Source organism: Bacteroidota bacterium, assembly GCA_030017895.1.
Lineage (GTDB): Bacteria > Bacteroidota > Ignavibacteria > UBA10030 > BY39 > JASEGV01.
The window spans coordinates 1-57,671 of record JASEGV010000005.1 but is presented as its reverse complement, the minus strand read 5'-3'; the positions used below and the strand labels follow the sequence as shown (position 1 = coordinate 57,671).

Genomic DNA, 57,671 nt, shown 5'->3' with positions numbered 1-57,671 from the left:
AGTTACTAACGATAAAAAAAGAATTCGAAACGAACACAGATAAAACAATCCGTCTGATTCCGTTGAATCAGTGTGTATCCGTGTTCTATTATTACAAGTTTAAATTACATATGCACGAAAAAGTAAAAGTAAAAATTTCAAACAATAACAAAAAGTCGTACGATATTTATATCGGTCCGTCAGATGACGGATCATTATCATTTGCGGCTGCCGATATTGTTAAGAAATTTCCCAAATCGAAATGTTTTATCATTACTGATACAAATGTCGAAAAACTTTACGCACGAAATTTTAATAACTTTTTAAAAAGGCAAGGTGTTACTTCAAAAGTATTTACATTTCAAGCTGGTGAAAAATCAAAAACACGGAAGACCAAAGAGTATTTAGAAAATCAGTTAATAAAATCAGGAGCTAACAGAAACTCAGTAATTATTGCACTCGGTGGGGGAGTTGTCGGCGATATTGCCGGCTTTGTAGCTGCAACATTGTTCAGAGGAGTTCCGTTCATCCAAATTCCAACAACCTTACTTGCACAGGTCGATAGCAGTGTTGGGGGTAAAGTTGGGCTCAACCACCCGCTTGGGAAGAACCTGATTGGCGCATTCTACCAACCCGATACAGTATATATAGATGTTTCGACATTGCAAACAATATCCGATGAAGAGTACCGGAATGGGTTAGCCGAAGTTGTTAAATACGGTGCATCGCTTGATGTAAAATTGTTTGAACTACTCGTTCGGAATTACAAAAAAATTCTTTCTCGTGATACAAAGTTGTTGAAGAATATTATCGAGCGTTGCTGCGAATTAAAAGCTGAAGTTGTTAACAAAGATGAAAAAGAAAAATCGTACAGACGAATTTTGAATTTTGGGCATACGATTGGTCATGCACTTGAAAAATTAAGCAATTACAAAATTCCTCACGGTGCTGCTGTTTCAATCGGAATGGTTGCAGAAGCTGAAATGGCTTTTCGTTTGAAAATTCTGAATCGCAAATCGGTAGTTAAACTTAAAATGTTGCTGACACATTTTGGGTTACCCACAGACCTACCGAAAAATTATAGCGTTCCCGATTATGTCGAAGCAACACAAACAGATAAAAAAGCAGTTGAGGATATTATTTTATACACACTAATAGAAAAAATCGGAAGTGGAGTGATAGATGTACCTCTTACTGCCGAAGATGTTGAAGCATTATTGATAGCACGTAACTATTTAACAAAATTAAGATTATAATACATAATATGCCACAAAATCACCAAAACACAAAATATCACAAAAAAGATTTTGACACCTTACCTCAGGAATTAGAAAGCATTGGAAAAAAAATTGTCGATGCTGCTTATACTGTTCATAAAACACTCGGACCAGGATTACTGGAAAAAGTATATGAAATCTGTTTTTGCCACGAATTAACAAAAAGGGGGTTAGAATATTTGCGCCAAATGGATATCCCAATAGTTTATGATGGTATTACATTTCAAGAGGGATTACGATTGGATGTTTTGGTTGAGAATAAAATAATTTGTGAAATTAAAGCAGTGGATTTAATCAATCCTGTTTGGGAAGCTCAAGTTTTAAGTCATTTGAAATTAACTAACAAACGTTTAGGTTATTTAATCAACTTTAATGTTGTTAATATTGGACAAGGTATTAAGCGATATGTCTTATAAATTTGGTAGAATTTCGTGCTTTAGTGTTTTAGTGGCAAAACATTTTAATACATAGGAATAACAATCTTTTATGATTTGCGTTAGCATAGCCCCCAAAAATATGAAAGAAGCCCGCGAACTCTTGTTAAAAGCGGGAAAATTAGCTGACGTTGTTGAGATACGTGTTGAAAATATAGTTGATCTCGATATTGAGCAACTCTTATCTCAGCCGCGTCCTGGTGTAATTATCACAAACCGCCCGTCTGTCCCGACTCGTCGAATATCAGAAGACAAACGAATTGCTCTATTATATAAGGCAATTGAGTTGGGGGCAGAATATATAGATATCGAATATAAATCGAAGAAAAAAATTGTATTAGATATAATCAAATTCTCTTATCTTCATAAAACGAAAATAATTTTGTCGTATCATAATTTTTCTAATGTATGGAGAAGCGTATTACATCCATATCTTGGTATTAAAAATTTATTCCCCTCATACATCAAAATAGCAACCTGCGCCAATAATATATCTGAAAATCTGCAAATATTTCGTTTATTGAAAGTAGCAAAAAAAGAGCATATAAAATTATCAGCCTTTTGTATGGGAGAGCGGGGTGAAACCAGCCGAATACTTGCGCCCCGCTTTGGCGGATGCATAACATATTGCTCTCTCGGCGAGGGGGATGAAACTGCACCGGGACAAATTCCTGTAAAAAAATTATTGGAAGTTTATAACTACAGATCAATAAATGAACAAACTAAAATTTTCGGATTGGCGGGGAATCCGGTTTCGCATAGCCGTGGTATTTATATACACAATAAATTTTTCAAGAAGAATAAATTAAATGCAGTGTATGTAAACTTTTTAACGGATGATTTCGGAAATTTTTTTAGAACATACTTAGAGTATCTGCAAGGTATAAGCATTACAATTCCACATAAAGAGGAAGCAGCTAAATTATTGAAAAACCGGTCTGATGAGGCGGAAGCCACCGGTTCTGTGAATACTATTATAAAGACGACAGAAGGTTTTGTCGGTTATAATACTGATGCGTTAGCGGCTGTAATGATTTTTGAAAAATTATTAAACGGTAAATCGGTAGCTGTGTTAGGGACCGGCGGCACTGCCCGAAGTGCTATTTATGCCGCTAAAAAATGTGGCGGTAATGTTCATATCTTTGGTAGGAATTTAAAGAAGGCTAAAATTCTTGCTAAAAAATTTAAATGTGAATTCAGTTCTCTCGAAGATATTCAAAAAATTAAGAAGATGGATGCAATAATTAATACTACTCCGGTTGGTATGGTACCGAATACTGACGCATCACCAATTCCTAAAACACTGTTAAATAAAAAAATGTTAGTCGTCGATTTTGTTTATACTCCGAAGGTTACAAAACTATTGCGTGATGCTGCCGAAACCGGCTGCCAGATTATTCCGGGGACAAAAATATTTGAATCTCAGGCAAAATTGCAGCAAGAATTTTTTAAATCAGTTATATGACAAAAATAGAAAGAGTGAACGCTGTGGTTAATGTTCCAACATCAAAGAGTATTACAAACCGGGCATTGATTGCTGCAGCTTTAGCAAATGGTATTTCGGAAATAATGAATTTCTCAACCGCCGACGACTGCCGGCTTATGATAGATGCGTTGCGGAAACTTGGTGTTGGCATCGAAGAAATTGGAAACAAGTTGATTGTAACAGGTACCGGAGGAAAAATTAAGGCGCCTGATTCAGATTTATTTGTCGGAAACGCAGGCACAACAATGCGCTTTCTTGCAGGTTTTGCAGCATTAGCCGATGGTTCTACTATAATATATGGCGACGAACGGATGAACTTACGACCGATTGGTGATTTAACTACTGCACTTGAACAGCTTGGGATCAGAACAGAAACAAACAACGGCTACCCGCCTGTAAAAATTTATGGTGGAAAATTAATGGGGGGAACCGTTCGCATCGACGCTTCTAAAAGCAGCCAGTTTGTTTCTTCTATATTATTGATAGCCCCTTATGCGGCAAGCAATGTCGATTTGCTGCTGAGCGGTCAGATCGCTTCAAAGCCGTATCTTGATATTACATACGAAGTAATGCAATCATTTGGTGCTGATGTTCAAGAAAAAACAAACGGTTACTATATTAATAGTACAAAACGATACCAACCCACTACATATATAATAGAGGGGGATTATTCATCGGCATCTTATTTCTTTGCAGCCGCAGCAGTAACTGGTGGAAAAGTTACTGTGCAAAACTTAAATTCGCAATCCAAACAAGGTGATGCCGGTTTTTTGGAAGTCCTCCAAAAAATGGGATGTAAAGTAATTAAGGATGTTCACCCCGATTATTTCGGGGTTGAGGGGATTACAGTCGTTGGTAGCTCGGAACTATCAGGTCTCACAATTGATATGAACGATATGCCCGATATGGTTCCGACTTTAGCAGTAATTGCATTATTTGCAAAAGGGAAGACTAATATTGAGAACGTTGCTCATTTACGTCATAAAGAATCAGACCGGCTGTTTGCAATGGCAACAGAATTGCGGAAGTTAGGTGCTGAAGTTACAGAGTTCGATGGCGGACTTGAAATTGTGCCGAAGGAAAAATATATTGGTGCTGAGATAAATACTTATAACGACCACAGAATAGCTATGAGTTTTGCAGTTGCGGGTTTAAAAATCCCGAATATCAGAATTAAAAATCCAGGTTGTGTTAAAAAATCGTTCCCGATTTTTTGGTATGAATTTGAAAAACTTTATCTTTAATTGATGAATATGAAATGGATAAAACAATCAGTGTTCTATTTTACCAGATATAAATGGACCACGAATGGACACAGATTAAACGGATAAGCACAGATTAAGAAGGCATGATTATGTCAGGTAATACTTATGGTGAAAAATTCAGAGTTACAACATTCGGCGAAAGCCACGGCAAAGCTGTAGGTGTTGTGGTTGATGGTGTGCCATCGAAGTTAGCATTATCGCTGGAAGATATTCAAAAAGAGCTTGACCGCCGGCGACCCGGACAAAGCGCTATTACAACCCAGCGGCAGGAAGAAGATAAAGCTGAAATATTGAGCGGAGTTTTCGAAGGCAAAACACTCGGCACTCCGATTTGCATAATTGTTTGGAACAAGGAAAAGCGTTCCGAAGATTACGAAAATATCAAAAACATCTTCCGTCCAGGACATGCCGATTTTTCGTACTATTCAAAATACGGGATATACGATTACCGCGGCGGCGGACGCGCATCGGGCAGAGAAACTATCGGTCGTGTTGCCGCAGGTGCAATAGCTAAAAAAATATTAGCTCAGCACAAAATAAAAATTATCGCATACACAAAATCGGTTGCAGGTATAGAAGCAAAAAAAATCGACTACGCTGAAATAGAAAAAAATTTAGTTCGCTGCCCCGATGCTAATGCTGCTAAAAAAATGGAGAAGAAAATTTTAGAAGTAATGAAAGCCGGCGACTCGGTTGGTGGAATTGTTGAAGTTGTCGTTCAAGGTTGTTCGCCCGGTATAGGCGAGCCGGTGTTCAACAAACTTGATGCTGAACTTGCAAAGGCAATGTTATCGATTCCTGCAGTTAAAGGATTTGAAATCGGTTCAGGTTTTCACGCGGCTGAAATTTATGGAAGCCAAAACAATGATGAATTTTTTTTCGATAAAAAACTAAAACGGATGCGGACTCGCACCAACTATGCGGGTGGGGTTTTAGGAGGTATTACTACGGGCGAAGAAATTATTTTTCGTATCGCCGTTAAGCCGACCTCCTCAATCTTTCAATCCCAAACGACTGTGAACGTTGCGGGAAATAAGCGAAGCTTGCAGATAAAAGGCAGGCACGACCCGTGTATTTGCCCTCGAATCGTTCCGGTTGCCGAGGCAATGACGGCAATAGTGTTAATAAATAATATTTTTTAGAAATACACTTAAAACAGCTGAAGTTACGCAAAAGAGTCATTCTGATCCCGCTCGTAGAGCGGGAGAAGAATCTGAAACCTCAAATTCAGACTATTTTTAGATGTTTCGCTTCGCTCAACATGACAAAAAGTCAATTCTGCGTAACTTCAGTAAAACAGTGTAATTTGCACGTTTTATAAGTGTTTCAATTTAACACGAAAAACAACAAATTTTCAGCAAAATATTTTTTTATTTTTCTTAATAAAATACTTGACTTCTATTAAAAAAACATTATATTTATATCAGATTTTACTTAACACTTGACTGTTGTTAAAAAAAGTATTAGATTGCTTTAGAAAATATAATACCCGAAAACAAAGTAGTAAGCGCGCAAAATTAGTAAGATGTTTCTGTAACTATTGAAATTTTAAATAATTATTTTTAGTAATCAAATAAAATATTTGAAAGGAGTAATTGCCTGGAATACATTTCTTCTCAACCCAAGAGTTCTCAGATTTATTATATTAATTCAAAAAATACATAACAAAACAAACAAACCTTAAATCAATGTTTCAATTAATCAACAAACAATCAAAAAACTATAGGAGGATTTTATGACTCGATTCCTTAATTTGTTTACTGTGTTCGCAATCTTAGTGATGTGCACTACTTTTGCGTTCGCCGTAGATAACAAAGATGGGTTAAATTCTAAGTCATCTCAACAACTTCAAAGAGAAGTTATTGGCGATGATGTTGGAACCCAACACTCATCTATCCCTCATTCCGATAATTACGTAAGACCACAAAGCGTGGGCAAGGTAGCCCTCGCCGGGACTTATACTATCGGATTGCTAAACACTGGACAACCTAACAACTTCGATATGTTGCGTAATGCAGTCGCAGCATTACAAGCCGAAGGTGTAAGCGCCCCAGTTACTTTCTTATTCACTGATGTCTCTTATACCGACACGGGACAAACTATCGGTGGTTATGTCGGGCAAGGTCCGGCTAACCTTGTTACATTCAAACCCGCCCCCGGTAATGTTTTTACTCTTAAATTTTCCGGCGGTGTTGGTACGACAAGTTACACGGGACTTTCCGGTGGATTCAACTTCCGTACTGCCATGGGTATATTATTAGACGGGTCTAATGCTGGCGGTGATGACAGGAGTTGGACTATTGAATGCGATACCGTTGGTGTTAATATTCAAGGTAGAGCTCCACTTGGCATGTACCGGGGTTGCAATAATATTACAGTAAAAAATATGGTAATAAAAGGCAACCGCCGTTCAACTTCCAACGCTTGGGGTCTTATATCTAACGATAATTTAGGTATGGGTGCTTTCGGAGCGCAATTTAATATCACATATCATAACAACCATTTCAAGCAAGGTAATGCTATAGCATATGTCCGCGGTGCTGGTTCAGGAGAGCTTCCTGAAATGCCGGCAGATTATAATTATACATTTACTAACAATATATTCGGTGGACTAAACAGCACTCAAGTACTAGACCATTTATGTACAGGTATTAGTCTCCAGGAAAACGTTAATAATGTTTTAATAGATAATAACGATTTTTACGGTATAAAGATAGTTGGCAACCCGATACCAGTATCTCTTCGCGGCGGAAATGCAAATGTTGTTGTATCAAACAACAAATTTCATAACATCGTTACACTATCCGGTACTGCTCGACCGATATGTTTACTCATCGGTAATGTTACCACTGCTGGAACCGGTATTGCACCAAAAACTACGGCGAAAATTTTCAACAATATGTTTTATGATATACATAATTATGCCACCGCAGCTCCAGGTCGTGGATTTAACTGGGTTACTTATAACCCGACGGGTCCGCCAGGCACTCCTAATGGAACCGGCAGTGATGTTGAATATTATCACAACACTTTAAACCTTAACTTAGCAGCCGGCGAAACATTCGGCGTTACTGCATTCATTTTCGATGGTAACTGGGCAGGCGGCGGTACAGTTTATTCTGACAAGATTACACTTAAGAATAACATATTTTCTTCTATCCGCGCAGATGCTTTTACAAGAACATATCTAATGTTCACTGAAGGCGCCGCAGGCATGCTGGATATGACAGCGAATCATAATTTATACTACCAAGTTGATGCTGGCGCTTTCGCTCAATTTCCTAATCCTTGGCCTAGTGGCGGTGCTTACGTGGGTTCGTACGCAGATTGGCAAACCATAACCGGTTTTGATGCAAACAGTAAGTATGGTGAGAACCCGCTTTTTGTCAGTCCGTTATCTGCTCACATTAGCACTTTACAAGGCGATGCATCTCCTGCCGATCAAATGGGCGTTGCTTTAACACCGGCAATCACACACGATATTGATGGTCAGTTACGCGCAGACTATACACCTGTTGATGCTGGCGCCGATGCGTTTATATCTATCCCTTGGGATTATGATGCTTATCCAGTAAGCATACTTGGTCCACCTCTCGAAGGTATAAAAGTTAACGCTAATGCCTATCCAAAAGTTAGAGTCAAAAATAATGGCTCCAACGTACTAACAATTCCGGTACGAGTAAAAATACTTGATGCCGCCGGGTTCGTTGAAGTGTATAATGTTGTTGAAAATGTAATAGATGTTCCGCCATTTAGTATGGTTGATTATACATTTAGAACTTTTCCATTTAATCATCCGACTGCGGGCGAGTATGTTATAGAAGTAACAACTGAATATTTTGGAGATCAAAATCCAGGAAATGATGGACCTATTACAAGAGGATTGTATGTAATACCTTATGTAGATGCCTCTGGTGGATATTTTAACAATTTTGATGCAACACCCAAAGCAACAGCAACGGGCTTAGTGCAAGGTGGTTGGCTTTCTGCTGCTACTTCACCTGGTCCTGATAATTGGTTGTTAGGAACACCAGCAAAAGCAACAATTAACAGCGCGTATTCAGCTCCAAACAGCTTTGTAACTGGTCCTTTAAATGCCAATTATGTAGTTAGTTGGACGGCGGCGGTATATTCACCATTTATGGATTTAAGCGCTTTATCTAATCCGATTGTACGATTCGCATTAGCATTCAAGACTGAACCCGAATGGGATGCCGCCATATTTGAATATTCAATAGATGGAACTGACTGGGTGAGGGCATATAGAGACAATGCTATCAACTGGTATAATATGCTTGAAGGCGAAGATCTTATTTTTGGACCCCCAGCTTGGTCGGGTGCGGAAGTGGTAAATCCGGGTGGTTGGAGAATTGTAACAATCACGCTACCAGAATTGGCTGGTTTGAGTGATGTACGATTCAGACTTAATTTCGGTTCAGATGGTTACGTAGTTGATGAAGGTGTCGCATTCGATAACTTCGAGATACTCGAAGGTGCAATCCTCGCAGGTATGAAGTTCTTAGATGTAAACCGCGATGGAGTTAAAGATGCTGGCGAACCCGGTGTCCCAGATTGGGAAATCAACTTAGCTCCTTATCATTATGTTGCTTTAACAGATGCCGATGGTAAATATGAATTTCCCGATAACATCGTTCCCAGTTTCTATACGGTTTACGAAAATGAAGTAGCAGGATGGATACAAACATATCCTACAACTTTACCACCGACGTACGAATTCGAAGTTACAAGTGGCGGCGGACTGTATGGTGATATGGACTTTGGTAACTACTTTACAAATGCTTCTATTTCAGGTATGAAGTTCGAAGATCTGAATGCAAACGGTATAAAAGAAACCGGTGAGCCAGGACTTTCTGGCTGGACAATTAATTTAGCAGGTCCAATTAGTGGTAGTGTAGTTACCGGCGATGGTGGTATTTATAGTTTCTCCAATTTAGTTTTTGGTGACTATACCATTACCGAAGTTCTACAACCAGGATGGGAAAAAACATTACCAGCTACACCTTCTTATCTTGTAACCATTGACGGTGCAGGTCAAGCTGTTGTAGATAAAGATTTTGGTAACTTCAAATTGGCAGCCATTAGCGGTAAAGTATTTAGCGACTTCAACCGTAACGGTGTTGCCGATTTCGGCGAACCGGGTATTAACGGAGTTGTTGTTAATTTAACCGGCGTAAACTCAGCTAATAACTTGACCACTACTACTCCTGCCAGTGGTTTATACAGTTTCCTTGCCAAAAAAGATGTATATACAGAAACAATAGTAACACCGGAAGGTAAATATATTCTTGCTCCTGCAAGTGGTAATTATTCGATCGATGTAAATACAAGTGGTTTAACTTTTGCAACAAGAGACTTTGCATTAAGTTCAACTGCTGATAATACCAAGTATCGAAGCTTCAGGCACGAGGATATAGTTGTTCTCGATACTAAAGGTAAACTCCCGAAAGCTACAAAGAAGAAGAACATCGGCGGTTACTGGGAATTCACACTAACGAATCCTTTATTAGTAGAGGCTACTGAATTACACATTCAATTCAAGAACGATGTTAATTCTACCCGTCCAATGGAATATGCTCCGTTTACTACAGTTGCAGGCGACACAAAGAAGAAGTTCGACTTCTCAAATGGCACTGTTGCCGCAGGTGCAACTATAACAATTTCAGGTTATAGCGCCAAAGGAAAACCACAACAGATAAAGAAGGCATGGTTTGGTGCAACAATTCCCAAACCAGCTCATGCTATCAATCTTCTACCAACAACTGAATATTTAGAATTACCGGCACCAACTTATGCAAACCTCATTAACGAAGTTTATGCGGGTGGCGGTTTCGCAGCCGATGGTGGCTTACTCGTTGGTACTGTTGGCGATCCCAAAACAACCGGTTGGGTACTTATGGCAAAACCGGGCGATGTACAAAAATCGTTAAGGGATAAAACCGGTATTCACGATGGTGATCCTGGATTCTTTGTTAACTTGGGCACGAAGTTGTTCTTAAAAGGACAAAAATCGTTACCACCATCAAAGCACAATAACAAGTTGTTTGCAGAAATTGTAGCTTTAAAGTTAGGTATTGCTGCAAGTTACAAAGGTCATACAGAACCTGGCTTTGGTGATTTAATTTACCAAGGTTCAGTTGTTGGACATCAAGGTAAGACGGTTGAAGTACTTGCTGCCGAAGCAAGTGCTGCAATGACATCAAAACTTGGTGATGCACTTGATTACTATAATGCAATTCGTGAAATCAATACCGCATTTGCTTCCAGCAGTTTTGATTCTGCAAGTTTTGCGGCAAAGACTGTACTTACTGGCGTAAACTTCCTAAAGGATGTTACAGTTTTACGTTCGAGTGGACTAATTTCAGTCAACCTTTCGGACGAAAGCAATTACAGTCAAGTACCGGATATATTTGAGTTAGCTCAAAACTATCCGAACCCATTCAACCCATCGACTACAATTCAGTTCATATTACCTGAAGATGCAATAGTAACCTTGAAGGTTTACAACGTTCTTGGTCAGGAAGTTGCAACTTTAGCTAACCGCGAACTCTTTACCGAAGGTCGTAATGATGTAGAATTTGAAGCCGGCAATTTATCGTCCGGTATTTACTTCTATCAAATTACTGCCGATGGTGTAGGCGAGAATGCAGCTAAATTCTCGCAAATCAAGAAGATGGTCTTGATGAAGTAGTTTCAATTCACGGTAGAGACGACTCGACGAGTCGTCTCTACTACGCGAAATAAAATTGTTCGCTCCGTCTTGCTGGCGGGGCGAACAGCTAATTAGAAATAAGTAACTGAAGATACGCAAAAGAGTCATTCTGATCCCGCTCGTAGAGCGGGAGAAGAATCTGAAACCTCAAATTCAGGCTATTTTTAGATGTTTCGCTTCGCTCAACATGACAAAAAGTCAATTCTGCGTAACTTCAGTCAGTTAATAAAAATTAATAATAAATAATCTATAAGGAAAAATTAAATGAAATTAAAAGTTATAAGTGCGGCGATTTTGATGGTTCTTTTTGTAGCAAAATTATATTCTCAGGAATATAAAATATTACTTACGGTTACGGATTCAAATACACCCGCGGCTGTTCATACAGCTACATTAGGCTGGCACGTGAATGCCACACACTGTTTAGATGCTGCTTTAGGCGAACAAGAAGGTCCTCCAGCCCCGCCTGATTTCCACATTATTTTGGGCAGGTTTAGAACGACGGGTTTAACTGATGATTGTTTTCCATCAGGAGGAATGTACGGTCCCGGTGTGAAACCTTACGACATCCGAAAATGGACTTTAAGCCAATCTATACGAGATACTTTTAGATTAGTCTTTAACGATGGTCAAAAAGCGGTATGGCCCATTACTGTTACTTGGGAACCAATAACTGAACCATCTATAACGTCTTTGACCATGAAAGAATTTGGAACTGAAGATTTAGATCAAGTAGATATGTTAAGCCAAACATCTTTCCTTCTCGATGATCCAGATTTAGTAAGATTAACTATTTTTACACAAACTACCTTAAATGTAGAAGAAATAGGCGGCTTGCCCAATGACTTCAAATTAGAACAAAATTATCCAAATCCATTCAATCCATCGACAGATATTTTGTTTTCAATTAAAAATACATCGAATGTAAAAATTAATGTTTACAATGTACTTGGTCAGCGCGTGAATACTTTAGTAAGCGAACAAATGAATGCCGGTAACTATTCTGTCAAATGGGATGCTACTAATTATGCTAATGGTATCTATTATATTCAAATGAATACTGTTAACCAGAATGGCGAAATATTCAATAGTGTTAAGAAAGCAGTTTTAATAAAGTAATTGGTTCTAAAAATCCTATCTACAATTAGTGCAGAATAAAAATCATAAATATTTTGTAATTGGTTTGCTGCTGTTTGCAGTAAGTTTTATTGCAGCGGCACAAACCAATTTCATAATCCCTTATCGGGCAGAGGTTGCCACTGGCGTCCGCGAAAAATTATTTACCGGTGTTCATCCAAATGCCACTTATTGTATTGATGTGGGAATAATGTTAAACTTTGACGATGGTACTAGACTGATAGAGGAAGAGTTACCACCTCCACCTCCGGATCCGGTTGATTTTGATTTGCGATTGAAGGATAGCAGGAGTGGTCTTGGAGGTTGTTTTGGTAATGGGCTAAGAACTGATATCAGAGCATATTCCATCCCTGAACGTATAGACACATTCATAGTTAATTATCGTAGTACGCTAGAAAATGCTGAAGGCCACCCAATTAAATTTTATTGGCCCGTAGGAATAAACTTAGTGTGCGATAGTATAAAAATTACAACACCTACTGAAGCTCGAAGGCGTATGGATACAACAACATTTGTGGTTCTATCCGATCCTGAATTAAATTTGATGAGAATAATAAAATATGGTTCGAAACCGTATCCCGCACTACCGCCTTTAAAAGCTCTTACCTATACTCCCGTTAAGGATTCAGTTTTAAAAGTTGTAACGCCTGAACTTATATGGAGTTTCGTACAAAGTGCAATTTCGTATAATTATCAAATTGCATTGGATGAAAATTTTACAAGCACCCTTATTGATGATTCTACAAAAAACTATCAAGTAATAAAACAGGTAGTACTGCATAATTACAATAAGAAACACTATTGGAGAGTGCGTGCACGCAACCAGTATGGATATGGACCATTCTCGAACACAAACAGTTTTATTACACCGCCATTACCTGTACCAACTCTTGTTTCTCCTGATTCAATTGCAAATAATTTACCGCGTCCAATTAATTTTAGATGGCGAAAACCTGTGGCTATACCACGTTACCATTTGCAAATAGCAAATGATGTTAACTTTACGCAGGTGGTTATTAACGATACTGCAATAATCGATACATTCAGGCAAATCAGCCTCATCCCCAGCGGACGTACATATTTTTGGCGGGTTCGTTGCTTTGCCGATGGAGAATATGGAATATTTTCCAGCAGCAGGACGTTTGGTTTACGTTTATATAAACCTGCCGTCCCTGAACTGGTACTGCCAGCACATCGGGACACGGGTATTGCACCTGTTACAAATTTCAGGTGGCGACAAACTCTTGATGCAGTACAATATCATTTACAAATATCGAGCGATACAAATATTACATCTATCATATTCCAGGATTCAACAATTACAGATACAACACGAACAATTAATTTATCTCCCTTAACAACATATTTCTGGCGTGTTCGTGCAAAGAACGATTCAGGCATTACTAACAGCGCTGTATGGAGGTTCCGAACACGGATTCCTGTTCCATCGACCACAATACTGGTAGCTCCTGGTAATAACGATACAAGTGCATTACTTTCGCCGACTTTAACATGGAATTCTACTCAATATGCTTCACAATATGAACTTGAAGTCGCACTCGATAATAATTTCACAAATAAAATTTATACAAATACAAATCTGGTCGATACATCTGAACAAATTCCGACACTTATATCATACATCCAGTATTATTGGCGTGTTAGAGCTAAAAATTATGTAGGCACCGGACAATATTCAAGTGTTTGGAATTTTAAAACAGTATTGACTCCTCCCGAAATAGTTACATTGATATCGCCCTTAAACAATCAAATTAATGTAATTGCAAATCCTACAGTTCAATGGAGTTCGTCAATTCGGGGTGTGGGTTATCATTATCAGATAGATACAGTTATTACTTTTGCAGAACCATTATTTGAAGATAGCAGTTATTCTGGGCTTTCTAAACAAATTGGTCCATTAGGGTTAGAAAAAAAATATTACTGGCGCGTTAGAAGCTGGAATCGAACAGGTTACGGCGATTATTCAAATACATTTAATTTTACTACCGTAGGTTTCCCAATTCCTGATTCAGTTATATTGAAAGAACCGAGGGATAAAGCTCCGAATATTTCGCTCCGTCCAACCTTACAATGGGAACCTGCATTGAATGCTGAGTTCTATTTTTTAGAAGTGGCACGTGATTCAATATTTTCGCTAGCAAATCGTGTTTTGTTAGATACTACTATTACAACTAATGAACGGAAAATAGGTTTGTTATCAGAGCAGACAAGATATTTTTGGAGAGTTAAAGCAAAAAATAAGGGGGGAATCAGCGGATGGTCGCAGGTGTGGAGTTTCAAAACTTATGGCGATGAATCGGCAAGCTGGCTTACCTCGTTTGTAGTCTTTGAAACCGGAATTGCAAGAGATACGATCCGCTTCGGTGTTCATCCAAATGCTACACACGGAATTGATAATGCATTAGGCGAGTATATGCTTCCACCTGTAGAACCCGGTTATTTTGATGCGCGTTGGGTTAGTCCACCACGAAGATCAGGGATCCTCGGAGAAGGGATACGCTTGAATTATATCCCATTTACAAGTTTTACACAGATTGATACTTACAGAGTTAGTTTCCAGACAGGCATAGGAACTTATCCGGTTACTATCAGATGGAATAATGCTTTCCTTAAAAATGTATGCGATAGCATTAAATTACGAGACGAAATCGGTGGCTTTACCGTGAATGTTAGAATGGATTTAGATAATTCGGTTCAGATAACGAACGAAGCTGTAAAAACTTTATCGCTGACTAAATGGGGTGCTCGTCCGCTTAATGTGAAAATCGAGAGCAATCAAATTCCTGATGATTTTGTGTTATATCAGAATTATCCAAATCCGTTTAATCCGTCAACGAATATCAGATTTTCAATTAAAAATTCAACCCGTGCAGCACTTATAATCTATAACACTTTAGGCGAATGTATAACAACTTTAACTGATAACTATTTTGTTTCTGGAACTTATAGTGTTGAATGGCATAGCAAAGATATGAATTCGCAAAATGTTCCAAGCGGTGTATATTTTATTAAAATGAACACAGATAAATATTCAGTAGTACAAAAAATGATACTCATACGATAATTACTATTACTACAATTAATTAATAACTAATAATTAAAAACAAATGAAAGGAAGAGTGAACATGCTTAAAATTGTTCTCAGTGTAATGGCTGTTCTAATATTAACAGGAATGGCTTTTTCGCAGGATGTAATGCGAATAGTTCCTCAATCAGATCTTATCGATCAAGGACCTGTAAACGATAATTTTAAATATCCTGTGATGAAAAACGCCCCAAAGAAAGTTATGCCTGATTATTTCGCACCGCCAAGTGGCCGTGGTGTTTTTACGGGGATAACCGGATATTGGGATTATCAATCAAATGGAGGTGCGATAGATTATTTAGAGGTAAGCCCTAACGACCCAAATCAGGTTCATGCAATAATGATGGTTGCTACCGATTCCGGTTCCACCGTCGTTATTAATGCATCAAGGAGAACGGCATATAATTTTTCAAGCGATGGGGGTGAAACATGGGGTACGACACCTGAAATATTGAATATTGGTCCCTTCCCTCGTTCCGGATATCCACAAATGACAATTGAAAATGTGGGTGGCGTTTATCTAACCAACGTCGTAAACCATGCTACTCATCCTACTCCACTCGACGAAGAAAATCCACTTGCCACAACCATCAGTTTACAACAATTATTATTCGGTGGTTTTGGTGATGCAAGGTATGCACAATATGAATTTCCTACTAATTCGGCAATCTGGCCTATGGTTAAGGTTGCTGCAAACGGAAATAATGTTGTTCTTGCCGGAAGACAAAACCCACCAGGTGGAGTTTACGTAACCACCTTTAATGTTAATACATTTGAAGCTTGGACTCCAATTGATACATTATCGGGCGGTGCCAGACCGGCTATGGCAGTAAGTCCGGGTGGCAAAGTTGCTCTCGGTTGGTTCGGAAGTCCAGGTACATCCGATACCTATACTATTTATTTCAAAGAATCTAACGATAATGGTGTTACGTGGGGACCACAAGATTCAATTTCTAAGGAAGTAAATGGATATGTTGGCTTTACTGGTTTCGACATGAGCTATGTTGGCGAAAAACTATACATCGTTTCTATGGGTGCAGGATTTGTCGGTACGAGTATATCTTATGCCTCATCAAGAATCAGAATCTGGGATAGTGAATCAAGAACAAGTCGAATCGTTATCGATTCTGTTAATTTCCCGTTTTTAGCAAAGACAATGAAATATTCACAATCCGGCCATTTCTTATCCTTCACATTTCCTGCAATTTCAAAAAGTGCTACCGGAACAAGGTTATTTGTACTCTGTGATGCCTTTATGCAGGGTGTTACAGATAGTAAAGGCTTTAATTATAGCGATGTTATCTATACATATTCCGATGACGGTGGCTTCACATGGGCGGATGTTAAAAATTTAACCCGCACAAGTGATTTAGATGAACGTTATGTAACAATTTCCAATTTTAATCCAATTATTAACGATTCAAGTTGGATGTATTTTGGATTCCAAGAAGATCGAGTTCCAGGACGTAACATAGTTGTACCGGATGGCGATTCAAGACCTGTATCCAAAAATGCTTTTAAATTTATGAGGCTTAATACCGATTACATACCAACAAAAGATTTGATAGTAATCAATGTTGATCTTGTTAACTATACCGAAGAGCAGTTACATGCTGTTGATGTTCCTGAATCGGTTAAAGTTATTATCAAGAACGATGGACTAGAAGCTAATCCAAGTACAGTTACAATTACATTTAAGGGTAATTCACTTCCTGTTAATGAGAATGATGGTGTAAAACAAGTGTTTAATCCGGTATGGGGTGGACTTGGTGGTAAATATGCATATTTAAAATTTAGCACTCTATTCATACCTAAATTTGCATCCCGTGATACCACAGTATTCGTTTGCATATTCTACACTGGTGATGAAGACCCTTCAACAAATGATGGTAAAAAGGTAATTTCTATACTCCCGAGGAAAGATTTAGCTCTTGAGTATGTGGCTCAAATAAACCCGACTATTCAACCTAAAACTACTGGTACTCCATATATTCCAGTTATAAATTGGGAGACTAAAGTAGCAAACGTAGGTGGCGATCCAACCTCTGGTGCATATTTGTTACGATATTCGATTAATGATGGTCCAATCGAATTTCTCAGTCGACCCGCAGGACTTGCCTATAACAAAAAAGAAGTGCTTAAATTAAATTTAACACCAACCGCAATTGGTACATACGATTTAAAAGTATGGCCCACATTAACTGGTGATATCAACTATACCAATGATACAATCTCAATGAAATTACGAGCACATCAGAGTAATTCTTTCGCAATTGCATACGATGATTCTAATGATACTCATGATACCAACTGGGCTGTAGATAGTGCTAGATACGACCTAACTACAGGTGTTCGGTTTACTGCACCTCGTAGCACGCGTTTACTAAGCGCCGATGTCGTTTTCACAACTTCGTTCAGAGATACATTAGCTGACTCAATTGTGGTGACTGTCCGAAATCCGGGCATCGACGACAGTAGTTCAGGCTCAATTCTATGGAGTAAATCGTATCTCCCTAATACACCGGAAGGTTTTCCCTATTTCGTCCGAACATCAGCTTCGCAGTGGGTTAGTTTCCCGATAGACCAAGAACTATTGTTTACTGCAGGACAAGATTTTTGGGTCACAATATCTTACTATTTACGGTCAGCATTAAAAACAACGGGTAGAAGCTTCCCTCAAGGAACCGATTACTATCCAATGCCATATAAGATTTACGATCCAAACAATCGCAGTTTCTTCTCGGAAAATTATGGCAATACATGGCATGCTTTAAGAGAAGATTATTGGTGGAAACCTGTGGGTCCAAGCAATCGAATTGTGTTGCGTAATTTAGTGCGTGCAATCTGCCTCGACTCAGATTTGACAGATGAAGTAAGCGTTCGTACAGGGTGGAATATGGTTTCGATACCTGTTCGTAGAACAGATTCCAAGACAAACCTTTTCCCAACAGCGACATCTAATGCATTCACATACCGCAGCGGTGCGTACGCAATCGATACGACATTAACATTAGGACCTGCTTATTGGCTTAAATTCCCCGCTGCCTCAACATTCTCGATTTTTGGTGGATTTGTGTATGAAACAGAATTCCCGGTTACCCCGGGTTGGAATATGATTGGCTCGATAATTAAGCCTACAAGTGTTTCAGCTATTACTTCAGAACCTGCCGATAACATTTCTTCACCTTACTATGAATATGGTGCCAGCGGTTATGCAACTGCAACACAAATTCGTCCCGGTTTTGGTTATTGGATAAAAGTTAAAAATGCTGGTGTATTAAAACTTCAAGCTACAACATTAGCGAAGGAAGAAACAGAGCTTGCCGAATTAAGCAAGTTTAACAGCATTACAATAACTGATAAATTCAATAACAGCCAAACTTTATACTTCGGTGAAAACACTGATGGTAATTTCCCGGTTGCTTATTACACATTACCACCAAGTCCACCGGCAGGAGTTCTCGATGTTCGATTCGCATCACAACGATTAGTAGAAGCTTATCCTGCACAGTTCGAAGGAACGCTTCAGTATCCAATTAACATTAATGCTGATGCTTACCCAATAACTATAAGTTGGAATTTAGCTAACCGCACACGCAGCTTCTTCGTCGAAAATTCAAGCGAAGGTAAAAAACAATCGACAATCTCGTTAAGCGGCGAGAAGGGAAGCAAACAAATTCTTCAAGCTTCTTCGATTATTTTGACGATTGACTCGAAAGGATTACCGACCGAGTTTATGTTAGGTCAAAACTATCCTAATCCTTTCAACCCTTCGACTAAGTTCGAATTTGCAATGCCTAAAAATGCTCGTGTAGAAGTAACAGTTTACGACATATTAGGCAGCAAAGTAGCTACTTTGTTCGACGGAATGAAAGATGCCGGATATCATTCAGTTGAATGGAACGGTCAAAACTCGCAAGGGCACATTGCACCGAGCGGTGTTTACTTTATCAAAATGACAAGCGATGGCTTCTCGGCTGTCCGCAAAGCCTTGATGTTAAAGTAAATAATTAGTATCTTATACTGTCGGAAGGTTGCTCCTTCCGACAGTATCTAAATAAAAACTTTATGAAACTAATTAAATAATCAACTAACAATAATAACTATCAACAATAAGTGAGGGTATTATGAAAAAAATTATCATGTTTTCCGTGTTGAGTGTTTTGACTCTAGCTTTTTTCCTCGGTCAAGCTGTAAATGCTCAGCCCATTATTAATCTGACTGTATCAGACGGTGTAAACAGTGTTGTTCTTGATTTTGGTTTGCATCCATCTGCAACAGCAGGTCTCGATTCAATTTTATTTCCAAGAGAAAGAGAATTACCTCCGATGCCTCCCCCCAATGAAGGCATTTTTGACGCACGTTTTACCGGCAGCTATCTTTTGGCGGGCTCTCTCTCTGATATCAGACTTAAACATTCAGGCGATCAATTAGATACATGGAATGTTACAGTGCAAACCGGTGTATTACATGGATCGGTTACGTTATCGTGGCCCGCAGGTTTATCAAGCAGTTCGGGCTTTTTAAAGATAATGACACACGAAAGTATCTCGGATCCTTATCCCGAAAGACTCTACGTAGCCAATATGCTTACACAAACTTCAATAACTATACCTGGTCCTTTTTCCAATGAACCATTTGTTTTAAAAATAATTCGCACAACAAATGCCGCAGGTATTAATGTCGATCCTACATCAAAAAATTTCGGAACTGTTTTAATCGGTTTAACAGCTCAACAAGTTTTCACAGTTACAAATACGGGCGATCGTAATTTAAACATAGATGAAATTTCAACTTCTGATCCTTTATTTGCGATTAGCTCAGTAGGTCCCGAAGTAGTAGCTCCATCAGAAACTTTCGAATTAACAGTATCATTCGCCCCAATAGTCAGTGGTTCTTACAACGGAGATATTACATTATCGCACAATGCGGGTGATTATTCTACTGTAATTCCTGTTCAAGCCGACGCCGGTGCTGGTACAATGTTCCGCACATTTACTGCAAACGAATTAGTTACTCTGACAGGTGGTAAACTCCAAAAACTTGTAAAGCGCAAAGCCGATAAAGTTGAATTTTCAGTTAATTTCACAGTTCCTGCAGGTGGGCCATTCAATAAATTGCATGTCGAATGGGGCAGTCCTTTACTTAATAATCCTCTTTCATTTCCTCATGTAGTGAAGTTAAACGATGTTGCAACAACCGCTTATACAATATTACCAGCAATTGATAATGCAGCAAAGAAATTTGATTATACATTCCCAGCCGATTTAACAGAGGGCGATGTTGTTACAATTCACGCCTGGGCTGCAAAAGGTAAACAACAAAAAGGTAAATACTGGTGGTTGCCTGCTTTAAAACCAGCTAAACTTGTAATGGGTGTAGCTCCGGGAAGTGCATTTACATTAAATATGCCCCGTTTACCGATGCCAAGCTACGGCAACGTAGTGGCTGAAATGTTCCCAACTGCCGGTATTGCAATTGGCACAGGCAAGTTGAAGATGCTATCATTCAAAGATATGCTAAAAACTCTTAACGAAAAGGGTGTAAATCATAGTGGAACTCCAGGTGCATTATTATTATTTGGTGGTAAGCCTTGGGTTAAAGAATTAAAAGCAGCTCCCCAATCGAAACACAATAACGTGTTAATGGCAAACCTTATTGCATTTAAATTTAACTTAAATGCAAGTGCAAATAATTATATCCCGAATGGTTTAGGTGAACTTAAATACCATAATCCAGGTAATGATTTAGACGGAAAGACGTTGAACACTATTGCGATAGAAGCCGACCCAAAGATGACAATTGAAGACCTTGCATTTGATTATGCAAATCTTAATGCCGTGGTGGCAGCAATTAATGGTGCTTTCACTGGCGCAATTGATACTGCAAAGCCACTCGGTTTTGCAGCAACCTTAAAATTAAGTGGTGTAAAAGCATTAGCCTCAGTTCCATTCTTACGGCCCGGAACACTTGCAGCTATCAGCAATCCAACACCTTCACCGGTTGAAATTCCTGAAAATTTTGTGTTGAACCAGAATTATCCAAACCCGTTCAACCCGACTACAACAATTGAGTTCAGCTTACCCGAAGATGCTATTGTTACATTAAAGGTTTACAATATGTTGGGTCAGGAAGTGGCAACTTTGATTAATCGAGAAGAATTAAGCTACGGACCTGAATACGTATCGTTCGATGCAAGCAGCTTATCGTCGGGCGTATATATATATCGCTTGACTGCCGAAGGTTTAGAAACCGGTGCAAAAACAGCGATTATGAAGAAAATGGTCTTGATGAAATGACCCCACCCTGTGAGGTTGACTAATAAGTTCTCTCGTTACTCGATTTCTACGAAATCGAACTCGAGAACCTGCTTATCTTGCCGGTTTTCGAGTGTTCGCAAAGCGAACGTATCGAGAAAACAGACTTTTTGGTCAGCCTCCGGATGGCTTGAAGAGTTTAAAAAATATTTTTTAAAAATTGAAAAAACACTTGACATTTAGTAAAAAAATGATAATATTAAAATTACAAACTAACAGATTCACAATTAATTAATTAACACTTAACCCACAATTAACACAATTAACAAAAACAAATAACAAATTTAAAGGAGTTACAAAATGAAACAATTAATGTTTTCCTTATTATTAGTTCTAGTATTCGTAGGATTAACAAGTGCGCAAACCACTGGTAGTGCAACAACTTGGGCACCGATTGGAGCTGTAGTATTAGACGGTTTCACATTAGACCCAGCTGAATTCTTACTCGAAGATCTAAACCGTGGTTATACGTACCAGGTTTATTTGGATGCAGTAGAAGGTGCTTGGAAATATGTAAGCTTAACAGATCCAACAGCTCCTGCGGATCCAAGCGCATGGACAGAATTTATACTCGGTGGTTTAACACCCGGTTCATCCATCACCATCTCGATGATTCTACCTTCAGCTTTAATTGGTGAATTTGGTGCGTTACCTGTATCATTCCCAAAAGCTTGGTTCGTTCCAGGTGCAGATTATGCAAATGCACTTCCATTCAATCCAAACGCTCCATTTACAGTAAATGTTGGTTTTGGTGGTGCCGATGCATTATTCGCCCCTGAAATGACACTTACAGTTCCCGCCGCAGTTCCTGGAGTAGAATTCTTTGGCGTCATTGTTGCAAACGTATCATATACCGGACTATAATAATTTATAATACGGTAGTAGTTTAATAAGCAAAGAGGTGTCGAAACAAAAGTTTAGGCACCTCTTTTTAATATCAGCGTCTGTGAAAATATTTTATGAATCTAAAAAAAACATTAATAATTATATCCTTTCTTTTCACGGTTATTAATTTTGCTACGGCAAATGTAAGAGTTTCACCAACTTTACTATTTATTGATGAGCCTCGACGATCAACATCGTTTGATGTATTGAATGTAACGGATAAAGAAATTGAAGTTTGGCTCGAAATTAAGTACGGCTATGTAACATCGGATGATACAAACAATATATACATAAAAACACCTGAGGAAATTACCATTGACGATCAGTCTTTGGATGAGTGGACAACATTATATCCGAATAGGTTATTACTAAAACCTTCGGAAAAACGATACGTTCGGGTTATCGTAGCGCCACCCTCAACGCTCAGAGATAATGAATATTGGTCACGCATTTCAATTTTTTCTAAACCATCAAAATTGGAACCAAAACTCTTAACGGATAAACAAGAACAAGCCCAAGTCGGTTTAGAAATCGTAAATCAACAATCTATTCCAATTCATTATCGGAAAGGAAAAGTATCAACTTCGGTTGATATAATTGACAAGCCAGATATTAGAATATCCAAAAAGGAATTGATTTTCACGGCTAAATATCAAAGATTCGGTAACAGTTCCTACTGGGGGAGGATGCATTTTGAATTTGGCGATAGCAAGGGAAAAATTGTAAAGAAGTATGACCAGAATTTAGTGGTTTATAAAGATATAACAATTACTTCAAAAATAGATATAAGCGATCTTCCCAAAGGGATTTACATAGTTAAAACCGTTGCTGAATCTAAACGAATGGATGATGCAAGTAAGTACGTGATAAAATCTGAACCTAAAACGTGGAAGTATAGTATCAATATTGAATAATGGGATTAAAAAAATCTGACATTTTAATCATTTTAAAGTTTTGTGTATTATTATTATTATCGAATTATATTTTTGCGCAAAGGGGGAATATTGATTCACTTTTTGTAAATATTTATGAAAAGAGATTAGGTCATTTTGAAATTGAAATTTTAAAAAAAGATGAAAAAGTATTTATTCCAATAATCTCTTTATTTAATATTCTCAGGATCAAGGTAGATGCCAACCCGGATAAAACTATATTAAAAGGTTATTTTATATCGAAGGACTCTACTTTCGAAATTGATACAGAAAACCTTACTGCCCGGTATCGAAAACTAAAGATTGATTTGTTTCATGATGAAATCATAAATAATAGTCGTGATTTATTTTTAGAAGAAACGGTTTATAGAGAGTTATTTGGTTTAGATATAAGGTATGATGACCGGCGAGTAGAGATTATGCTAAAAAGCAATAAATATTTCCCGGAATTACAAAAAAGAGCCCGGCAAAAAAATTACCTACGACAATTAGAAAGAATTTATTCAGAACCTGAATTACATTTGGAAAAAAGTTTCAATATATTTAATGCTGGCGCTTTAGGATATAATATATCGGTAATAAAAAACCCAAATGAAGATTTTCGTTATAAATACAATCTAAAAGGAGGTGCACAAGTTTTCGGTGGTGATTTAGAAACTTCAATTAAAGGAGAAATCTTTAAAACTATTAAAAAACGAGATATACGTGCAAACATCAAATTTCCTTTTTTTAATAGCCGTTTTGTCCAACTAATCACACTAGGCGACATTCAGCGAAGTTATAATGTTGGAGGTAATCTTTGGGGAGTCAGCGTTACGAATACACCTCCGGAGAGGCGACAAAAATTTGGTAGTATCACGACCTTTGCCGAAATAGGCGCTAATCAAGAATACTCCTATTATCCTTTAGGAATGACGCCAATATACCTTTCTACCGATCGAGATACTTCTTTTAACGTAACCTCTAATCTTTATTTTGGTTATAATCAGATTATAGAACGAAAATACGATATATATGGACAAGAATATATAAACCGGAAATATGTAATTATACCTTCGTCGATGTTACCTGCAGGTACAATCGATTATAGATTTGCATTTGGGAAATTACGCATAAAAGGTTATCCACTTTATAGTTCGGGCGAAGTACAATATGGGGCAACGGAACGAATTACATTAGGAACCGGAATAGAATATTCTGAAAGAAAAAATTTTAAAGATAAATTTTTCCCTTATACATTTTCTACGGTAAGGTTAACTGACAATTTCTACGGAACGGCGCAATTTTCGCCATTTATTAAATCTCAAATAAATCTCTTTTGGCAGACATGGAATCAAATTGATTTTGGTCTGCAAAATTATTTGTATGCAAAAAATAAAGTACTTAATTCGCGGAACATAAAATATTCAAATAATTTAACTTTCCAGGTTCCACTCTATTCCAATTATCCATTTGTTCTTTTTAATGGAATTGTAACACGAAATATACTGGAGAGCGGTGAAGAGGTTGGATTCAATTTAAGTTTTGGTGCAAATTTTAGAACACATTCTATTGATTACGCAGTTACCAGATATACGCAAATTGGATATGGGACAACAGTTTTTACAAGTCGAGCAGGTGTTACCGTCCGCGCCACCTCATTTTCATCAATATTATTGAACGGACGTTTTGACCATAAAATAAACAGATTCACTAATGCGAGCATCGGTTTAAATATTCCGCTTTCTTCTATATTTTTATTCAATTTGTTTGCCGAACGCAATTTCCTAAACCATGAGTTTTTCGTTTATGCTAACCTGAGTGTCCAACTCCCCTTTGTCCGTTCACAAACAACCGCTTTAAGAAGTAACCGTGGAATATCGTTAAATCAAAATATCTCAGGTTTGATAATTGGTTCAACTCAATCATGGGACATTTTGTTTCAAAGCAGAGCTCCCATCAGACGAGGATATTTTCTGACACGTTCATTTTATGACGATAATTACAATGGAATTAAAGATAAGAGCGAGCGATATTTTCAAAATGTACATGTTACTGCCGAAAGATTAGGCTCTTTTGGTGGTGCACCAACATCTGAATACGATGAAGAAACTTATTTAACTTCCGGCGAATATTATCGTGATTATGTTTTTCGCGTTCGTATGCGTGATTTAGACGAACCTTTTTGGGTCCCACTTTATGATGGTATAAGCATGAGGGCAGAGCCAAATAAATTAAAAACTTTGAATATTCCCATTGTTAGTGGCGGTATTATAAAAGGGGCAGTAACAACGACTGGCGGTAGCCCTGTTCAAGCTTTAACAGTCATATTAACTAAAGAAGGGCAAACTATAGGTACAGGGAAAAATAAATTAGAAAAAGTTACTAAAACAAATTCATTAGGTGAATTTGAGTTTCCTGCTATTCCTAAGGGAACTTACTTGGTTAAACTTAACGATGATTATCTTCGAAGTATGAGCTTTATTGCAGAGCCCGCATTGCAAACGGTTGAATTAACCGGTGAACCGGGCAGTGAGTATGTTGATGTTTTTTTTAGAGTTAAAGAGTTAAAATAGATTTTTTCTCCCGAAAGGAGTTTATAATATGAAATACTTAATAATAAAACTAAAATATATATTATTCATGTGGATAAGTGCCATGTTTTTTCTACTTCTTAATGGAAACTTGAATGCACAGCTACCCGACAGTATAGATATTGACGATGAAATCTTTATAGAGGATTCATTAGATTCTTCTTTTCCGTATGGTTCCATGGAGGAAATGGTTGAAGATATGTTCGCCCCCACCGATTTATATTGGTATTGGCAAAATCCTTACCCAACGGGTTTTTCTATATACGGAATTGATGTAACCTCTAAAAGAAATGTTTTTTTTGCGGGTGCCTCTTCTTCAATCCTGAAAACAACAGATTCCGGTAATTCATGGGATGTTAAGTTTGGTTTAGGACTTACAAGCGGTGATTTATACGACATCGACATGATAGATAGTTTATACGGATATGCTGTCGGTTTAGGAGGTAAAATTTTAAAAACTATTGACGGTGGCGATAACTGGGCAAAATTAAACCTCGGGGTGCAGTTTTATTCTAATTTTCCTTTTTTCGACGCAATGTTCATTAATAGGGATACCGGTTGGATTTGTGGTATGAATGGTTTAATAATCCGTACGAGTAATGGTGGCAGTATTTGGTCTCCGCAATTTGTCTTGTCACCCGTCAGATTATTTGAGATCAATTTTCTTGATGGCTCAAGGGGTTGGGCAGTTGGCGATTCAGGCAAAATTTATTATACTTCAAACGGTGGTTCGGTCTGGAATGCACAAAGTTCCGGAACAACAAACATTCTAACCAGCGTAAAATTTTTTACACAAAACAAAGGTGTTGCTGTCGGTTTAAAAGGCACTATGCGTCGGACAACTAATGGTGGAAGTAATTGGTTAACTGCAAACTCAGGGACAAATGCCTGGTTAGACGATGTGGATTTTGTCGATTCAACAACCGGATGGGCTGTTGGTTCAAACGGTACAATTATGAAAACTGTCAATGAAGGGATTACTTGGATTCCACAGACATCAGGAACTACTGAGTGGCTTGATGCTGTCAAATTTTTGGATTCTGCTACAGGTTTTGTTGCAGGTGTAAGGGGAACTATACTTAAAACAACAAATGGTGGTGAAGATTGGGTACAACTTTCGCACGGACATAGAGATAATTTGTATGCTGTTCAATTTTCCGACCCCAGCAATGGCTGGGCATTAGGGCGTTACGGAATAGTTTATAAAAGTACAAATGGTGGTTCAAACTGGATTATTCAAACGGCTTTGGCCGGTAAAAAAGCAAACTCAATTTTTATGGTTGATTCTGCTACAATATATATTGCCGGCAGAACGGGTTTAATTGAAAAAACAACAGACGGTGGTACAAATTGGTACCGTTTGATGAGCGGTTCGACGAAAACTTTTTATAAAATATTTTTCTTAAACCATGACCTCGGATTCGTTGTTGGCAGCAGCGGTTATGTCCGGAAAACGACTAACGGTGGTGATACCTGGTACACGACTAAGCCAAGAGTTTCAAATAATTTTTATGATGTTTATTTCGTAAATAACCAAACTGGATGGGTAACAGGTACAAGCGGACTAATTTTTAAAACTACAAACAGTGGCGAAAGCTGGGTTGCTCAGCCATCTGGAACTACACGGAAGTTAAATTCACTCCATTTTATTTCGCCTACTACCGGCTGGGCAGTGGGGTCAGGTGGTACTATTAGAAAAACAACAAACGGTGGCTTTAATTGGCTCACACAAGTGTCAGGTACAACTAGAGAAATAAAAAGCATAACCTTTACCGACTCTTTAAACGGTTGGGCGGTAGGTTTGTCTGGGACAATTTTATCCACTACTAACAGCGGAAGCACATGGTTAAATGTCCCCTCGCCAATACGGAGTGCTTTATACGATATATTTTCGATTGATAGTGCAAATGTTTGGGCTGTAGGTTTGTACGGTGTAACTTTGAAATACGGCAGCGGTTCTTTCACAACACAAAATATTGCAATTTCTCAACAAGAGGTTTTCGCACAAAATTATCCCAACCCGTTCAACCCGTTTACTACAATCGAGTTTGATTTGCCTGAAAAAAGTATTGTAAATATAAAAGTATATAACGTTCTTGGACAGGAAGTAATAACATTAGCTGATAACATAGAATTTTATCAAGGTAAAAATGCAGTTTACTTCGATGGAACCAATTTAGCTTCAGGTATTTATTTCTGTAGAATTAAGGACGCAAATAATAGGTTTAATGTAGTGCGGAAGATGCTTCTGCTGAGATGAGTAGTAGTTATTAGTCATTAGTTATTTGTTTTGGTTAAATAGTTGCTGGTTGTAGTTTTATAGTTGTAAGCTAAAAACTAAAACTATTGACTGAAGAACTATAACTTAAAACCTTGTGGTGAGCTTGTCGAACCACAACAACCAATAACTAAATTGAAATATAGTTATCAGTTAACTGAAGTTACGCAGAATTGACTTTTTGTCAAAAAATAGCCTGAATTTGAGGTTTCAGATTCTTCACTTCGTTCAGAATGACTCTTTTGCGTAACTTCAGTTAGTTAATGGTTTTGTAAACTGAGAACTAGCAACTAAAACTATTGACTGAAAAACTATAACTTAAAACCTTGTGGTGAGCTTGTCGAACCACAACAACCAATAACTAAATTAGTGAAATATCTATCCAAAATTTTTATCGCACTTCTGTTCCCCCTCGTTATATTTTCTCAGCAAGATTGGACGTGGCAGAACCCGTTACCACAAGGGAATATACTTTTCGATATATTTACAATTAATAATCAGTCGCTTGTTGCGGTCGGTGCAAATGCTACCCTAATGGAAACAACGAACGGCGGCGTTGATTGGGATATTTCATATCGGTCAGCAGGTAAAACCACAACTCTTCGCGCAATATATCATAAAAACAATATTACATATTCAGTAGGGGATTCAGGAACGATTATAAAAAAAACTTTGGGCGGAAAACCTATCCTTCAAAAAACTCCTACTGATAAAAAACTTACCGATGTATTTTTCTCTACAGAAAATACCGGGTGGGCTGTTGGTGAGAGTGGAACTCTTCTCAAAACTACAACTGGAGGCGATTCATGGTCGGTTGTTACAACCGGAACTTCATTATCACTGAAAAAGATTTTCTTTCCTTCGGTAACGACTGGATACATTGTTGGAGATGACGGAAAAATTATAAAAACTTCAAACGGTGGAACTGCCTGGGATACAATTCCGAGCGGAACCCGCAACGACCTTGCATCCGTTTATTTTGTAAGCGATTCGATTGGCTGGGTTATTGGCAATTTAGTTTTTCTAAAAACTACGAACGGCGGAAAAGATTGGGTTAATCAATTCAGGCTCACACTCGGAACCGATGTCCAATTTACTTCACTAACTAAAGGTTATGTTACAACAACTAATGGTGTTTTGTTTAAAACTACGAACGGCGGTGGAACCTGGATTCCCGATACCGTAGCTGCAAATCAAAATATCAAAGCGATCTCTTTTGCTGATGCAAATAATGGATGGTTACTTAGCGGTTTTGTAGATTTAAGAAGAACTACAAATGCGGCAGTTAACTGGGATTTGATTTCGAGAGGGAATACTACACAGATTCGAGATATTTTCTTTAACGATACTACAACGGGTTGGGCTGTTGGAGAAGCAGGAACCATTATGCTGACAACCAACAGCGGCGACAATTGGACGTTACTGCATAAAGCGACGAACGTCAACCTAAACTCCGTAGCTCTAAACATTGCACCGGATAAACAAGTTTTAAGCGGCTGTATTGTCGGAGATAATGGGGTTTTATTGCGGACGTATGATAACGGAGTTTCGTGGAGCGAACTTCCGAAACCGACTAATCAGAATTTGAACTCAGTTTTTAATATTTCAGAAACATACTGGACAGTTGGCAACAATGGATTGATCCTGAAATCTTCCGATGGTGGCTGGAACTGGTCGCTTCAGAATCTTCAGGACACGACCGACCTGAATTCTGTATTTTTTATAAATGCAAATATCGGTTGGACAGTAGGTAAATTGGGCTTGATTTACAAAACTACCGACGGCGGCGAAAGTTGGAAACGAATTGTTTCAATATTGAAAAACGAGCTTTTTGATGTTTATTTTGTCGATAAAGACACTGGTTGGTTCGTAGGTTCTAACAAAACAATTTTACGAACAACCTGCGGCGGCGATTGCCTAATAATTGATTCTATCGCTGCTCAAAGCTTTCAGATGAGTCCGGCTCCCAATAAAACAAATTATTATTCGGTTAAATTTGTAAATGATACTACCGGCTGGATTGTTGGTAGTGGTGGAGTTATTCTTAAAACTACTAATGGTGGGAAAAAATGGTTCTTATCTCAAAGCTCGACATTAAATTCGTTATTGGCAGTAGAATTTGAAAACGAAAATATTGGCTGGGTTTGTGGTTTTAACGGAACTATCTTAAAAACTACAACAGGCGGCGGCTCAGGTGAACCTGTTATTCCACCAACTCCACCCAAAATTCCAGCCCCTGTTCTTTACCAAAATTATCCTAATCCGTTTTTTACAACAAAAAATATAGAAACTTCGATCAAGTATGAAATATTTGAACCTTCGCATGTTACACTGAAGGTATATAATATATTAGGTCAACATATAGAAACATTAGTTGATGAGTATCAGGAAGCGCGTGTTTATGATGGTGTAAAATTCTCTTCCACAAATCGGCCGAGCGGTGTATATTTCTACGTTTTAAGAACTAACAAATCGTTCAAAGCCGGAAGTATGATTTTAGTAAAATAGAGTTATTCCCAAAAGACTTAGTGTTCTAAGTGTCTAAGTGGTGAATGTTTAATTTTAACACTAAGAAGCACTAGTAACACAACCTGCCCGTTGGTAAATGTCCCACAGGTTGTATAATTTGACAAACAAAAATACATCTAACAAACATAAAACAATATTACTAATTAGGAGTAAGTTATGAAGTACAAATTACAAAAATTAATTTTACCTATCTTAATTATGGTAGGTATGATAGCTGCGACGATTGATGCAAACGGGCAGCTAAACCCGCCGGAGGGTTTTAAAAAAGAGAGAGTAATAAATAAAAATGTAACCTCACCATATCCCTACCGGACGATTAGGTCAATCCAATACAATCACCCTGACTCATTAGCTAAAGCTGATTTGGTCCAATTTTCAAACCCAGCAGCTTATTGGCATTTGCAAAAAGCGAATTTTATAACTCCGGATCCAACCGGCACTCGGAGTTTGGATACAATAACAATCGTAGGTGTTGTTGTTATTCCTGCAAAAATATTTGGATATACAGGAAACGGTTATACTATGGTTATCGCTGATACCGGTTATTATTCTGATCCTGAATATAACAGCCAACAATTTAGAAATATATTATTAAGAGCACCAGTTGGTTCCGCTAATCCCGGGGATTCAATTTATTATCAGTATATGCTAAATCCAGAGCCCGGAGATATAGTTAGAGTAACTGGCTGGGTGTGGGAATTCCCAAGCTATAATGATGGTGGGTGGGCAATGCACAGCATGACACAATTTGTGCCTTTAAAGGATACATTAGGAGCTCCAGCCAATATTATGGAGATAATAGAATCCAGTTATCCTCTTCCTAATTATAAAATCATACCTCCGGATGAAAATCCATTTTATCAAGGTATTTGGCCAGGCAAAATTAAATTTTCTACCGGTGAACCTTTAGAATCTGGTTTTGTCAAGATGTATAATCTAAATGTAACTGAAATACTGAGTTCAGGGCGTGGAACTGTTAATATGGTCGATGATATGGGAAATTCAATCTCGACTTATGATGCATCAAATTGGTTCACCTATGACGCTGCTCGGCGTAATCCTGCTTCAACTTATATTATGCCTGCTGTTGGAGCAAGAATCGATTCAATACGTGGTTGGATGTCGCCTGTTACTGGTGGAGAAGCTTCACGAGGGTACCGCATTTCACCAATTTATGATGGCGATATAAAATTTGGAACTCCCAATCCAATTATAACACAACATAGACGAGAACCTGTAGTTGTTCACCCTGATAGTAATCCAAAAGTAACTGTAAGAGTATATAAATTAACTGGTGGAAATGACATCGTTACTGATACTTTGTATTATAGCATTAATGGAGGACCTTTTCAGAAGAAACGAATGTTTGGTCCATATCCGGATTCATCAGCTTTTCTACTAATAGGTAAGTACCCAGCAGGAACAACTGTACGTTATTTCATGAAAACTTTTGCGAGTGATGGTCGTTCCGCAACTCTGGCAAATTCCGCATCAGGACCGATGGGGCAAGATACGTCTAAAGGATTTTTCTTTTATGAAGTGTTAAATCGAGAGTTAACTATACAAGACATACAATACACACCATATCCAAATGGTCGAACACCTTATCTCGGAGCAAATCCTGTATCAGTCACAGGTACTGTAACTGTAGATACTTCGGATATAGGGCTTTCACCTCTAAATGTTGCAGGGACAAATTCCTGGTATATACAGAGTGGTAATGCACCGTGGAGTGGGTTATGGATTGTTGGGCCAGAATCTACTTTAGCAAATGTTCGTAAAGGAGACAGCATACGTGTTACAGGTAGAATAATTGAGAACTTTGAAGTTACACGGATGGATAGTATTAGACATCCTATTCAGATTATCGCTACCGGCAGAACAGTTCCGGCACCAGTTTCATTACCAACCTCGACATTTACATTTGGTGAAAGAGCGAATGGAGATCCGATCGCCGAAATGTGGGAAGGTATGTTAGTAAAATTTGACTCTGTACATGTAACAAATATCTGGCCTGTATTCTCCGATCCTACTGAGTTTGATGTAAATGACGGTTCTGGAACAACAACGATAAGGCGGGATGGTAAACATCACTTCTCGAATGTATTGGCTGATACGCTTCTCGGTATGAATATTCTATCGCTTGATGATAAAATCACGCCATTAACTGGTGTGGTGTACTATAGTTTTAATAGGTATAAAATTGACCCGAGACAAAATTCTGATTTCAATGCGGGGAATCTCTATAGTTACAATCAAGGTTGGAATTTAGTATCAGTTCCATTTATTCCTCGCGATACTTTAAACTCAAAGAAAATAAACGTATTCCCGGATGCACAATCAAATGCCTTTGCATATTCTGCCGGTTATAACTCAAAAGATACACTGTATAACGGGATAGGGTATTGGCTTAAATTTACAAATCCCGTTGTTCGTCGTATGCATGGACGTAGGGTCAATTCTGCACAAATTTATGTAAATGCGGGTTGGAATTTAATTGGTTCGATTACAAGCCCTGTTGCCACGAGTACTGTAACTTCAAATCCTCCTGGGATGATTGCTTCACCATATTATGCTTACAACAATGGATATACAGTATCTACTAATATCGAACCGGGGAAGGCTTATTGGATAAAGGTTGCTAATTCAGGAACCTTAACTCTTGGTGGTATTTCACTATTCTTGAATAAAGAAACAGAGCAATTTGCAAAAATCGAAGAATATAATACAATAACGATAACTGATAAAAACAACATGAGCCAGACACTCTATGTCGGTTTGGACGCTGAAGGAAAGGTAAAGAATGAACTTTATGGAATGCCTCCTTCGCCACCTGCGACACTGTTCGATGTCCGTTTTGCATCACAGAGAATTTTAGAAACTTATCCGATGAGTATCGAAAAATTCGTACAACATACGGTAAATATACAATCAGCAGAATATCCGATTACAGTTTCATGGAATATCGTCAACAGTGGCGGTAAAAACTTCTTGCTCACCGATGCTGCAAACGGTAAACTTATCGGAGTTAAAGAACTGAAAGGTGAAGGAAGCTTGAGAGTTACAAACCAAAACTTAACTTCTCTGATGTTAAAGATTGAAAACGGCGAAGAAATTCCGATGGAGTTTGCACTCGGTCAGAACTATCCGAACCCGTTCAACCCGACTACAAAGATGACTATTGCGGTTCCAAAAGCTGCTTTGGTTGAGATGGTAGTGTATAACATACTTGGACAGAAAGTTCGTACTTTAGTGAACGAAATCCGTCCTGCCGGTTATCATACAATCGAGTGGAACGGAAAGAACGAGCAAGGAAACAACATCCCGAGCGGAGTTTACTTTATTCGTATGGTCAGTGGTTCGTTTACGCAAGTAAACAAAATGTTGATGTTGAAATGACGATATAAAAGTGCGACTCACTTTCGGCGAAGCCGTCACTTCGGGAAAAGTGATTCGCATATGTAACACGAAACCCGCCTTGATAAACAGGGCGGGTTTTATTTTTATCAAGTAGGGGTTACTAAAAGTCATTGCGAGTCTGCCACGTGCGGACGAAGCAATCTGGATCTTCTAAATTCGAGCGTTGAGTTCTGCCTTTGCGGAATTAACTTTGTTGAAACTCCATTACCTACAAGCACAGCAACCGAGTCGGGCGTTGAGCGTGTCGAAACGCCCTTGATTGCAAGTCCAGGCAGCCGAGAAAAATTATTTACTCTGCGTTAGCTAATTTTTCTGTTTTATCAACAAGCTTGAGTTGTTCTATCATTTCATCAATCTTCCCGTCGATGAATTCTGAGAGGTTATAAAGAGTTAACCCGATTCTATGGTCGGTTACTCTGTTCTGAGGGAAATTATAGGTTCTAATTTTATCGCTTCTGTCGCCGCTTTTTACCATCGATTTTCGTTGTGCCGAGACTGAATCGTTTTGTTCTTTGATTTTTGCTTCATACAATTTAGCACGAAGCATTTTCATCGCAAGTTCCTTGTTCTTAAATTGTGAGCGCTCCTGCTGGCAAGCCACGATTACTCCGGATGGATGGTGGGTTATTCTCACGGCGGTTTCAACTTTATTTACATTCTGCCCCCCTTTACCGCCAGCTCTATATGTGTCGAACTGTAAATCGGCGGGGTTAATTTCAATCTCGACATCCTCAACCTCAGGAAGCACTGCGACTGTGGCTGCTGAAGTGTGCACGCGACCTTGCGACTCTGTTTCGGGGACACGCTGAACTCTGTGAACTCCAATTTCAAATTTTAATTTTCCGTACGCCTCTTGTCCGCTGATTCTTAAAATTATTTCTTTGAAGCCGCCTTTACCAGATTCGCTGAAATCTAATAACTCAACTTTCCAATTGTTCTTTTCAGCAAACCTTGAGTACATTCTGAATAAATCAGCCGCAAATAATCCAGCTTCGTCGCCACCCGTACCGGCTCGGATTTCAAGCAAACAGTTTTTTGTATCGTTCGGGTCTTTGGGAAGCAATAAAGTTTTCAAGCCTTCTTCAATAGTGAAAACTTTTTTAACAGCTTCTTCTTTTTCCGATTGTGCTAAATCTTTTATGTCCGGGTCGGAAGAAGTATCCAATAAATGGTTGATTCCGTCTAAATCATTCTTTGCTCTGAGATAACTTTCGTAAACACGTACTATATCTGATAGCTCACTGAATTCTTTATTAAGTTCTCTGAATTTATCTTGATTGTTTATAACAGCAGGGTCGCTCAACAGTTGTGTAATTTCTTCAAATCGTGCTTTAATTCTTTTTAATCGTTCAAACATACTTATTCTTAAATGTTATCCGCTGGAATTATTTCAGAGGCTCCAATTCTTAAAGAAACTTGAAGAGCTTTTAATGCAACTTCAATCTGGTCGTCTGTCGGTTCTTTGGTTGTAATATTTTGCAGCCATAAACAGGGTGCTACAAGAATTTTACCAATCGTTGTATTGCTCTTGCGTGCCGACAATCTGATAAATTCATAAGCGGCACCTCCAACAAAAGGAACGAGCGGAAGATGTGTTAAAAGTCGTGTAAATATATTCATCGGACCGATATATTGAATATATAACGAATCGAATATGCTAAAAATAAAAATGGAAGCTAACATCACAATTAAAAGAAAACTTGTTCCACATCGGGGATGAAACCGCGAAAATATTCGTGCACCTTCGATTGTGAGGGGGGCTTTCGATTCAAAAGCAAAAACCACTTTGTGCTCAGCCCCGTGATACTGAAACACACGCTGGACATCTTTCATAAATGATATCGCAGTGATGTATATAATCAAAAGTAAAAGTCGGACGCTGCCAGAAATAAGATTGAAGGCGAATGCGTCTTGTTCAACTTGAAAAAGATGAGTTGCAATAAAAAGTGGTGTAACGAAAAATATCGCCATACCGATTGCAAATGCAACTAGAACCGTTAGAGCTAATTTCCAGCTTGAATTGCTGCCCGCTTTTTTGTTTTTCTTTTTTCCATTCTTTGCTTCTGCTTCTTCGATGTCCATCATCGCAATATCAGCAGAAAAATTTAAAGTTCGCACACCCAAAATCATTATCTCAACTAAACCGACAGCACCCCGAAGGATAGGTGTTTTAAAAAATTTTTTCCGCTCAGCGAGTGTGTGAAATTCTTCTTTTTTAATCACGATTTCGCCGTTGGCTCTGCGGACAGCGGTTGCCACCATACCGGGAGCACGCATCATCACACCTTCGATTACAGCTTGACCGCCAACTTGCATAGGCTTGTTGGGGTCAAAATTTATTTTATTTTCACTCACATATTTTCCAATATTTGTTTAATTTCCGCTTTAATATACAAAAATAGGCACTCATAAACTAAAAGATCACACGGTTGGTTTACGGTTTTTTGTTACTGAGGGATGAGAGGAGTTGCTTTAGCTTGTTTATTTCTCCCTTTCTAAAAAAAGTAAATAGATAAAGAAGAATAACGAAAACAAAAAGGACCAGTAATTTTAAAATCAGATGATACTCAGTTTTTGGGATGCTGAAAAACAGTATAAATGTAAGAGCCCCTGCAATTGTTATTTTAAGGATGCGTATGAATTCATAATTAATCTTATAGAATTTTTGTGAGTAGAAAAACATCAGCACGGACATTGTGATGTAACTTGCTAACGTTGCCACAGCCGCACCCATAATTCCGATAGCAGGGATTAATAAAAAATTTATTACGACATTTACAGCAGCTGCGGTAAATGTTATGATAGGGAGGTATATTGTTTTTTTCTCCAAATAAATACCGGCGGAAAAAGTGAGCGACAGACCATAAAATAAATAACCTAACATAATAATTGGAATGATGTTTAACCCAACCCAATAATCGGGGTGGATTATAAACCTGCCGGAAATTTGTATTTTAACAATATCTTCAATGAAGAAAGTAATGATCAATAAAACGATGCTCATCAGCAGAAAAAAGTAAGTTGTGATTCGGGCGAAAAGCTCTTTCGCATTATCATCTTTGGCGCGGGCGAAGAAAAAAGGTTTCCACGCGTAGTCGAACATCGAAACAACGAGCATCATGAATATCCCAAGTTTGTAATTTGCCTGATATATTCCGACTGAGGCATTATCGGTTAGTGCCCGCAGTATCGGACGGTCGATTACCTGAATTACCATCAAGGCAAAACCGGCGGGCAGGGAAGGGAGCCCGAATTTTAATAAAACTTTATAAAGATCACCAGAAAAATTGAATGTTAAATTTTTCAAAACGGTGGGCAGTAGAAAAATAAAAGTAATCAGCGATGCAATTGTTCCGCTAATAAAAATACCTTCAATACCCATTTTATATTTTACAAGAAGTAAAATATTTAATGATACGTTAATGACTATGTTAAGAAATTTTATTGTCGCAAAAAGTTTAGCTTTATTTTTCTGCCGGAGGAGTGCAAACGGAACTATTGCCAACGCATCAAAAAATAATATTAGTCCTGAATATAAAATGATTGAAGAATAATGGAGAGGAATATTAACAGCTTCGGCAATGGGAGTTGCGAGTGAGATAATTATGCCCGAGAATATAAAAGAAGTTGTTGCAATCGAGATAAAAGGAGTACTGAAATTTTGTTTTGGATTTCCTATTTCCTGAGAAGCGGAATATCGAAAATAAGCCGACTCCATCCCGTAATTGTATATCACATTAAGAAATGCAAGCAGAGAATAAATATATGCCGTGATCCCATAATCGCTTGGAGAAAGAAAGTTTGTATAAATGGGGACAAGCAGAAAATTCAGCAACCTACCCAGGACAGTGCTTGTTCCGTAGATTAATGTATCTTTCCCTAACCGGGTGATTTTATCAATCATTTAGAAGTTAATCTCGTTTTTACATTCAACGATATATCGAGCGAACGAACCGAATGAGTAAGAGCACCGATTGAGATGTAATCGACACCGGTTTCAGCTATCTCTAAAACATTATGTAGATTCACGTTACCCGAAGCTTCAACTTCTACCCTGCCGCTTATTAAAACAACAGCTTTTGTCATTTCGTTAACCGCAAAATTATCTAACATAACCCTATGAATTCCTGGAAATTTCAGAGCTTCGCGGATTTCATCAAGGTTCTTGGTTTCGACTTCAATTTTTAATTTTAAGCTACTCGCATTAAGATAGTTCAAACATTTTTCAATTGCTTTTGAAATTCCACCGGCAGCTTCGATATGATTATCTTTGATTAGAACCATATCATCTAAACCATATCTGTGGTTTACTCCGCCCCCAATTTTTACAGCTAACTTATCTAAAAGGCGCATACCGGGTGCAGTTTTGCGGGTGTCGGTAATTTTTGCCCTTGTCCCTGCAACAGCTCCCACAAACTGTCGAGTCAATGTAGCTATACCACTCATCCTTTGCAAGAAGTTAAGGGCTGTACGCTCAGCTTTCAAAATACTTGTGAGAGGACCGGCAATTGATCCTGCGACTGTTCCTGCTTGAATATAAGCACCATCGTTTGTCGTTTTTTTAAATGTAATCTCGGGATCGACAAATTGGAATACAAGCGATGCCAGACCAAGTCCAGCAATCACCCCGGTCTCTTTCACTAATAATTCTGCATCACCTAAGATATCTGATTCAACTATCGACTCGGTTGTTATATCACCGAGTCCGATATCTTCGGATAATGCTTCTTGTATTATCCGGCTTATTCTTGAGTCATTGAGTAGGTCTGTCATTATCCTTTTCCTCGAGTATCATTATCGGTATATCGTTTTCAATTCGATAGACTTTACCACAACCGTTACAGTTCAGATTATTTAATTCGGATTTGTATTCAAGTTTTTCGTGGCATTTTGGACAAATAAGAATATCAAGAATTTCTTTACTTATCATTTTATTAATTCCTTGAGTCGGTGAATGCCGATTCCAATAATTTCAAAAATATATTAGGTGGGCGAGTTGGTTTATGTGTTTCCGATAACACAAAGCTATGAACCGTGTAGCCCTCTGCAATCAACTCATTTGTTTTGCTATTTCTGACTTCATACTCAAGTTTAATTCTTGCGGTCGGTAATTCTTTAAGAACTGTAATAACATCGATCAAGTCGTCATAAGCGGCAGGCTTGAAATATTTCGCATTAGCTTCAATGACCGGGAGTATGTATCCCATATTTTCTAATTCGGTGTATGCTAAACCGATTGATCGCAATAATTCTGTCCTCCCGCTTTCGAAGTAAACGAAATAATTCGAATAATAAACTATATTCATCTGGTCGGTTTCTGCGTATCGAACTCTTATTTGTGTTGTATGTTTAATCAAAATCTTATTCTTCCCAGTCGCCCATGTTAGCGTATTTTTCAATTCGCTTTTCAATCAACTTATCCGTCGGTATTTTTTTGAGTTTCTTTATTTCTTCAAGAAGAACGGTTTTTAGAACGGATGCAGCTTCATCGGGATTGCGGTGAGCCCCGCCAAGCGGTTCAGGAATTATTCGATCGATGATACCTTGTTGTAACAAATCAGGTGCGGTTAATTTAAGAGCTTCAGCCGCTTTTTCTTTGTGTTCCCAACTTCGCCATAAAATGCTCGAACAAGACTCGGGTGCAATTACAGTGAACCAGCAGTTCTCCATCATCAATACTCTATCGCCAACGCCTATTCCTAATGCACCTCCTGATGCTCCTTCGCCGATGATTGTTACTATAATCGGAGTGGTGAGATGCGACATTTCGAAAATATTGCGTGAAATCGCTTCTGCCTGCCCACGTTCTTCAGCCTCTAATCCAGGATATGCTCCGGGTGTATCGAGCATGGTAATTACGGGGCGCTTAAACTTTGCTGCTAATTTCATTAACCGAAGAGCTTTGCGGTATCCTTCAGGATTTGGCATACCGAAATTCCGGTAAACATTCTGTTTTGTGTCTCTCCCTTTCTGAGTCCCGATTATCATCACAGGTTCGTTATCTAACATCGCGAAGCCGCCTACAATTGCCTTATCGTCGCGAAAGTTTCTATCGCCATGCAGTTCGATAAAATCGCCGGTCATCATCTGAATATAATCGAGCGTATAAGGTCTTTCGGGGTGGCGTGCCATCTGTACACGTTGCCATCGTGAAAGATTTTTGTATATATCTTTTTTCATTAGTTCTAACTTGCTCTCAAGTGTATTGATCTCGTCCGTCAAATCGATGCTCTGTCCTAACTTTTTCATCTCTTCGACTTTCTGTTCGATTTCGTAAATCGGCTTTTCAAAATCTAAAATTACTTTTGGCATAGGTACCTCTATTTATTTCTGATTGTATTAAAGAACCACTTAATTAATATTTCAGTATCAAGTAGTACAGAATAATTTTTTAAATAAAATATAGTGTATTTATCGACATCATTTGCGTTCAAGAAAGATTTCTGTTCAATCTGAGCTAATCCAGTTAATCCGGGTTTTAACAGTGTAATTTCGTTAACAACATTATCTATCGGAGATCCGACCAAACTATATTTACCGGATATAACTTCCGGTAGTAAATTATAATAAAATTTTTGCTTAATTGCCTTCTTGAATGGAAAGAAGATAACAAACATTACCGACGCTATCACTATATCGAAAACACGCTTCGTAATTTGATATATTTTAGAATCTAACTTGTAGTCGATTTCGATTAACGGCAGGTCGTTCAGATTATCGATATGTGTTTTGCCGATGATTACTTCTAAACTATTTGGTACCATTCGATAATTTACTTTACGTCTTTTTGAGCGACCGATAACGGATAATATATTTTTATACGATAACTCATCGGTCGAAAAGAGCACATCGCTGATTTTGTATCTTTCAATTATTTTACCGATAGTACTCACACTTCCGATAATATCAATGCCATCTATATTATTACCGATTTGTTTTCGATTCAAGTCAATAAATCCTACAACATTATAATCATACCGCATCGGTAAACGAAGTTTTTGCAAAAGGTGCCGGGCATTTGCAGATGTGCCTACTATCAAAGTTCTTCTTCCCCCAAAACCACTCTGACCAATTTTACTATACCGCAAAAATATCTTAATTATCAATCTCCACATCGAAAGTAATCCTACTGAAATCACAGCAGAATAAATAACAACAATTCGACTAAACGCGAACTGTTTGAAAAAATATGTGAGTGCCGAAATAATTGTGAACCCAATAATTACAGAAAGAATTATCCGTGTGATTGAGTGTTTATGTTTGTTGTATCCGCCAGAAAAGTAATTGGTAGTAACAACAGCCAATGCCGGTATTAAAGCCATAGGCAAAAAAGCATAGTCGGGTATATTTACAGTTTTACCGAAACGAAAATAAAAACCTAAAACGATAGAAACGTTAATTAAAACACAATCTGTTAAAGGTATAATCGAAGATTTGATAAGTCTGGAGAATGACGCTAACCACGAACGAAATACGATTGCCAAGTGTAATATGAAAAGAATGAGAGTGGAGTGTTTGAGATGTTTTCTGACAAAAATGTGCATAGCATTGTAAAACATTTTAATGTCGTCAAGGCTGCTCTGTTTTGTGCTCTCGCCTTTGTAATGGATAATTTGAGTTTTGTGATAGTACAAAACTTTCCAACCTGCTTTGAAGATTCGATAACACCAATCGAGGTCTTCGCCATACATAAAATACGATTCATCGAGTTTGCCCACTTGTTCGTAAACATCACGCCGTAAAAACATAAACGAACCGCTGACCGCTTCTACCTCATAAGTTTCATTCGGGTTTAAATAAGTTAAATTATATTTACCAAATAGTTTAGTGTTAGGGAATAAAGCACTTAAACCTGAAACTTTAGTAAACGCCGACCAAGGTGTAGGTATGCTGCGCCGGCAGGCAAGTTGCAAGCTGCCATCAGGATTCAGGATTTTACATCCGGCAAGCCCGATTTGAGGATTGTTTTCGAGATATTCGATTAGCGAAGTGAGTGTATCTTCTTGAACAATCGTGTCGGGATTTATCAACAGTATATATTTACCTGAAGATTGAGATAATGCAATGTTGTTGGCAGCGGCAAATCCTAAATTAGTTTGATTTACGATAAGTTTGACATAGGGAAATTTTGCTTGAATTAACTCAACGCTGCCATCATCCGAAGCATTGTCGACAACGAAGATTTCCCCTTCGATGTTCCGCATCGCTTTTTGGATTGACAGCAGTGCGTTCTCTAAAAAAGAACGAACATTATAGTTTACTATTATTACTGAGAGTTGCATTATTAAATTTTGCCAAGCAAACTTTGTAATTTTAGTTTCCAAACTAAAAATACTGCTTCGTAAATAATATTTTTGGACATTTTAGAAGAACCGTGCGTTCGATCTACAAAAATAATCGGGTGCTCTACAATTTTAAATCCCTTTTTCCAAGATTTGAAATTCATTTCGATCTGGAAAGCATAACCATTCGAGTGGATTGCGTCCAAATTTATTGTTTCCAAAACTTTTCGACGAAAACACTTGAACCCACCTGTGGTGTCTTTAATCGACATACCGGTGATGATTCGTGTATATAAACTTGCACCATAGGATAATATCAATCTTCGTATGGGCCAGTTTAAAATTCTAACACCATCTATGTATCGGGAACCCAATACCACATCAAAGTCCTTTATCTTTCTTAGAAAGTTGGGAATTTCGTTCGGGTCATGCGAAAAATCGGCATCCATCTCCATTACGTAATCGAATTTCTTTTCGATTGCAAATTTGAAACCTGCAACGTAGGCAGTTCCGAGTCCCATCTTGCCTGCCCGTTTTATCAAATGTATTTTAGAATTATTCTGTTGCATCTTTTCAACTATCGCTGCAGTGCCGTCTGGAGAGTTGTCGTCAACAATCAGCATCTCGACTTCGGAGTCTTGAGATAAGACTGTATTAATTAGCCGTTCGACGTTTTCGGCTTCGTTATAAGTTGGTGTTATGACTAATGTTTTTGACATAAACTAATTTCAAATAGTTATTAGATTGTTTTTAAAAAATTTTTAACTTCGCTGGCGATGTAATCCTGCATTTCGAAAGTAAGTTCAGTGTGCATTGGAAGTGAAATTACTTCGTTCGTCATCTGTTCAGTAACCGGTAATTTTATATCGGGCGATACAAGGTTAATGTATGCTTGCTGTTTGTGAAGAGGAACAGGATAATAAATGGCGTGCGGTATTCCTTTCGATTTTAAATGTTCTGCTAGCTTGTCCCGCTGCGGAACGCGTAGCGTGTATTGATGGAAAATATGTTTAGTATAGTCTTTCACTTTGGGTGTAATTGCCGGTGTGTTCTCGAAAAGTTTATTATAAATTCCGGCTGCTTTACGGCGAGCGTCGTTCCACTCGTCCAAATATTTTAGCTTCACATTTAATACAGCAGCTTGTATAGAATCGAGCCGGCTGTTCACACCTAAAATTTCGTGATAGTAACGTACTTTAGAACCGTGTAAAATAATCATTCTTAATTTATCCGCAAGCTGGTCGTCGTTTGTTACAACCATTCCAGCATCTCCGTATGCACCTAAGTTTTTGCTTGGGAAGAAACTAATAGAGCCGATATCGCCGATTGTGCCAACTTTCTTGCCTTTATAGTCTGTACCCATTGCCTGTGCGGTATCTTCAATTATATGTAAACCATATTTTTTGGTAATTTGTAATAGCGGGTCCATGTCGACTGAATGCCCATAAAGGTGGACGGGAATAATGGCTTTTGTATTTTTTGTAATCGCAGCTTCGATTTTTACCGGGTTGATATTGAATGTATCTGACTCAATATCGACATAAACAGGTTTTGCCCCGAGTAGGGCAATGGTTTCCACAGTGGCAACAAATGTGAAGGAAGTTGTTATTACTTCGTCTCCGGGACCGATGTTAAGAGCCATTAGGGCGACCTGTAACGCATCGGTACCTGAGGCGCATCCTATAGCATGTTTCACTCCTAAATATTTTGCGGTATTGGACTCGAAGTCTGAAACCGTTTTGCCAAGTATGAAGTGGCCGGTATCGAGTACAGAGTGAATCGCTGCATCAATTTCGGGTTTAATTTTTTTGTATTGTGTGACTAAGTCAACAAGTTGTAAGTTCATATTGTTTAATTCTAATTATTGATAATGGATAATTTAAATATATTTCAGATTTATATTTTTAAAATTTTACTTTTGAATTTTTAATTGTTCAATGTCCTTTACCTAAGAAAACCACCGCTAAGGTATGGAAAAGTATTTTAAAATCCATCCTAAGCGACATGTTCTCTATATAAAATAAATCGTACTGTACTTTCTTTTTCACATCGTCGATGTTTTCATCGTATTTATGCTTTACCTGTGCCCAACCTGTGATACCGGGTCGTATTTTCAGCCGCCTTTTATAAAGGGGTATTTCCTTTGTGAGTTGTTCTACAAAAAAAGGCCGCTCCGGTCTCGGACCGATTAGACTCATGTTGCCATCTAAAACATTGATAAATTGAGGAATTTCGTCCAACCTCAGTTTGCGTAAAAATTTTCCTACGCGTGTAACTCTGGCGTCATCCTTGTTCGCCCACACAGGTCCTGATTTATGCTCGGCATCTTCGACCATCGAACGGAACTTAATTATCTTGAATAATTTTTCATCTTTTCCTACACGTGCCTGAGTATAAAATATCGGTCCTTTTGATTCAAGTTTAATCGCAATAGCTAAAAGAATCCAAATCGGTAAGCCAAGAAAAAGTATTAAAAATGATACACAAATATCTATTAGTCTCTTAACAGCGTGTTCCCACGGCTGCATTAACTCTGTAGAGATTTCAATTAACGGGAAGCCGTAAATTTGGTTTGTTCGTGCTTGTCCGCTTATAATATCGTATAAGTCGGGTATTATTTTAATTCTAACATCGTTACCGTTGCACGCAGCGATTACATTCAACAATTTATCGTGCTCGGTTGAATCAAGCGCGATAAGAACATCCTTTACCTTGTTGCGCTCGTTGATAGCGGGGAGGTCTTTTACCGATCCGAAAACTTGTACTCCTTTATGGCTCGCACTCACAATTTCGTCTTCAGTTGAAACAAACCCTATGATACTATGTCCTAAAGCCGGATACTGCTGTATCCTGTCGAATAATTCTATTGCTTTGTTATTCCACCCGACAATAACAGTGTTATTTAATCCGATACCGCGTAATAGCAGACTCCGTTGGAAGGTATGATAGAGTAATCTGCCGGTGGAAGTACACCCTAAAAGTAAAGACCAGTAGATTAATATCAGAAAGCGCGAGTGCATGGGAGAGCCAACACTCTGGTCGTCCATGAATATGATGAAGAACAAGAATAAGGTACCGAAAACAGAAGCTTTAGCGAGAGCAATAAATTCATCGAGGCGGGATTGAGCGTACCAAGGGCGGTACAATCCAAAGAAGAATAAAACGATTAGCCAATATACCCAAATGATAATCATTGGCAGCCATAAATCGGGTTCTACGGCATATGATACCCAGCCACTTCGAATTCTGAACAAATAATAAGCAAACCACGCTAGATTAATAGCAAAGAAGTCTATCAGTAATAAAAAGTATTTTTCTTTTGAAAATCTACCTTGCATAATTAGTATTAAGATAAAAGATTATCGTAAAGTTTACAAATATCGGTAACGGTCTTCATTTCGTCAAATTCTCTGCGGATAGGTTCTTCATTATCAACGCAATTATTATAAAATTTAGGATACTCTTTAATCAGTTTTTTGATTGAATTTTGGAGTAATTCGTCATTTAATGGAGGAATCAATAAACCATTATAGTCATCAATAATTATTTCGGGTGCGCCATCTAAGTTATAAGTTATCACAGGTTTTCTCATTAATAATGCCTGTGGAATTACTCTTGGCAAACCTTCATGAAGCGAAGTGTGAATCACTGCATCCATAGCCGATAAATAATCAGGAATAGCTGAGGGAGGAACAGCGCCAGTAAAAATCACATGTTCGTTTATGCCTAGCCCTTTAACCTTCGTAACTAGCTCGTTCATCATTTCGCCGTCGCCAACGAACATAATTTTAACTTGAGGAAATTCCTTGATGATATTGGGTAAGACTTGTATTAGGATAGAATGACCTTTAAGTTTTGATAATCTTGAGATTTTTCCAATAACGAAATCATCCCTCTTAAATCCTAACATCTTTCGGTATTTATCAGAGGTTTCAGGATTTACTCGATAATCATCGGTGTTAAACCCGCTTCTTATAACAACGAATTGTTCATTTTTTCCAACTTTATAATGCAGTGACTCCTTAACTATCTGGTTAGAAACTGCCACGAGGACTGATGTTATTTTTGCTGATAGTTTTTCTATAAAAATATACAACCATCTGATAATTGAATTTTGATAAGAATGGAACGGTAGCCCGTGAATTGTATGTACAATGTGCTTTACACCCGCTAATCTTGCGGCAAATCTGCCAATTATACCGGCTTTCGAACTATGAGTTTGGACAATATCAAAATTTCCTTCTTTAATTATTTTTTTAATATGGAATAAAGATTTTAGGTCGTATATTGGATGTATGTTTCTTTTTAAGTCTGGAATGATTGTAACATTCAGACCAAATTCTTTTGCAATGGGTAGCATATTTCCCTCAGACGAGATGTGAGAACCCGAAATAATAGTAACATCATACCCTTTATCTTTTAGTCCCTTTGCAATTGAGACGACCGTCTCAGTTGCTCCTCCGACGCTGAAAAGAGTTATGATATGAAGGACCTTTATTTTTCTTTTTTGTGATTCCATATTGCTTCCTTGTAAGCAGCTATATACAGTGGCACAAGATTCTTCCATGAATATTTATTTAACTGTTCGGCTGCGGATTTATTTCTTAATTCGTAATTCCTATCTTCCAATGCACACTTAATTGCGGAATAAAAATTATCGACATCGTCTAAATCAAAAAAGTAAGCGGCGTTTGATGCAATTTCTACGCTTGCAGGAATTCGACTAGCTACTATTGGTTTTTTGCAGTACATCGCTTCTATCAGTGGAATGCCAAAGCCTTCTGTTCTAGATGGGAAAACAAAAATAGTGGATTGTTTGTAGAGTTTTGCCAGTTCATTAAGATTTGGATTCTTCACCCAATTTACAATATCCCCTGCATCTTTCATCTCTGATGCTATTGAGTCGAAACCGAAACCGGCTGAGCCTGCTAGTATCAACTTTAGTCGAGGAAGAGCGCCTGATTTAACTCCTTTAACGGTGTTCTTTATGAGCCATTCTGTATTTTTTTTAACAGATAAACTCCCGACGAAAAGTAACGTAGGTATTTCGGAATGTAAAATCGATTCTGTTGAATCGGCTGCACCGATAAATTCTTCTGATAAACCTATTCCTATCGGTCTGATTTTATTGTCAGGAAAATCGTATCTGTTTAATATCGATTGTTTAACTGCTTCAGATACTGTTAGAATAATTTCCGCGCGTCTGAATGTCAATGCAATTATGCGTTTAAAGTATAACCTATAAGCGAAAGAATATGTCGAGGGATAGATAAGAGCATCAATATCGTGAATGGTACTTACAAATGGAGTCTTCTCAATGTTTTTTGGTACGTACACATTTGTAAAGTGAACAATATCTGTATTGCCAAAAACTTGCTTAGATAGTTGGTTTAATTTCCATAAGTAATTAAGTCTCCTAATAGAACGCAGTTTCCGAGAAGTAGAAGTTATAGTACTTTCTTTAATGTTGATCTCATGCTGCCCGTAATTATTTAGAGCATTTACTAAGCCCGTGTGATATGTTCCGATTCCTGTATGGTGTGGGGCATTACCACTATCAATCAATACATCAATCATTTCTACAACCATCAGAAAATATGTGTAAGTCTGTAATTTGTTTTCTTTCGATCAATTTTTGGGATACAAATAAGAGGACGAAATTGAAAACAAAATTCAGGGATGTCAAAGCATTTGTGAAGAATGAAAATATAACAACAAACAACATCATTGAATACATCGAAATTGATACAATTGATGGTTTATGTCTCATATATTTATGCAATAAGCTGGTAAAGACTCCTAGTAAACAGGATAAAAAAGACAAGCCTATTAATCCAAAATCATAGTAATAATCCCAAAAAAATGGAAAGGTATTATAGCCGCTGACAAGAAAAACTCTCTCATGCAATCCGAAATAGGACGAAAGCCAATGTTTCAATCCAGACAGCGCCATTAAAAAATCGAAACTAAAATATCCATAGGTAAAATTTTCTAAACGAACGACAGCTCGTGCAAAATTCTCCAAATTCATTACAATGTACATATATGGTCCTGTAAAAACAGCATATTCCGATGTATATTTCATTTCAGAAACGACATACAAAAAGTTTTCTACATATCTTGTTTCCCGAAAATATTGAAGGAATACCATTAAACCGAATAGGATTGTAGCAGAGATTAAGATATTTCTAATCCGAACATGCCTGCTGGCATAATACATAAATCCTAATGCCATAATAAAAAATAATACATAATAAAGTCTATTAAGAAAGAAAAGGTAACTTAGTAACGTAATAATAAAATATATTGCAAGGATGATTTTATTTTTATAATGAGCGCGGACTAAAATGTAATACTCAAGAACGAGAAACAAAATAATTGGCATAGCTCCAATAAAAAGGTGAAGTCCGGTAATCGGTATTTCACTTCTTGCTCGATCGGGGAAAGCGGCAAATAGTGGTAGGGTGCCATATGAAACCCACTCCACGATATAGACTATTACATATAGTAAAAATAATCCTGTAATTAAGCGATATAGCATTACATGGTTTATCTTTTCATTCAGAATAATTTTACGCATTGTACTTACAGGATATAAACTCAGGCGAGTAAATAATACTTGTACAATAAATATTCCTAGAAGGAACGACCCAATACTAAGGAATAAACAAAGCCAGGCATAATTCTCCCATTGATGTTGAAGTCGGCTGAATTTAAGATCTGTTAAGCCAATAGCAATCGCCCAAACAAACAAAAACACTTTCGCAGGGGAAAAAACATCACTCCCACGACGGAAATAACTAATCAATATTAGACCCGCAACTAAGAAACAAAATATTGATACGATACTCATTTATTGCTTAAAGTTTTGTTTTGTACTTTTGTGAGAATCTAAAAGCTGGTAGCCCCTGCCTTTATAAAACCGACCGGTAAAGTAATCTGCTATTCCTAACCTTGCGGCAATAACTAAATAAGGTTTAGTAAAACTCCATAAGACTATTTTCAACCCAAGCACACAAAAAAGATAAATAAATCCGAATGTTTTTGAAAAACCACTCGCGGAAAGTTTTAGAAACAACAAGCGATTTCTTACGCTGAAATATAATGGAAAAGGAAGTTCTCCCTCATGATTTACTTTGTGAAAAAGTATAGCGTTACGTACATAAAGAAGGTCAAAATTATTATTAACAAACCGGGAACACATTTCAGTATCTTCGAGATACATAAAAAATCGTTCATCAAACAAACCGATAGTTTGAATGGCTGAAACTCTGATCAAGAATGCACAACCAGATATAAATGTAACATCTTGAATATCTTGAGAACTCGTATTATTTACATCTAGAAATGAACGATTTGTGAACCCAGAAGCTCGCCAATATTTTATTTTACCTCCCGCATACCATATTTTCGAAGTATCAGGATAGTAATAAATAGTACCACTTGCTGCCGCAGCCTTTGGCTTTTGTAAAAGCGCGTCAACTAATTTGCTAACATAATGGCTGTCGGCAATTGTGTCGCTATTGATGATAAGAAGATACTCGGGCGAAAATTTAAATGCATGACGAATTCCTAAATTCATCCCACCGGCATACCCCAAATTTATTTTGGATCGTAAAATCTCAATATCTGGATACGCTGCGCGTATGCGTTCGACAGAATCATCGGTCGACGCATTATCCACAACAATTAGATGTAAAGTGGAGTATGAGGATTTCTTTAATGAATCTATACAATCTATTGTATCGTTAGCCCGCATGTAATTAAGTATGATCGCAATAACTAATGGTTTTCGCATTACTAGTTCTTCCTTCGTAATCGAAAAACATATTGAAAAGTGAAAAACTCCTTTAGTAATCCAAGTGATAACAAGTTAAAAAGTTTTCCCTTTGGTGCCACATTACAAACCACTTGATCGATATATAAATTATTCAGTTCAAATAATTCTTTTAAATTTGCAAGAGTAAAGAAACGTAGATGTCCCTTATCAAGCACTCCTGATGTCTGATAGTCAAATCTTCCCTTGAATACTAAGCCACCCCAAACTCGTATATGGCGAGCGTTTGGGATAGAAAGAAGTATATATCCGTTGTTGTGAAGTTTTTGAGTTAATTTATTAAGTAATGACCAAGGATCGATTAGATGTTCTAAGACATCAGCGCATACGATGGCATTAACTTCGGGTACTTTAGACAGGTCGAATCCTTCGATATCTGATGTAAATATTTGGGTGGACCATGATTTTGCTATTTTTGCCGAAGGTGCATGGATTTCAATTCCGTATATCTCGCGAAAAAGATTTTTTTCCCTCGATATTTTGCCTAAAGTTCCATCGCCACACCCAACTTCAAGCATTCTTTCTTCCGGTTGTAAGAGAGAAACCACCGCTGGATTTAGGCGTTGATAGTACTCTGAAGATTTTGCTTCGTATAGATTTATTTTACTTTTAATATTAATATTGACCATAAAGTTGTAATACTTTTTTAAAAACTTAAATTATTTTTTTGAATGCGAATAACAGCGACCTATCTTCAATTGAGTATCCGATAAAATATACGATCAATACATAAGAGATCATCATGATTATTAAACCTAGAACAAGAGAATGTATCCCTAATGCGATAAAAGAAATTACCATAATGATAGTGATACCTGTAACAAGAATCTGGCGAATACCGAACAAGAAAATCGGCCCGAATGATTTAACGGATACCGCAATTATGTATAATATACCAGCGACGGCATTTGTAATAAGAGAAACTAGGGCAGCGCCTTGAATACCATACTTGGGAATCGCATAAGCATTCAACAAAAAATTCATAAATGTTACTGCCACAACTATATACATACGTATCGTTTGTTGTTTGGATGTTGTAAGAATAAGAGCAAAAGTCTCAGAAGCAAATCTTATAAAAAGAATAAAAGCAAATATACGTAAAATAGGTATAGACTCAATAAAGTTACCTGATCCATATACAAGTCGAATTATCTCATCAGCGTAAACAAAAAGCGAGACTGAAAATGGGAGACCGATAAACATTAATGTTTTTCCAAGTAGTGTGTTGAGACGTATCCAACGTTCTCTATTCTCAGAGTGTAGCCTAACGAGCGTAGGGAGTAATGCGCTTATCAAAACATCTGGAATAACAAGTATTAATACAATGAGTTTCATCCCGGGCTGATAAAACCCCACCGATATATCATCTTTCCAGTAAGCTAACAGGATTGTATCTAATTGAAAATATAAAGTTCCAAATAAAAGATGAATACCGAACGGGAGTCCCTGCTTAAAAGTTTTACGCCAGCCAGTGAATGATATCTTGAATGTGTCAAGCTTCGCGATCTTGGAAGTTCTTGGAACAATGAGTATAACACCAATTAATTTACTACATGCAAACAATAATGCAATATAGATTAAAGGTACATGTAACAATCCTAGGATGAACAATCCAATAAGAAGAAAAATGTTTTGAAAAAATGAAGTCCTCGTTTCCTCAAATAATATTTCATGTCCTTTGAATAAGGCAAAGAAAAAACTTGTAACAGAATTCCCGATGATGCTTATGCTTAGAACCATCATGAGTAATTGTGTGGGAGGGCTAAAATTTGATATCGCCGCGATCAGAGTCATAAGAACAATTGAACCAAGTGCAAAAATCATTTTTAATGGTAGAAATCTTTGAACTAATTCACTCGTACAATCGGGAGAGCGAGCGATTTCGGTAGTTAGCAGGAGGTCAAAACCGAAGTCAGCGAAAATATAAAATAATATTAGGTAAGTATGTGCAATTGTATATTGTCCGAAAGCTTCGGGGCCATAGATACGTGCAATACCCACGAAAAGTAAAAAATTTGTAAACAAACGAACGAAAGAAGATAAAAATGAAAAGAACGAATTCCGCTTTATTCGCAGTGCTGAATCCATTTTACTTATTCTTTCTGGCGCTTGATCTTCAGCCCAAACCAATCCTTCTTGAGGATCTTGAAAATATAGTTATATTTTTCCGGATTGCTTTGGGATAATCTATCAAACATCTCTCTCGTGAAGATAATAAACAAACCTATAACCGATGATATCACAAAAGCCATTAATACATAAAGAGATACTTTCGGTTTTGCTTTTCTCTCCGGAACTCCAGCTAGGTCGAGCACAATTACAGATGGCGTGCTCCTTCTTTCTTCAACTTTTGCCTGTTCAAACAATGGAGTAATAAATTGTAAAATCTTATACTGAATTTCTAAATTGCGATAAAGTCTAATGTATTCAGCCCCTAACTCGGGTGCTTGCTTGAATGGGATTAAAATTTTCATCTGGTCGTCACCAATAGCAATCCCCGAATTCATTTCATTGATTTTCTTTTGTAATTCCTGGACTTCTATTTTTGCGGTTGCTACGAGTGGGCTTTCCTCTGAAAGCGTTCGTTTCATGATATTCAATTCAACTTCTTTCGAAGTCAATTTACCAACAATTTCGGCGCCCGCTTTTATTGATGCTTCTATTTGTTCGGGCATAGCAATGACGCCAAATTTCTTTTGGAAAGTTTTTAATGCCTCTTCACTATTTTTCATATCAATTAGATTCTGATTATATCTTTGCTCAATAAATTCTCTATTTCCTCGGGCATTTTGTGCATGAAGTTCAGAATTTGTCTTATTCAATAATCCCACAAAATAGTTAGCCATTTCAGCAGCGCGTTGTGGACTTTTATCGTAAACTGAAATCGTTAAGTTGCCTTCATCTTGAACTTCAATTGCAACGTTTGAGAGTAATTCTTTTGTTGTTTTTTCTATTGGATAACTGGAAATATCGTAAACCTTAACTAAATCAAACTTCTTTATCACTTCACCTAAAACGGTTGAACTTTTTAGTATTGCAATATATCTATCTGTTTCAGAAGGACCGGTCAATGAACCTAATTTTTTACCGGGTGCAAATGTTTTTACTAATGAAGAAATCCCATCCATACTAGAAAACAAATCAGCTTGCTCGGCCGGGAAAACAGATGCTGTCGCTTTGTACCATTTTGGACTTATAAAAGCAATAACAGTTGTAATAATAGTTACGCTCAGTATAAACCATACTAAAAAACGCCGATACTTTGTTAATATTGAGATAAAGTCAAGTAATGTCGCACCTAACGTAATTGTTTTATCTTCTTCTTTAATCTCTTCCATAGAGCCTTTCTGAAATTTTATTTAGATACCTGTACAATTAATACCGCAATTCCCACTACAACACTCAATATACTCGCAGTTTGAGCTAAGACAGTAGTGTAGTAGGCAAATGTTCTTTCTGGTGTCTTGGGCACCCAGATATAATCACCTTCTTCAATTGTTGTTTCGTCTGGATCAAGCCATTGTTTTGTTTTACTTTTAATTATTTTAACATCACCTTTGCGGGCTGCATCGGTGAAACCGCCGCATTTGGCAATGTAGTATTCCATCAACCCGCCTTTCATGAACGGTATATGTCCGGGGGTAATAACTTGCCCAAAAACATAAATAGTATTTTTTATAGAAGGTATTTGGATGTAGTCGCCATCTTTGAGTAAAACATCCTGCGATTTATCATTTTGTAAAAATAATTTTTCGAAATCTACGTTCACGATTTCTTTTTGGAGGCGAAGCTCAGTTTCCATATAGTATGAAGCTGTATCGTCGATAGAAATGCTGCCGCGCATGCTCATAATCCGTTCTATATCTATCTCGCGTGATGAGACAGATCGCCTGTAAAGTTCAGCCGATTTTAAAGATGCAAATTCTGTAAAACCACCAGCCGATCGGAGTGCATCGGATAAACGTGTATTGTTTTTTGTAATCGGGTATGTGCCGGGATATTTGATTTCGCCACCGATATATACAACAAAATCTTCCCTCATCTCTAATTTTTGTTTAACAATAATTCTATCACCCGGCTCAAGAAGGATATTTTTGGAATTTCCGTTATTAATTTCGCTCAGTTTTAGTATTCTCGTTTCCAGGATTTTTGCGTCGCTGTCGAGACGCGAGAACTCGATACTATCCAAATTTGCCAAACGTGTACAACCAAGTGCTATTTTCAAAGCATCGGTAATGCTGTCGCCCTCGACGTACTCGAATCTTCCCGGATTATTTACTTCGCCGTAAATACCGATAACATTCTTATATGGATTTTTCCTCGGTACAATAACAACATCCCCTTCGCGAAGGTAGGGATTCTGTTTGTCTTCTTTTGTAGCTAAAAACTTTGGAATATCTATCCTGATGGTTGAACCGTCTTTTCGTTTTAAAAGAATGTTTCGGGTGGACATTTTTTCGAGGACTGCGGAAAGTTCTCCATGAGTTTGCCGCTGTGCCACTGTATTGGCAGCTTGTAGTGCTTTATCGACACGATCAACCGATGACAGAGTATAGAGCGCCGGATTCAATACATTTCCTGATACGGTAACTATAATTGGTCGCGGTTCTAGTAGAGTTATAGTTATCTCACTTGTAATATATTTTTTGCGGACTTCGGTATTAACTATTTTTTTTACCTCGGCTAAAGTCTTATCAGCAACTTTCACTTCACCAACTGTAGGAATAATCAGTGTACCTTCAGGGGTAACTGTCAGGACAAAATTAACTGCAGGACTTATCCAGATGTTTACAGCAATTTTATCAGAAGGTCCTACAAAATATTTTTCAGGATCAACTGCTCCTTCTAAAGCTACTTGTTGTGGTTGCTGCATTAATTGCTGCGCTTGTCGGGATTTCGAATCAAAGCTATCAAAGATATTGCTTGCTTCCTTGTCTTTGCCAAACTGTCCAAATACAGTTGATGTAAAAAGTAATAGCAGAAAGAAAACTATGTTTTTAATTTTAATCAATGTTCAGTTCCTCATTATCTATTTTCGTACATGTTTTTGTAGTATTCTTGATACTTGCCGCTGATGATTCGCTGCCACCAGTCCTTGTTGTTTAAATACCATTCGACTGTTTCAGTAATACCTTCTTCGAATGTATAACGTGGCTGCCAGCCAAGTTCATTTTTGATTTTTGTGGCATCGATTGCATAACGTAAGTCGTGCCCCGGTCGGTCTTTCACATACGTAATCAAACTTTCCGGTTTGTTCAATTTAGCTAAGAGTAGTTTGACGATATCGATATTTTTCCATTCGTTGTTACCGCCGATGTTGTACACCTCACCAACTTTTCCTTTGTGAAGTACTACATCAATAGCTTCGCAGTGGTCGATGACATGCAGCCAGTCGCGAACGTTTGTGCCTTGCCCGTAAACAGGGAGGGGTTTGTTGTTGAGCGCGTTTGCTATCATCAACGGAATTAATTTTTCAGGGAATTGATACGGTCCATAATTATTTGAGCACCGGGTTATTACAACGGGAAGTCCGAATGTATGTTGATACGCGAGAGCAAACAAATCAGCGCTTGTTTTGGAAGCCGCATACGGACTGTTAGGATGTAGTGGAGTATCTTCTGTAAATTTTCCTGAACTTCCTAACGAACCATAAACCTCATCGGTTGATACTTGTAGGAATTTTTCTATTCCTTTTTCCTTTGCTGATTCTAATAGCACCTGAGTTCCGAGGACGTTTGTTTCAACGAATACGGCAGCGCCCACAATACTCCGGTCGACGTGAGATTCAGCCGCAAAGTTTATCACCGTATCAATTTGATATTTTTCAATAACATTTGTAACAATTTCTTTGTCACAGATATCGCCTCTTTCAAAATTGTAATTCGGATTTGATTCGATGCTTTTCAGGTTTTCTAAGTTGCCAGCATAAGTAAGTTTATCAAAATTTACGATTTTATAATCGGGATGTTTTTCAAGAATGTAATGAAGGAAGTTGCTGCCAATAAACCCGGCTCCTCCGGTGACTAAGAGATTTTTCATAGATTAATCTTCAATTTTAAAAATTGTGTTAGGGTCTTTTTCGTGTCGGATTTCGTCAACTTTTTCTTTTTTCCCGTTGCCCATAAACAATCGGTTTGGGTAGTTTGTAACCATACCTAATGTATCTCCGATATTTTTATACGCATGAACGATGCCGGGTGGAACGAGTATCGATTTTGGTTCATCTTCACCGGCAAGAACAGTCATTTTATTCAGATAAGTTGGGGAATCTTTTCTGTTATCCCAAAGATAAATTTTAAAAGTTGAGGGACCGATGAATCCAAACAAATCTGACTGATCAATGTGCTCGTGGGGACCCCGTGCGACTTGAGGATTTGTCATTGAAATGTAAGCCATAGCGGGATGAAATTCTGTTAAAAGTTCATCGTTGCGAAAAGTTTCGATAAGCCAACCGCGTTGGTCTGAATATTTACTGAGTATTTTAACTGCCACACCATTGATCGGGGCGTCTTTGAACATCCTGATTCCTAAATAGTTTTAAAATTTGCTTGAAAATAAGAAAAAAAGCTGTAAAAAACAATGGTAGCAATATGTTCGGTAAGTATTCCTTTATGCTTTTATGAAAATTCTGTGGAATTAATCTACAAAATGCTCATATTAAAATCAAATGAAGAGGGCTGATTAATAAACCCAGATTGTTCAATAGGCTATAAATTTCTAATGACCGCCATTAGGGAAAAGTGTAGCTAAGTTGTTATTTTATTATAAGTTGAGTTATATTATGTTAATCTAAAAACGATAATTTATTAAGTAAGAAAAACATACACCAAAATGGAACTAAAAATCGAATTTACAGACAAAGAAATCACACCTTGGGGCGGCATGGTTTTAATGAAGAAATTGATAGAAAAGACAAAAATAAATGAAGTTTTAGAAAGACTATACTTACCTAAACAGAAATCAAATCGAGGTTACAATCCGATACAGTTAATAAATAACTTTTGGGTGAGTCTATGGAGTGGTGCCAATAGATTTGAACATTTAGAAGTGACAAGATTTGATAAAGTGATACAAAATATATTCGATTGGAAAAGGATGGCTGGACATAAATCATTTCAAAGGTATTTTAAGAAATTCGGTCAAGCAGACAACCAGAGAGTTTTTACTGAACTGTTTAAGTGGTTTTTCAATCAGATAAAATTAG

General features: G+C 37.7%; 38 protein-coding genes. 17 read left to right on the top strand and 21 right to left on the bottom strand.

The genetic code is table 11. The annotated features are described in order from the left end of the window. Positions 1-110 precede the first annotated feature (110 nt). From aroB to QME58_01960, 16 genes are all read left to right on the top strand, one after another. Positions 111-1,235, top strand: coding sequence for a 3-dehydroquinate synthase (gene aroB, locus QME58_02035; GenBank protein MDI6802610.1), 1,125 nt, complete (start codon positions 111-113; stop codon positions 1,233-1,235). An 8-nt stretch (positions 1,236-1,243) separates the two neighbouring features. Continuing rightward, entirely contained in the window at positions 1,244-1,672 is a 429-nt protein-coding gene (locus tag QME58_02030) for a GxxExxY protein (GenBank protein ID MDI6802609.1), read from the top strand. A gap of 70 nt (positions 1,673-1,742) precedes the next feature. Next, entirely contained in the window at positions 1,743-3,155 is a 1,413-nt protein-coding gene (locus QME58_02025) for a type I 3-dehydroquinate dehydratase (GenBank protein MDI6802608.1), read from the top strand. Next, positions 3,152-4,420: a 3-phosphoshikimate 1-carboxyvinyltransferase gene (gene aroA, locus QME58_02020; protein MDI6802607.1), complete on the top strand. Its 1,269-nt coding sequence runs from the start codon at positions 3,152-3,154 to the stop codon at positions 4,418-4,420. The genes QME58_02025 and aroA overlap by 4 nt, the downstream gene beginning before the upstream one ends. A 110-nt stretch (positions 4,421-4,530) precedes the next feature. Beyond that, the gene (gene aroC / locus QME58_02015; GenBank protein ID MDI6802606.1) at positions 4,531-5,583 is read left to right on the top strand and encodes a chorismate synthase; all 1,053 of its coding nucleotides are present in this window, start codon (positions 4,531-4,533) and stop codon (positions 5,581-5,583) included. A 593-nt stretch (positions 5,584-6,176) separates the two neighbouring features. Further along, positions 6,177-11,150, top strand: coding sequence for an SdrD B-like domain-containing protein (locus QME58_02010; GenBank protein ID MDI6802605.1), 4,974 nt, complete (start codon positions 6,177-6,179; stop codon positions 11,148-11,150). Between the two features lie 285 nt (positions 11,151-11,435). Continuing rightward, positions 11,436-12,290: a T9SS type A sorting domain-containing protein gene (locus QME58_02005; GenBank protein MDI6802604.1), complete on the top strand. Its 855-nt coding sequence runs from the start codon at positions 11,436-11,438 to the stop codon at positions 12,288-12,290. A gap of 28 nt (positions 12,291-12,318) precedes the next feature. Next, on the top strand, positions 12,319-15,393 hold the full coding sequence (locus tag QME58_02000; protein MDI6802603.1) for a T9SS type A sorting domain-containing protein: 3,075 nt from the start codon (positions 12,319-12,321) through the stop codon (positions 15,391-15,393). Between the two features lie 61 nt (positions 15,394-15,454). After that, complete coding sequence (locus QME58_01995; protein MDI6802602.1) at positions 15,455-19,420, top strand: FlgD immunoglobulin-like domain containing protein; 3,966 nt, start codon at positions 15,455-15,457, stop codon at positions 19,418-19,420. 121 nt (positions 19,421-19,541) lie between these two features. Then, entirely contained in the window at positions 19,542-21,713 is a 2,172-nt protein-coding gene (locus QME58_01990; protein ID MDI6802601.1) for a choice-of-anchor D domain-containing protein, read from the top strand. 318 nt (positions 21,714-22,031) lie between these two features. Next, entirely contained in the window at positions 22,032-22,595 is a 564-nt protein-coding gene (locus QME58_01985) for a hypothetical protein (protein ID MDI6802600.1), read from the top strand. Positions 22,596-22,690: 95 nt separating this feature from the next. Then, positions 22,691-23,530 (top strand): hypothetical protein, encoded by an 840-nt coding sequence (locus QME58_01980; GenBank protein ID MDI6802599.1) that lies wholly within the window; start codon positions 22,691-22,693, stop codon positions 23,528-23,530. Beyond that, positions 23,530-26,103: a carboxypeptidase-like regulatory domain-containing protein gene (locus tag QME58_01975; protein MDI6802598.1), complete on the top strand. Its 2,574-nt coding sequence runs from the start codon at positions 23,530-23,532 to the stop codon at positions 26,101-26,103. The genes QME58_01980 and QME58_01975 overlap by 1 nt, the downstream gene beginning before the upstream one ends. 28 nt (positions 26,104-26,131) lie before the next feature. Continuing rightward, on the top strand, positions 26,132-28,381 hold the full coding sequence (locus QME58_01970; protein ID MDI6802597.1) for a YCF48-related protein: 2,250 nt from the start codon (positions 26,132-26,134) through the stop codon (positions 28,379-28,381). Positions 28,382-28,768: 387 nt separating this feature from the next. Further along, positions 28,769-30,907 (top strand): YCF48-related protein, encoded by a 2,139-nt coding sequence (locus QME58_01965; GenBank protein MDI6802596.1) that lies wholly within the window; start codon positions 28,769-28,771, stop codon positions 30,905-30,907. Between the two features lie 177 nt (positions 30,908-31,084). Then, the gene (locus QME58_01960; protein ID MDI6802595.1) at positions 31,085-34,327 is read left to right on the top strand and encodes a FlgD immunoglobulin-like domain containing protein; all 3,243 of its coding nucleotides are present in this window, start codon (positions 31,085-31,087) and stop codon (positions 34,325-34,327) included. 310 nt (positions 34,328-34,637) lie between these two features. Here QME58_01960 and prfA read toward each other — a convergent pair whose 3' ends face one another. From prfA to QME58_01855, 21 genes are all read right to left on the bottom strand, one after another. Beyond that, complete coding sequence (gene prfA, locus QME58_01955) at positions 34,638-35,705, bottom strand: peptide chain release factor 1 (protein ID MDI6802594.1); 1,068 nt, start codon at positions 35,703-35,705, stop codon at positions 34,638-34,640. 8 nt (positions 35,706-35,713) lie between these two features. Continuing rightward, a complete protein-coding gene (locus tag QME58_01950) occupies positions 35,714-36,703 on the bottom strand; it encodes a DUF1385 domain-containing protein (GenBank protein ID MDI6802593.1) in 990 nt (329 codons plus the stop codon). Between the two features lie 79 nt (positions 36,704-36,782). Continuing rightward, positions 36,783-38,252: a polysaccharide biosynthesis C-terminal domain-containing protein gene (locus QME58_01945; protein MDI6802592.1), complete on the bottom strand. Its 1,470-nt coding sequence runs from the start codon at positions 38,250-38,252 to the stop codon at positions 36,783-36,785. Further along, positions 38,249-39,121: a carboxylating nicotinate-nucleotide diphosphorylase gene (gene nadC, locus QME58_01940; GenBank protein MDI6802591.1), complete on the bottom strand. Its 873-nt coding sequence runs from the start codon at positions 39,119-39,121 to the stop codon at positions 38,249-38,251. The genes QME58_01945 and nadC overlap by 4 nt, the downstream gene beginning before the upstream one ends. Next, the gene (locus tag QME58_01935) at positions 39,102-39,278 is read right to left on the bottom strand and encodes a Trm112 family protein (GenBank protein ID MDI6802590.1); all 177 of its coding nucleotides are present in this window, start codon (positions 39,276-39,278) and stop codon (positions 39,102-39,104) included. Before QME58_01935 ends, nadC begins: the two co-directional genes overlap by 20 nt. A gap of 4 nt (positions 39,279-39,282) precedes the next feature. Next, positions 39,283-39,705 (bottom strand): thioesterase family protein, encoded by a 423-nt coding sequence (locus QME58_01930; GenBank protein MDI6802589.1) that lies wholly within the window; start codon positions 39,703-39,705, stop codon positions 39,283-39,285. 4 nt (positions 39,706-39,709) lie between these two features. Beyond that, complete coding sequence (locus QME58_01925) at positions 39,710-40,660, bottom strand: acetyl-CoA carboxylase carboxyltransferase subunit alpha (GenBank protein ID MDI6802588.1); 951 nt, start codon at positions 40,658-40,660, stop codon at positions 39,710-39,712. Between the two features lie 8 nt (positions 40,661-40,668). Next, entirely contained in the window at positions 40,669-42,630 is a 1,962-nt protein-coding gene (locus tag QME58_01920) for a glycosyltransferase (protein MDI6802587.1), read from the bottom strand. Between the two features lie 2 nt (positions 42,631-42,632). After that, the gene (locus QME58_01915; protein ID MDI6802586.1) at positions 42,633-43,349 is read right to left on the bottom strand and encodes a polyprenol monophosphomannose synthase; all 717 of its coding nucleotides are present in this window, start codon (positions 43,347-43,349) and stop codon (positions 42,633-42,635) included. A 20-nt stretch (positions 43,350-43,369) separates the two neighbouring features. Further along, positions 43,370-44,476, bottom strand: a complete 1,107-nt coding sequence (locus QME58_01910; GenBank protein MDI6802585.1) for a DegT/DnrJ/EryC1/StrS family aminotransferase — start codon at positions 44,474-44,476, stop codon at positions 43,370-43,372. Between the two features lie 88 nt (positions 44,477-44,564). Continuing rightward, complete coding sequence (locus tag QME58_01905; protein MDI6802584.1) at positions 44,565-45,968, bottom strand: sugar transferase; 1,404 nt, start codon at positions 45,966-45,968, stop codon at positions 44,565-44,567. 8 nt (positions 45,969-45,976) lie between these two features. Next, positions 45,977-47,149, bottom strand: a complete 1,173-nt coding sequence (locus QME58_01900) for a glycosyltransferase family 4 protein (protein MDI6802583.1) — start codon at positions 47,147-47,149, stop codon at positions 45,977-45,979. Next, positions 47,125-48,207 carry a glycosyltransferase family 1 protein gene (locus QME58_01895; GenBank protein ID MDI6802582.1) on the bottom strand — a complete coding sequence of 361 codons (1,083 nt, stop codon included), beginning with the start codon at positions 48,205-48,207 and terminating at the stop codon, positions 47,125-47,127. The genes QME58_01900 and QME58_01895 overlap by 25 nt, the downstream gene beginning before the upstream one ends. Beyond that, positions 48,200-49,483: an O-antigen polymerase gene (locus QME58_01890; GenBank protein MDI6802581.1), complete on the bottom strand. Its 1,284-nt coding sequence runs from the start codon at positions 49,481-49,483 to the stop codon at positions 48,200-48,202. Before QME58_01890 ends, QME58_01895 begins: the two co-directional genes overlap by 8 nt. Beyond that, positions 49,484-50,428: a glycosyltransferase family 2 protein gene (locus QME58_01885; protein ID MDI6802580.1), complete on the bottom strand. Its 945-nt coding sequence runs from the start codon at positions 50,426-50,428 to the stop codon at positions 49,484-49,486. Between the two features lie 2 nt (positions 50,429-50,430). Continuing rightward, complete coding sequence (locus QME58_01880) at positions 50,431-51,096, bottom strand: class I SAM-dependent methyltransferase (GenBank protein MDI6802579.1); 666 nt, start codon at positions 51,094-51,096, stop codon at positions 50,431-50,433. A 25-nt stretch (positions 51,097-51,121) separates the two neighbouring features. After that, entirely contained in the window at positions 51,122-52,555 is a 1,434-nt protein-coding gene (locus QME58_01875) for a flippase (GenBank protein MDI6802578.1), read from the bottom strand. A gap of 5 nt (positions 52,556-52,560) precedes the next feature. Next, a complete protein-coding gene (locus QME58_01870) occupies positions 52,561-53,805 on the bottom strand; it encodes a Wzz/FepE/Etk N-terminal domain-containing protein (GenBank protein ID MDI6802577.1) in 1,245 nt (414 codons plus the stop codon). 17 nt (positions 53,806-53,822) lie between these two features. Beyond that, positions 53,823-55,478 (bottom strand): SLBB domain-containing protein, encoded by a 1,656-nt coding sequence (locus tag QME58_01865; protein MDI6802576.1) that lies wholly within the window; start codon positions 55,476-55,478, stop codon positions 53,823-53,825. Between the two features lie 14 nt (positions 55,479-55,492). Then, a complete protein-coding gene (gene rfbB, locus QME58_01860; GenBank protein MDI6802575.1) occupies positions 55,493-56,506 on the bottom strand; it encodes a dTDP-glucose 4,6-dehydratase in 1,014 nt (337 codons plus the stop codon). A 3-nt stretch (positions 56,507-56,509) separates the two neighbouring features. Then, positions 56,510-56,986 (bottom strand): dTDP-4-dehydrorhamnose 3,5-epimerase family protein, encoded by a 477-nt coding sequence (locus QME58_01855; GenBank protein MDI6802574.1) that lies wholly within the window; start codon positions 56,984-56,986, stop codon positions 56,510-56,512. A gap of 312 nt (positions 56,987-57,298) precedes the next feature. Here QME58_01855 and QME58_01850 point away from each other — a divergent pair. Next, the coding region (locus tag QME58_01850) for an IS1380 family transposase (protein ID MDI6802573.1) at positions 57,299-57,671 on the top strand (373 nt) is incomplete at its 3' end.

Coding starts and splice junctions, on each gene's coding strand:
- aroB (MDI6802610.1), top strand. CDS start 111: ATGCACGAAAAAGTAAAAGTAAAAATTTCAAACAATAACAAAAAGTCG.
- QME58_02030 (MDI6802609.1), top strand. CDS start 1,244: ATGCCACAAAATCACCAAAACACAAAATATCACAAAAAAGATTTTGAC.
- QME58_02025 (MDI6802608.1), top strand. CDS start 1,743: ATGATTTGCGTTAGCATAGCCCCCAAAAATATGAAAGAAGCCCGCGAA.
- aroA (MDI6802607.1), top strand. CDS start 3,152: ATGACAAAAATAGAAAGAGTGAACGCTGTGGTTAATGTTCCAACATCA.
- aroC (MDI6802606.1), top strand. CDS start 4,531: ATGTCAGGTAATACTTATGGTGAAAAATTCAGAGTTACAACATTCGGC.
- QME58_02010 (MDI6802605.1), top strand. CDS start 6,177: ATGACTCGATTCCTTAATTTGTTTACTGTGTTCGCAATCTTAGTGATG.
- QME58_02005 (MDI6802604.1), top strand. CDS start 11,436: ATGAAATTAAAAGTTATAAGTGCGGCGATTTTGATGGTTCTTTTTGTA.
- QME58_01995 (MDI6802602.1), top strand. CDS start 15,455: ATGCTTAAAATTGTTCTCAGTGTAATGGCTGTTCTAATATTAACAGGA.
- QME58_01990 (MDI6802601.1), top strand. CDS start 19,542: ATGAAAAAAATTATCATGTTTTCCGTGTTGAGTGTTTTGACTCTAGCT.
- QME58_01985 (MDI6802600.1), top strand. CDS start 22,032: ATGAAACAATTAATGTTTTCCTTATTATTAGTTCTAGTATTCGTAGGA.
- QME58_01980 (MDI6802599.1), top strand. CDS start 22,691: ATGAATCTAAAAAAAACATTAATAATTATATCCTTTCTTTTCACGGTT.
- QME58_01975 (MDI6802598.1), top strand. CDS start 23,530: ATGGGATTAAAAAAATCTGACATTTTAATCATTTTAAAGTTTTGTGTA.
- QME58_01970 (MDI6802597.1), top strand. CDS start 26,132: ATGAAATACTTAATAATAAAACTAAAATATATATTATTCATGTGGATA.
- QME58_01960 (MDI6802595.1), top strand. CDS start 31,085: ATGAAGTACAAATTACAAAAATTAATTTTACCTATCTTAATTATGGTA.
- prfA (MDI6802594.1), bottom strand. CDS start 35,705: ATGTTTGAACGATTAAAAAGAATTAAAGCACGATTTGAAGAAATTACA.
- QME58_01945 (MDI6802592.1), bottom strand. CDS start 38,252: ATGATTGATAAAATCACCCGGTTAGGGAAAGATACATTAATCTACGGA.
- nadC (MDI6802591.1), bottom strand. CDS start 39,121: ATGACAGACCTACTCAATGACTCAAGAATAAGCCGGATAATACAAGAA.
- QME58_01935 (MDI6802590.1), bottom strand. CDS start 39,278: ATGATAAGTAAAGAAATTCTTGATATTCTTATTTGTCCAAAATGCCAC.
- QME58_01925 (MDI6802588.1), bottom strand. CDS start 40,660: ATGCCAAAAGTAATTTTAGATTTTGAAAAGCCGATTTACGAAATCGAA.
- QME58_01920 (MDI6802587.1), bottom strand. CDS start 42,630: ATGCAACTCTCAGTAATAATAGTAAACTATAATGTTCGTTCTTTTTTA.
- QME58_01915 (MDI6802586.1), bottom strand. CDS start 43,349: ATGTCAAAAACATTAGTCATAACACCAACTTATAACGAAGCCGAAAAC.
- QME58_01910 (MDI6802585.1), bottom strand. CDS start 44,476: ATGAACTTACAACTTGTTGACTTAGTCACACAATACAAAAAAATTAAA.
- QME58_01905 (MDI6802584.1), bottom strand. CDS start 45,968: ATGCAAGGTAGATTTTCAAAAGAAAAATACTTTTTATTACTGATAGAC.
- QME58_01900 (MDI6802583.1), bottom strand. CDS start 47,149: ATGGAATCACAAAAAAGAAAAATAAAGGTCCTTCATATCATAACTCTT.
- QME58_01895 (MDI6802582.1), bottom strand. CDS start 48,207: ATGATTGATGTATTGATTGATAGTGGTAATGCCCCACACCATACAGGA.
- QME58_01890 (MDI6802581.1), bottom strand. CDS start 49,483: ATGAGTATCGTATCAATATTTTGTTTCTTAGTTGCGGGTCTAATATTG.
- QME58_01885 (MDI6802580.1), bottom strand. CDS start 50,428: ATGCGAAAACCATTAGTTATTGCGATCATACTTAATTACATGCGGGCT.
- QME58_01880 (MDI6802579.1), bottom strand. CDS start 51,096: ATGGTCAATATTAATATTAAAAGTAAAATAAATCTATACGAAGCAAAA.
- QME58_01875 (MDI6802578.1), bottom strand. CDS start 52,555: ATGGATTCAGCACTGCGAATAAAGCGGAATTCGTTCTTTTCATTTTTA.
- QME58_01870 (MDI6802577.1), bottom strand. CDS start 53,805: ATGGAAGAGATTAAAGAAGAAGATAAAACAATTACGTTAGGTGCGACA.
- rfbB (MDI6802575.1), bottom strand. CDS start 56,506: ATGAAAAATCTCTTAGTCACCGGAGGAGCCGGGTTTATTGGCAGCAAC.
- QME58_01855 (MDI6802574.1), bottom strand. CDS start 56,986: ATGTTCAAAGACGCCCCGATCAATGGTGTGGCAGTTAAAATACTCAGT.